Raw genomic sequence first — 47361 nt, 5'->3', positions numbered from 1 at the left:
AGGCGATATTTTCAGCATTAATGCTTGGATATTCACGGATCACGGTGTCTTCAATCCGTTGTAAATTCAGCGCACCCAGAATATTGAGACGGGTACGACTGCCGGTGGTTTCAACCCCTTTTACCTGATTTTTTCCTGCTTTCATCCAGCCATAACTGAGCTTTGTGGACTGTGAAGGATGCACCGCATCAATAAACAGGATCGGCTCATTCTGAGCCGCTCTGTCTTTCAGCACCTTGTAGTCATCAATAAATTGTTGCTGTTTATCCGCATCGAATTTATGAGGCACTCCCTTTGGCTTTTTGTAGCTGAAACCCTGGCGATGAAGCCATTTCGTCATGCCCCCTACACTGAAAAACACCTGCCAACGTGCCTGGACATAGGCCACAATTTGGGTCGTGGTATGCATCAAATTGGCGGTCAAATATTCAATCAGGTCAGCGGTTTGTTCGGCAGAAAGACGGCTTTCAGAGCCCCCATTTTCCGGCGTCAGCTTTTCCTGAGCGATGAAGTCTTTTAGGTGACGGCTGACCGTACTTTCATGAATACGCAAGGCCTGTGCAATCATCTGAGCAGTCCAGCCCTCTGATGCCAAAAGCACGGCCTTGATGCGATCACAGACTCGACTGTCACGAGTGGTATCATGCATCAATTCGAGTGCTCGTTTTTGTTCTGGTGTCAGATGAATTTTCATGGTTGCAAGCATGATCTGATTTGGATAAGAAATCAAGCATCTTCAATGGCGATTGGTATATCATTAATTCTATTTGTTTTTCGCCTCGTTGTTTCGGCTTTTCATTCTGATAGCCCGGCAGACAATCCGGTAATTTTGCCCACCAAGCTCTCTTATCTGATACCACTACTCCTATCGTATCCCTTATTACTATATGTGTGATGCTATCTTTTAGCAGCTTAACACCCTCTCTTCCTGATGCCGCGCGCGATAAATTTCACCTATCCGCGCGATAAATGAAGAGCTAATCGCGTTTCATCTATTGAAAATTTTTTACACAATCAGTGTAGCGTAGCAGCCAATTTAGCAATATATTCTGCATTCTTTTGTGTGGGGTTAATTCCTCCATAATGCACAGTGCAGAATAAAACGCCTAATTAAAATAGGTCATCATTATTGGCGGTTTTGCCACTAATTCTATCCTCAAAAATCGAGTTACAATTTGCGGCCATTAATGCATTTCGTTGCAGATCACTGTTTTGGTCTGTTGTTGATACACGGATATAGCCAATTTTCGCCATTATTAATACCTCATTTAGTCCATGAATTAATGAGCTTATCACCACTTTAAAAATGACGAATTGATATCCGTAAAACCTCGGTTTGGCGGATACGGTCTATCGAACCATCGGGAACGGGCGCAATCAGATCCCTGATATGTCGTTTTTTGAATCGCGGTTAACTGAGTCTGGTTATCAAAAATTGCCTAGCGGGGTGGTAATTCAATGGGGGCGGGCACATGGAACGACTCAGGTATCAGGAGCTGGTCTAGGTGGCTGGTATCAGACACAGACAATGTTCGAATTCCCTATTCCATTTCCCAATAAATGCGTTTCATTAACAAACTCTGTTTTAAACGGCGGTACGAGTGAACGGTGGATTGTAATTGCCAGCACAATAATAATTGACCGAAAACTGGCGGAGTTGTTAATTCAATCCCTATATAAACCCATCCATCCACCTGTCGTGACATATATCGCAATAGGATATTGATATGAAAAATTATTTATTTAGTCGCTCTACGCTCAGTTTTTACCCTGTCGCACTGTTAGCAGACTATCAGGCTGCCGGTACACTGCCCGATGATGTTATCCCTGTGGCAGATGAGGTATTTTCTGAATTTAGTCAATCCGTTGCGGGTAAACGAAAAGGCGTTGATAGCAACGGAATGCCGTGCTGGGTTAACATCCCTCCACCACCGCCTCCGACGCCAGCGGAATTGCAGCAGCAGGCGGAATACCAAAAACGGCAACTATTGAGCGCGGCAACCGAAAAAATTGATATCTGCCAGGACGCGGTTGATTTAGATATGGCGACCGACGCCGAAAAATCCGCATTAACCAACTGGCGCAAATACCGTGTCCTGCTCAATCGGGTGGATTGCGCTACCGCACCCGATATCGTATGGCCGGAACAGCCGGAATGAGTACAGGGGCACACAGCCCCTGATTGTTATTCTGGCGCTTTAGGCCAGTCAATGTTGGGTGCTGCCGAACAGTCTACACGGTTTAATAACACCATGTATTTTTTCCATTCGGTCAGTGCCGATTTCTCTGTGTCCGTTGCCATGTTGAGATCGACAGCATATTGGAGTGGAGTGATGGAATTTGTAGCCTGAGACATTAGATAGCGTTTTTGGGATTCTGCCTGTTGCTGTTCATGCTGGCGTTGTGCCTGATTATCTGTCACCCATCGTTTACCATTCCATTTGTCAAATGGTGTTGCAGGTGCCTCTGGTGTTGTTTTCGATGGATAATCACCGAGTGCTGTAATCACCTGTGCGGCACCTGTTTCAATACTGTAAACGGTTTTACCACGATGATCTGCGACGTATTCCCACGCGGACAAGTCCGACGTCCGGCAAATCGCATAACCCTGTTTGCGATCACCCGGTGCATCGATACACGAGTGGGCTGGGATGCCGACACCTACGGGTAAGAACTCCACGGATGCAGAACTATATTCCCGTGTTTCGCTATGATAGTTAAATACCGTGATATCACCGGCGACCGTAGCGTGTTGGTATTGGTCTAATTTTGCGCCAGCCATTATACAGCCCTCACAATGTAGTTAAATGCAATGTTACGTGGGCGAGTTTCATTACCCCCGTAATAATCCGTATAGATAGGAAGATCAAGCGCCGCTCCATTGGTGTCTGCACTAACAGGATACCTCCCACCTGTGCTATCGGGCCCCGTTGCCCCCCATGTTTGATTAAATGCGTGATCATGTCGCCCAACTGAGCCGCTTTGTAATGAAAGCAAAGCGCGGCCTGGGTCAATCTTACCGCTATCATCCCACCCTCGAATAAATTCCCCTCGCAAATCTGGTAATCTCAGCGAGGGGTATACACGCGCCAGCTCTGGATATTGTGCTGCGGTAAACGTAGCGCCGTTACATTTTATCCACCCAGCCGGAGGGGTTGCCAACGGCCACGGAATAGGGACACCAACCGGTAACGCCGAGCCTGCCGTTAAACCGAGGTTTTTCACAAACGCCGGTTTATCAAGAATATCCGCGCCGTTCTTGTTTTTCTCCAGACGAGTATTAGCATTATTATTTGCTGCATTTGCCAAAGATTGCACGAAGGCTGTCGTTGCAATCTGGGTGTTATTAGCATCCTGTGCCGGTGTTGGCGCCGTCGGTGTTCCTGTGAATACAGGGCTGGCTTTGGGTGCATATTGAGGATGTGGATCTTTAGCTTCGGTATGCTCCTTCAGCTCACTCTCGTTTTGTTCCAACTGCTGTTTTAGATAACTTGTACGACTAGCAAGTTGTTTAGCCTGCCGATTAGAAATGCCATCAGGACCACCTAATACGGGGTCTGAAGTTTCTATCTGATATACGCCGTCAGACCATTGTGGGGTTTCGGGTAAATTAGCCATTTAACTGCTCCCATGATTGTAACTGCCGTTATAGCTGACAGTGTTGTTGTAGCGAATTGATACTGACTGATATTCCAAACTGGCGAGATGGCAACGCGCAGGTGCAAAAGCCGCTAGCGTGGTGCGTAATAGTGAGGCCTGGTCATTGGTAATAGGTTGCTGAAGAATAACCCGATAAACTGCCCAGGACGTTGCATCACCATGCACATAATTACCGTTATGGCTGGCATGACCGTCATAGTTGATTTGTCCTGTGCCTTCAATTAAATCAACTTCACCAAATCCAAAACGGCGAATTACCTCCCTGATTGACCAGGGCGTGCCTTTATAGCGATGCAGCTCTATCGCTGATTTGATTAGTGTGCGCCGGGCATCTTCTGATTCGACAAGCTCCCAGCCATCACCTAATAATGAAAACTGGTCAGCGAGCCAGTACAATGCGCTGATATCGACAATATCAATGAGATAAACCATTAACCGGGTTAAATCGATATCATCAAAACGAGAAACGAGCTGTCCTAATGCACGCATGCTGATATCAGATTCAAGTGGCGGCGGTAAATGTAACTTAGCCATTAGCGACTCCCGTGATCAAAACGGAAATACCAGTACAGTTTGCCCATTCATTCTCATTTATGACCTGAAGTGCAGGTGATTCCAGCTCTACCTGATAGACACCGGAAATAGACAGTATTGAAATGATCTGGCTGGGGACGATATCTTTCCCAAGTGTTGTAGCTCGTTCCGCTACCCACGTTTGTATAGCCTGTTCTGCTGAGGACTGAATATCTAAGGCATTAACACCGACATACAAAGTCAATTTTGCCTTGATGGTGTAGTCGATTTGCACTGGCGATTTTGCGTGAACAGTGTCCGTCAATGGACGGACTTTCTCATCAGAGCAAAAACTTTTCACCAGCGTTAGAATGCTTTCATCTGGCAAGCCTGTCGCCAATAGTGGAAATAATTCAACTGTGCCCGGAACGGGGGACATAACCGCGACATCAACAATGTTGGGATGAGCACGCATGGCATGGAAACGATAGGCCTGACAACTGCCCGCATTAGTAAACGATTCGGGTGCCATCTTAATTCGTACACGCAGTCTGTCGTCACTTTCCTCAGCAGAACCACCGCTACTGGCTATTATGTTAGTTACTTGCAGATCAATATCATCGATCTCATCCAACAGAGTGCTAACCTGTGCAGGTTGCCAGCCATTACCCGATAATCCCGCATCCATACAGGTAGCGCTGACATTGACGAAACGCATGCCAGTTTTTAGAACAGCGTCTGTGTTAGTAGCAAAAATAATGCTATCTGATGCACTAACACGTGTTCCAACGGGAATAAGGACATCTCGTTCTAATACTTCATCAACACTAAATTGCAATGTGGTATGCGCAGGTTGGGCAGGTAGCCGATATACGCCAACCAATTCGCCTAAGTAGTCCAAAATGGGGGCACAAGCAAACTGAACCAAATTTTGTTTAGCCGCTTCCTGGACTCTCATCCGGATCAATGCCTCACGATAGGCAAACAAATTAATCAGCAGGCGTTCAGCCTGTGCTGGGTACAACGTTTTGCCGGCATCAGCCTCATACTGTGCGATCATCTCGGTTGTGATTTTCTCTGCATCGCGTTCGATAAAATTAGGTTCTGTCAGCGCCATAACAACTCCGTAGATTGTGTAATGCCATCCGCGGCAGCCCAATTCACACGCAGAGTTAAATGCTCTCCATCAATGGTGGGTTTTACCGATAGCAATTGACAGCGAGGTTCCCAACGCGAAATAGCATCGACAGATTCTCTGACAACGTGGGGAATTGCGCGGTCTATGGGATAATCAATATAGCGATGTAAGTTACTGCCAAATTCTGGTCGATGTAGGTCACTGCCACGTGGTGTACGCAGAATAATGAGAATGGCTTGAGCAATATCATCCAACCCACTGACTGTTTCGCCGGAGTGTTGGAGAGCAGGTTGCCAAAAAACAGAGTTTGAGTTTGTATTCATGGGGGCAGTATCGCCCCCAGCTGGAAGGTTTGATATTAAAGACGTTTAAAGAAGTTAATGAGAATGATGGTTCGAATTACCGCCTTCATCCATGATGCTGCCCGTTGCATGGATATTGCCGTTGACGCTGACGTTACCTTGAATATTTGCTGCAATACCATCACCACCAGAACCCGATAGCCCATTCTGGTAGGTTAACCGACCTTTTACTAACAAATTTCCGGTTAAAATTGTTTCCGGTGTATCAACAGTGACTTGTTGCGCCTGAATAACAACATTGGCACCTACAGTGATATTTATATATTGAATACCACCATTGATAGTCAGAGTGTGAGTAGTGCGATCATAATAAAAGGCTGCATTATCTGCATACGTCACACCACGGGTGTCTTTATTATTGGCAGGCGGTTTATCAACACTGGAATAAACTGCACCTAAAATAACGCCATCCTCACCATTGGCATCCAGTAGCACCTCAACTTGTTCTCCAATATCAGGCAACCAATAACCTTTGTTATTTTGGGTATTTCGCTGTAATACATTCAGCCAGTTAGTGCGCATATTATCGCATTCGGGCAATCGCACGCGGGCACGAACGGTGGCAGGATCTACAGCACTGATAGTACCAACTTGACGAGTTACACTGCTCATTTGGTTTTCTCCTTGATGACTGTTTCGGAAGAACCATCTGGTTTATAGACAACTAATTTCTGTGTTTTACTCTTCTTACCTTTCTTAGACTTGCCGGATGTAATGGGGCCACGAGCAATTTCAAGTTCAGTGACATATCCACTGCTGCGATCAAAGGAATGACGAGCTGAAGTAATTAACCATTGCCCAGATAGTTTGCCAAACCCAATCAATTCAATTTTATTTCCAGCCGTTAACTGGGGGCTTCCCATCAATGACAGCGAACCGTTTTGTTGGTATTCGTTATGAGAATCCAGTGCTGACTGTGCCTTAATTTCTGCACTATTTTTGTCTGTTGCTCGACTATTGACTTTTAAGGTATCTGCGCTGGTTTCTTTTCCACTATTATTTTTTCCTTTTGAATCGGCTTGATGACTTGTACTGGTCGTGCCGTCAGCTTCATAGACAATTAATTTTTTATCACCCGCCTTTTGGTGTTTCACCTTGGCTTTCTTATAAACCTTGTTAATCGTGTCCCGCAGTGAAAATTGGGCAACATCATGAGGGAATAGTTTCTTTATAGGCACCTGGCTGCGTAAGGTGGTTAAGTGGGAAAATATGAGTTGTTCACTGACAACCTTAACGGCATAACCGTACTCATTGGCCAGTCGCTTCAGGAAGGCTATATCAGTTTCCGAGTATTGTGTCACTCGGTCAATTTTGATGGTTTCAATACTGCCAACCAGCTTTAGTCGGTGTTTTTTGGCAATACGACTCGCGATGGCTGCCAGTGTCGTATTTTCAAATCCACGATTAGATTTGGTACGTAATGCCATATTAATCGATGTTGCAACACCCCTAATGGATACTGTCGAGGGCGGGCTACTGACTTCAATTTCATCAATAGAGAATGTACCACAATTAAGCAACTGTTCGCCAAGATAACCCAATCTCAACGTTAATGTATCACCTTTGCCCGGATACCACTTATCCAGCCAGCGACCATCGGTATCATCCAGCTCCACTTCAATTTCATCCGATTCACTTTTGATATTGTCGGTATAGCTGACACGCGTAACATACGGTGTGATGTCGTTAGTGATATCTTTTTGCAAATAACGTAACGTAAACGTCGGGCTTAAAACGTCAGAGACACCCGCCAGAGAGGGTGTTTGTCTGATATCAATTATCTCAGCCACGGTGGAGTATCCTCTGTAGTGACTACATTGTCAGCGTCAATAATGGGGATCAATACAACTACCCCCGAGGGCAATACGGGTGTAACGGCAATATGAGGGTTGGCAGCAACAATACGGGCATAACCCAGAGGATCACCGTAATAATAATGAGCCAATAAATCCCATCTATCACCAGCTTTTGTAATGTGCTCAAGAAACATCAAAGTACCCTCGTCGTAATTTGCGCAGCCATCTTACTGAGTGCAGGAGATATCGATGTGAATGTTGAACTAGCCGATTCAAGCTGCCCCGACACAGAATCCAATGCAGCCGCAATATTACGACTGTCTACACGGCTTAATGACGCTTGAGCGTTATTAATAAATGTTGCGGCCTGTCCTGTTGCTCTGGTCAATTGAATTGCCTCCGGCAGCGTGTCACCCAAGGCTTTAAACGCCGGATAACTTTTTCCTAATGGCCCAGCAATATTGTTCAATCCGGTAAAAAGACCGGGCACACGAGTCAATGCGACTGCCGGGTTACCTTTCATCTTCTGCGCAATACGTACGGTACTGATCGTTGTTTGCAATGCTGACTGCGCTTGTTTGGCATAATTCACGCCATCCCTGAGTTGTTTAGCCAGACCTGATGGCTTCGGTACTGCATTAGATAACGCCTTTGTATTCGGAACATGGGATTTAATAGCAGGTGGCTTCAACTGATTTTTAGGATCACCAACATATTCACGCAATGTCACGGAGGCATTCAGGGCAAATACATTGCCGACTGAGTCTGTTTGTTCACTGGTGGCTGTCACATCAGTAATGACAAACCAGCCACGATAATCGCCATTGCCAAATACCAACGCCAGCGCCTGATGTTTTCGCATCGCTGCGCGTAACCGATTTAATTCAACATCCGGCGTACAATAATGTTGATGAAAGACCAGGCTAAGTTGAATTTCATCCAGCTTCTCACCCACGAACTGCAAGCCAGGCTTACCGTGGATTCGGGCATGTTCAGCATAATCAACGCCAAACGTAACATCGAACCCATCCCAATACGTGATTAATTCAAATTCGATATCACCTAATACAGCAAACATTATTCATACCTCCGGCGTTCTCTCTGTATAACGATACGTTCCAGCATTTTTTCCAATTCGTGCAAGCTCATATTTAATGCCTGACTGATATCGGGTGTAGCCGCTTGTGGTTTATTGCCAATGTAAATTTGTGGAGAATAAGTGACAGACAATCCATTATTGCTGTTTCCCGCATTTTTATAGGCTGCCCGCCCAGTGGAATAACCTGACATCGTTTTGGTCACTGGAATTTGAGGAGCGTCAGGTGTCATTTCTTCAGCCAGACGCTGAGTGGCGCGAGCAGCCAGCGGACTTGTACGCTCAATACCCATCACCGCGCCTTGCACGATATTATCGCCAAAGCCCATAAATACCCGACTGGGAGATTGAATACCTAACGCTTCTTTAAACCAGCCAGAAATGTTGCCACCGAAGTTTTTAATAGTATCCTTGGCCGTGGTCAGCATATTAGAAATGCCATTCACCAATCCATTAACGATATTTTTACCAAAATCAGTAAAGTTATTGGGCATATCAATGCCAAACCATTTCATGACACCACTGAACGCCTTAGAGAACCATTTCAAGGGAGACCAGTTTGAAATTAACTTACCAACTTTAAGTATCCCACTATTAAAAACATTTGATATGTCATTCCAGCGGGTAGTAAACCAACCTTTAACATTAGACCAAATGTTTTTAATTCCCTGCCATCCCCCCTGAAAAGCAGATCTTACTCTACCCCAAAGCCCTTTAAAGAAATTGCTGATGGGTTTCCAATAGCGATAGATAAGATACGCAGCGACTGCAATACCGACGATGATTAATCCGATGGGATTCATTAGCAATGCACGACCAATCCACAAAAGAGCCCTGCCAGCCAGCATCAAACCCTTATAGAGAGCACCGCCAAGAACTTTACCTAACCCACGAGCCGCGCTAGCCATTTTACCTAAGAGATTGCCGACAAAAGCAAATCGCCCCCCCGTACCGATAGCGGCCCGAAGCAATAACCAACGGGTGCGCATTAACATGGCACCTTTCCAGATATCAATGATAGGAGAAAACAAAAGGTTTAGGCCTAATCTGACCCCCACTGAAGCCGCTTTAAATGCCAAAAACCCGCCGACCAGTGAGACAACATTACTGATAAGTTCAGGATGAGCTGCAAGCCATTTGCCAGTCTGATCAATTAATGGGATAAAAGTTTCGGCTAATTGCATCAGCGTCGGACGCAATGATTGACCAATATTAATAGATGATTCATTAAATCCAATCTGAGTACGCCGCCACCTTGCTTCCAGCGTGTCATTTTGCTTATCAAAATCTTTCGACAGTGTATTTTGTGCACCATCACTATTCATCTCCTTTTTACTGGATAAATACTTATCCCAGCCCTGACGCATAGATACCAGATGGTTCACTGTCTGAATATCAGTAAAAATTTCAGCCAGACCAAATGATTCCATTAATTTTTGTTGGCTGTCTTGATCACCTTTAGCTCCAGCTTCCTGCCATTGCTGTAAAAATGCTTTTCCTTTTCCATCAATAAAACGATTGGCGATCATTAAGGAGGCTTCATATTGCGAGAATCCTTGTGCAACATAACGCTGCATTGACCCTTGATAGTCAATACCAGCATCCGCATATTTATGGATAGTGTCACGTCTCCCCATTGCGGCCAGCCAGTTTGTCATATTGGTAACAGCCGCCTCCGCTGAACCACTTCCTTTACCAACCTCCAAACTGGCTACAATCTGTGTGATAGCTTCTTTGCCTGTGATTCCACGTGCAGCAAATGCTTTGGACAGCCCAGGTAATGCTTTCGCCATATCCTTTAATTCAAATGAACCAAGTTTTGCTCCCGTTGCTGCAATACCGAAAGCTTGCTCTAGATCTTTGGTATTAGTAATTTTAAGAGCATCACTGAAAGCAAACGTCATTTTGGCCAGATCAGTCATATCCGCTTTGGTGGCGGTAGCCGCTTTTCCCAATAATTCAGCAAACTGTGATGCTTTTTCAGGAGCCATGCCATCAGCAACCAACTGACCAACTCCACCCAAAAGTTCTTCCTGAAGCTGATTAACTTTGAGTGATGTTTGTCGAATAGACACACCAATGGCTTGTTCTTGTTTTGCATCCAGATCACCCGTAACAGCAATGTCTCTTAACCCTGATTCAAATGAGGCGTATTTTGTTACTGATTGCATAACGGGAGAGGATATTGTTCGCGCTAATGCGTAAGTTTCGGCACCTTTTCCATAGAGAGCCATACGGTTTGCTCTGGCGGCATCACTCATACTGGCAGTAGACTCTAAACGTTTTTGCTGACGGTTTAATTGTTCCAGTGTTCGGCCAACACGTTGTAAATCTGTATTCAAACGTTGTGCACTGCGGGAACCCAACTGACCATAACGTTCAATAGCACGGTTCAATGCCTGTTGCCGATTTTCCAGCCGACGAGTGGTTTCTCCTAGGGCGCCCAGTGTACGGCGAGTTCCCGATATAGCAGAGCTAAATGCACCGCTAATGGCTCCGCTTATGATGACACCGATGGAAAATTCTGCAGACACGGGTTAAGCTCTCTTTAAGTGAAATTTTTTAAACAGGAAATGCAATGGGAAAATCACTGGTGGTATTTCAAACATTCTTAGTGGCCGTATTTGCCAGTATCTATATCTATTTGATGGCTGAACTGACGGTCTATACGGTAAGTACCAGTGACAGTGGATTGGTCTGGGTGATAATGATTGGTGGCGGCGCAGTGCTATTGTCGATAGCCATGGCGCTGATGGCGGCAATATTGCAACCGGCTATTTATCTGCTGGCTGCAATCGCTGTAGGTATCGGCGCGTTAGTTAATCGTCTTTATTCTCGCGTTTGATTTGGGTGTTAGCCTCATCCAACCAACATTCAAATTCATCCAGAGCCAGATTATCAATTTCACTCGGCTGAAACCGAAACCACCGTGCCAGTATTGCCGCGGCTTCCCACAGCATCTTTATTTCCTTGATCCACCCCGACGATTTTCTGAAATCGTTGCTGCAATGCCAGATAGTCTGCGGCATCCATCTGTTCGATATCTTCCGGTAACAACCCGGTGGAACGTGACAATAAAATATCATCCCAATCGGCAGGGTTTTCGCTGATTCGACGAGCGGCCTTGATATCTTTCACTTTCAAACGTGATAGCTGGATTTCTTCAATATTAACGCCAGCAGCCGTGGTATAGGGAAATTGAAGGCGGTAATTCGTTGACATGATGATACTCCTCTGTAAGTTTCATTCAGTATCATTCATAGGAGGAAGTGGCGATATTAAAGAAGATTAAAGAAGAAAGGGGCGAGTGCCCCCATTATTACCCACTAAGTCTACAGACCAGACATTGCGACTAGCCTCCAATATTAACGCGATAATCGGTCAGCTGATCAATACCACCTACACGGAAGATATTGGCTAAATAATCCAGTTCCAGTAGCTCTTCCCCATCCAATACCTGCTTAATATAGGTACACGTAAAACTACTGGAGAAATCAGCGTTTTCATGTTGCTTAAATGTCCCCAGTGGATTCTTCTTAAATAAAATGGTCAGATACGTTACCAATGGCACTTCATCAATACGTCCCTGTGAACTGAATTTCTGGACACTGGAACGGCACTGTAATGCCAGCGATTTATAAGGATTCGCCGCGGATAACATAGCGTCACGGTAGAAACTGTTCCACTTGATCTCACCCTCCAGTTTATCAAAACCCGCGGGAAGTTCGACTTTACCCACCATTCCCAATGCCTTATGTTCCTGCATAGTCATGGATACGTCCGGCAGCTTGACTTCTTCCGCTCGTCCCAGCAGGTTATTGCCATCAATATAAATGTTGGCATTAGTAATACGGTTAATTTCAATTTTTCCAGCCATTAACTATTCCCCTTTAGATTCAGCAAATACTCAGAGGTGATCTCAGTCTCAAATGTGAGTCGTTCCAGTGGTGGCGGTGGTGTATATTTATAGCTAAGCAACAAATGACCTGCTGCCAGTGATGTTTCTTCGTTGCGTGTAGAGTCAAACCAACACTTAAATCCCAACAAAGCACCATCAGCAATCAACTTACGCCCGTAGGCATTAACGGATTCTGTCAGGGCATCAATTAGCGCGGGGGTGATCGGCATATCAATATATTGCTGGCTGAAGTAACGCAAGGACTCATTAATCACGTCACCGGTTCTGCGCACGTTCTCGAAGTTACGCATGTGTGTCACTGTTGGCCATGCGGCAGTACGATTACCCCATAAGCGTAAACCTGAACCATAACTGTTGAATATTGTTGTAATACCTTGCTCATTGAGCAGGTTGACTTCACTTTGTGGATCATCAATCATGGCAGATAACTGACGTTCAATCCCTGTGATCCCCATGATTTCCTGATTGGAGGATGACCACCAAAAGCCCTTGTCTGCATCAACCTTAGCACGCAATCCCGCAGCACGGGATGACAGTGGTTCCAAGCGCTCGCTATTAGTCTCAGCATCGTAGACTTTGACGTGTGGGTAACACAGCCGAACACGATCAGAACTGGTATTAAAATTGATTGTGCCAGACGGGCCACGACCGTTGATAGCTTGTGCGAAGGTTGTTCCTATCGGCGCATCAATATAAGCCATTGCACCCAATTTGGTCGCCAGCGCAATCAGTTCGGTTGTAATACTTAACTGGGTACAATAGACAGGCGCCAGCAAGATCTTGGCAAAAAATCCATACAGATTATACGTATCATTCAGCAAATTCATTCCTGTACGGTTGCCCGCTGCACTGATGCTGCCAATAATGTCAGCAGGAGTGACCAACGTAGGATCGGCAAAGTCATAACTGGCAACCACAATCGTGCCTGCTGCGATATTCTTACCGATGTTCTTGAGCCTGCCCGTCTGGGCATCCAGCGTGTAATCTTGTCCTTCTATATAAGGTACACTATCCGCAGAGGCTTTCAGTACAACATGACTGACCACAGGATTAGCCAGTTTCGCAGTACTTGTTGTTTTATCAAAAACAACACCTTCATTAGCAACATGGTTCTTATGTATTTCAGGATCAAGCACATTAATAACCAGTACTGTTCCCGCACCGTGGTCATAAATTGCATCCAGTGCCTGGGGGATAGTAAACCCATTTATTTGGGTGCCAAACTGGGCCGCATCTTTTTCTGACAAACAGAGCGTCACTGCATTAACGGGCCCCAGTGGTGCAGTACCAATCAGGCCGATCACGGCCGATTTCACCGTTTTGACCGGACGTGGGCCTTTTTCGATTTCGATAGTTTCAACACCATGCAAATAGTTAGCGGCCATCAGTGACCTCCTCGGATTTCTCTTTTTTCTTCAGGCTATTTTTTTGTTGCTCTGGTAAAGGATGAAGATATTGCAACGCGATCAATGTTTGTACATAGTCATGCTGCTCAGGCAAATCAACAGTTTCTTTGCCTGGCCAAAGCAAGACTTCAGTGCCATCCGCCAACGTGACGCCACTTGCCGGACCTGTGTAAAGGTATCTCATTGTTCAATTTCCTCGTAATTGACTTGGGTTAGCAGTGGCCCATCCTCTGACTCACTGTCTTCGATAAATACACATTCAGTCGCAAAATCCAGTATGTACTGCCACAATCCTGCTATTTCACCAAGAAAAGTATCCCTAACCATCCAGCATTTACGTTGGCAGTTCGGTGGTTGAAATCCGCCCAGAATCCGGCGCACGTGATCCAGTGTGACCACAGCACCTTCACGTCCATTAAGCTGACGAAAAACAATGGTGGCATTAAGCATCACGATTTGTGTCTGCAAGAGTACGCCGACATCCTCTGGGTTATTAAAGCGAGAACCTGCATAGCTGATTAAGATAGCGCCCACGGGATGGTTTAGCCTGAATTCATCTGGGTTTTCAGGAAAATACTCGACCTGTAAGCCAGGCAGCCTTTCCTGTAATCTGACAACAACAGCATCAATAATGGGTGAAACGTCCATCAATATTTCTCCAACATCCCATGATTGCCCCCGAAGATGGGACGACGCGCCCTGACTCGAAACTCTCCGGGTTCAGGCGCATCTTTTCCTGTAGCCAGTATCCCGAGTGTTAGTTTTGCATCACGTATATCAGCCAGTTGGCGTAGAACGATTTTGTAATCGTCTATCACCGCTTCAGGGATTTTTCCTTCAGGACGGCGAGCATACAGCCGATAGCGCGTTAACGTCACCGCAGCATCACGTAATACGGTGGGCACCTCTGCCAACGGCAAGATATAACGCCCACGTAAATGGGCGTCGATGAGTTCACCTGCGTAGCGAATAGCACTGTTAATCACAGGCTCATTCATTGTCTGGGCAGTCCGTTCGTCGTTAGACAGCCATATCAATGATTGCGTGGGTATCTGCTCTTGCAGATCAGCCAATGAACAATACATGTCATACACCACGTAAGATACGAATGACATTACCCGCCGCGGTGGCTTCATCCAGCGCTAATCCGACAGAAACCACAGTGGCATTCTCTGCCGCTCTTGGCACTGCACAGGCGTTCTTATCCGACTGTACGACTTGCCCCCGTGCTATAGGTGCTCCGGCTTCAACCGCGATAATGCCCAACACATTTACCGGAACGGCATCACCTGTTTTCGCATCGACTTCGGCAACACCCAGTGCAGCGGCACCAGCCTGACAAGGTGCATTATCAGCACCGACCAAACGATGCTGGATGATGCTTGCGGTGGCGACAACTGTCGTTGTTAATACAGGTTGTTGTGTTACAGCCATGACCGTCCTCCTTACTCCACAATGTTAGTAATCAGGTAGCCAGCATCACCACCCACCACCGCCACTTTATAAATATCGGTATAACGGCAGTAATTGACCTTACCGCCCACACCTTCATATTTATCCGCGACAGGCATCCCTTTGCGCCGGAAGGTATAACCAAATGATGGCTCATACTCATCGGCACTTTCTACCCCCGTTTGCGGAGGTGAAACATAATGCAGCATTAAGTTGTCACCCCAGACATCAACAGGTTCTTTTTTAAGGTTTGGCGTAGAAACAGGCTCACCCACGATAACATTTGGGATTTGGAAAAGATCTTTCAGGATTTCTGTTGTGATACGCTTACGTTCATTAGCGCCAATTGCCGCCTGAATTTCAGGGTGGAACTTCAACAGTGACATAACGCTGGCTCCCATCGTCATAAGATTGGGACGGACACCGATAGCGGTTCGTACCCTCTCTATCCCAGCCTCAATGACCTGGATTGGGCTGCCTGTGCCACCCACCCAACGCTCATTATCCGCGAGCCTCTTTACTGAGTCTTTGAGATAAACTTTAGGATCTTGCGCCAATCGGGCTGCATACAATTCACGCTTGAGGTTCACACCATTGGTGGAGCGACGAATTGCCTTAGCCTCTTCATTAAATAAAGATTCGGCTTTTTCGCGATAATCAACAGCAGCCGCCAAATCATGTTCATTAAGTACAATATCCAACGAACTGCCTTTCTCACGAACTAATACATTACTGTTAGCACCCACCGCACGTTCAGTGTCATATTCAACAAAGGCACTTTTACCAAATGTAGGGACTGTAGCGCCTTCTTTTTCCATTTCAACAACAGGAAAAATATGTTCGCCAATGAACGCCGCATTTTTATAGCCCCGAGCCACACTGGTCAGCACGGGATCAACAATGCGTTTACCTTTCAAATAATCAGACATTTATCTCTCCTCAATAGTTACGGCAGCAGTGTTACAGACAGCGGGCAACGGCTGCGTCGTAACTGATACCTTCTTTCTTTGCTAACGCGAGCGCTTTTTGGTGCAATGCCAGACGTTCAGGATCTGCATCAGCAAATTCTGTCGTGTCTGTGGATTCGTGTTGGTCAACACGGTCTTTTGTCGCTCGTTCGCCAAAATCGATAACAGGCTGGGCAGAACTCAATAAATCTTTAAACGCGGTAACCAGCGGTTTCTTCACATCACCTTCAGCAAATTCAACGGGAGATTCCCCTTGAGTAACCGTGTCCAGTAATGCCACCACAACAGATTGAGCAACAGGTGCTAACTTGCCGTCTGCGACCAGTTTTTCAGCAAAGGCCACATTTCCGGCATGTTGTTCAACTTGCTTACGCTGGGCATCGGCGGCATCACGGGCAGCAAGCTGTTCTTTCAGACGGGTGTTTTCATCTTCCAGTGCTTTTTTTTCTTCATTTGTCACGGTGTCTTCCTCACGTTGATGTGTGTTATTGGGTTCATGAAAAGCAGGGGCAGGTTGAGTCGTGCTATAAGCCTCTTCACGTAATGAATCTACCTGCCAGGAAGGAAGCGCTTTATCCGCTTCATCCATACCAAATTTACTGATCAAAAATTCTCGTAGACGCCCCCAAAGTGAAGCGTTAGTGATTTCACTCCAGTCAGAGAACTCTACGATCCCCTGTTCTTGCTCACTGAATTCAACCTGTTTCAACCCCTTAATGGCGGGTGGTTGTGCACCCAAAAAACCAACATGACGTAAATAGAGCACACCAGGCTTAGGGTTGTTTGGGGAATCAGGTAAATAGAAAGAGGCGGAAATTTTTTTATAGCGACCTGTATCAATCAGTTCGGCAAACTGGGCATCAATCTGCTGAGGCTCTGCAATCAAATCATCACCGGAAGCGGTGAGTGATTTAACCCAACCATAGGCAGGTAGATTATCTTTGGGATGTCCGATCACAATCGGTGCTTCATGCAATGATGGATCATAGGCCTTCGCACAAGCTTGCAAATCTGCTGGGCTGAATGGCAGTTGTTTGCCATTCATATCGGTATGCGTACCGGATTTGAAAATGTGAAGTAACTTCATTTCACTGCCTCTATGATGTTGATAGAGACAGTTTCACCCTAATCAGAAAAAATGACTTTTAATCTGCTTTAGAAAAAACGAGAGAAAAAAATAAGAAAGTGGAGAACTGGAGGCCATTAGATACCGAAAATTTGAGCCTGTAAACGCTTTATAAACTTTTTTGCGGATGACAATGATAAATCACCCGCATAAAGACACAACGTTTAACGGCGAGCCGCTGCTTCAAGATGTCTCTGGATGGCACTCAAAACCGATCTTGTCGCTTCCGGTGATAGTTCATCTTCTGCTGTAACAGGTAAATAAGGTCTGGCAGGCAAGGATATCGATTTATTGCGGCCAGTTTCTCCACCCATTTGATGGATACGGGCATAGATAATGTTTGTACCAATAACCGCCGAACTGGAATCATAACGGGTATTGATTGAATTCATCAAACGCCCCGTTTTTTGTAATGTCTGGCCACTTCGATCTTGTGCTGCAACTGAGGGTATCCAGGCAGGACGACCGTCAGCTTCGAAATTGAATGAAGTTTCTGCCGATAGTGTTGCAGCAATCTTACGCATGGCTGGTGTCAGATCTTCTGCAGAAGATGCTAGCGCATGCAAGCCACACATCAAATCGTTATCATTAATTGTAATAGTGATATTACTCATTCTGTCCTCTTAATTCACGGCGAGCCAGCCCGAATAACGATCCCTGATAACGTGCTAAATCGGGGCGGTATGCTGCACCGGGTGAGTATGACCAACCTACATCGGTGGCAACTTTGGTTTTTCCTGTTTGAGTCGTACCCGTAATAAATGTTGCAACAGGCTGCATTTCTCCGGTTTTCTGGGAAATTAACTTCAGTTCACTGCCCATCGCTTTGCCAGAATTCGCAATTTTTAATCCTCTGGCTTTAACATCATCATAGCTGAGTGCAATCACACTGCAACGACAACGCCAGCCATTAGGCGGATAAAATGCCTGCCAAAATGGATCATCGTAACGAAATACCTGTCCATGTAAGGCAAGATGGCTTTTGCGGGTGTGGCTGTCATTGATCCCCGTATACATCCAGTACGGTCGGTCATCAATATTTTCCATCTGTTCTGCCCAACGCCCCGCACTGTAGAGTACAGACATATTGGTACGAAAAATGGTATCAAGCCGCCATGGGCTTCCTTGTTGAACGGTAACTCGTTCTCCTGTAACTGGATCGTCTGCTTCAGTTGTTCCCCACCATCCTTTGCGTTTGAGAACTGTCTCCAATTCCTTACGAAACCAGCGGTCAGTTTTGCCCTCGTCTAAGGCTTGCTGTAGTACCTGACGAATATCTTCCAGAATATCCAAACGCGTTACTTTAGCGACAGTAAATGATCTGGCGTGTGCATCCTGCCAGAGATCTTCCCAGTCCCAGCTTATCTGATAACCTTTAGATTTCAGGTAACCAATAGCGCGTTTGGGGGGTAAGGTCATGCAATATGCCAATTCAGCCGTTGTCATGCTCATGCAAACGCCCCCAAATGTTAGTCACAAACAATACCCGCGCCAGCCGTTCCTGCAAATCACCCGCATTCATATGAGGATAAAGTTCGGCTAACTCTCCCAACAGTTCACTGGGATTAGCGCCGTTCTGAACTCGGTCGAACAAGGGGGCCAGAATCGGTTCCAGTGTCTTGTCTAAATTCTCTCCATTTATCAAAATATCCAGCGCCTCATCCAGCTTATTTTGTGCTTCCAGTTCGGCATTCATTGCTTCTGAAAATGCTAAGGGCAATGGAGGAACGGCGGGCATAGGGAGTGGCATTTCATCAATATCCCCATCCTGCAATTGGTATTCACGTTTCCAGTATTGCGGTGTAAACCTGACACCTGACTGGCTCAATTTAACATCACGGTTAGCCTGCGTTTCATCAACGGATTGTTGTTCCCACAGACGATAGACCGGACATTCAACGTTACCAAAGTTCAGTTCTACCACCCAACGTATGATCTGATTGATGGCGCTGGCGATAATGTCAGCATCGGCATCACGAATATCATCGGTCACTTCCAGCCCAGCTTGTGCAGAAGCTTTATTGCTGTTTGCTTCTGTTGTTTGGTTCTGTCCCAGTAAGGCAATAGCAATTTCGCTGCGGGCAACGGTAATCAGATTTTGATAGATATCACTGCTGTCTGATTTCCCTGCTGCTTCCTTAATTTCAACGGAGGAATCGTCGGGAATAGCGGCAACGGCATCATCTACCATCGCTTCCATTGAATCCAACAACAGATCTATTTCACTTTGTGGTGTACCTCGTGGATGCTTTCCGATGACCCACGGCGAACCATACTTCTCGGCGAATCTGACCCAGAACTTCATACCGCCTTTCTTAAAGGTGACAGGCCAGAAGCACATAGATAAGTCGGGGAATCCATAGGGATTGTCATAAGTTGCGTCCTGACGTGGCGTCACAAACTTATAAAGCGGGACTAATTCCCCCTCAACACCGGCATCACGGGCACGAAAACGGAGCTGGTTGTCACGATCATAGTGGAACCAGTCAGGGGGCTTACTGACGATATCACTCACTGACCATGATGGACTCCGACTCCACATTAATTCACAGGGCTGGTAACCGTAGAGAACGGAGTCGTGCATTTCGCCAATGATACGTGACACATCCAAATCAGCGAGCATGTCACGGATAAAGTTGAAGACTCGCACTGGGGCGTTGCTACGTTCTACACCACGCTCTAGTGATTTCACGCCCGCTTTACGACGGCGAATACATCCCCCAACTAACGGGTCGGTGCGCAGTTCACGATAGATACGGATATCACGCCCTTGTGCTTTAAGAATAGGGTCAGGGTTAGGTAAATAGGTGCCCAGACCGTAAAAATCAATGGAACGGTTTCGTGAGGCAATTTGCTCTGTGAGTGACTGCGTTGATTCGGAAAAGTGAATAAATTCAGTGGGTGAAACCCAGATACCTCGTGCCATTAGTATCCTCCCAGCAATTGAGCACTCAGACGTTGACGGCGGGATGTAATCGTGACTGGGCCTGATGGGCCATCAGACGCATTCACCGCCAAAAAACATGACCATGCGCGGTCTGCGTGGCCTGTTGCATCACTATCAGCAACAAAACGGGGGGTGCCCGTTGGCCCAGAAATCTTCTGTAACTTATGGAGATCTGTCCGTAAAAGCTGATCACCGCGAGGAATACGGATCTGTTTATCTTCAAATACCTCTTTACCTCTGGTGGCTAGCGTCAGTTTATTGTTGCTGGTAAAAATAACGCCTTCTACACGGCTACTGCCATGCCGACGTTTAGCATCTTCAACAGGTTTTTCACCCATTCCGGTCTGATCCATGCAGCAACGTAAAACGCGATAACGGAAGAAAACATCATCCAGCAAGGCATCCTGTTCAGCAAATGTGGCGCGCTTACGTGCAATAATCTCACGCGTCCAATAAACATCACCCACTTGCTCTAATACCCAAATAACAAAGAGGTCATTACGGATACCAATATCCACGCCAACAAAGCAAGGCCCCCCCTGATAATGTTCTGGCAGCCCAGCTAAATCATGCTCGACACCATCAATCAACTCATAAGAAAGCCATGCACTGGCTTCGTCCAGCCATTTCAATTCAAATTCTTGTTCCCACGCATCTTCGTCATTAAGGGCTTTCCGCATTTCCTCTATATTTCGTGGTAAGCCATCTTTGACGGCTTGATAAATATCGACAATGTGCCGTGACCATACTTGATCCAGTGACTTATCCGTCATTAACTCATAGAACTTGTTTCCTTTGCCGTTCGGTGTAGATGTCACCCGTAATTTGTAACCATTGGAAATAACCGGAAACAGTGCTGTCCAAATCTTACGACTGTCAGGATGAAATGCGAATTCATCCAAAAATACATTGGATGCAAAACCACGAGCGGTGTCGGGATTAGCAGGTAAGGCGGTAATTCTAGAGCCACCGGGTAACTCCGCTTCCAGCATGGTATAACGCTCACCGGATGCACCTTTAAAATATCCCTCAATCTCACGGGCGACCATGTTGTAGGCCTGGCAGTGTTTTTTTACCCCTTCCTCCATCGCTTCTTTAGCCTGGCGCTCGCCACGGGAAAGAATGACCCAACGAGTACGTCCCCCTGTCGCTTCAATTTCGAAGCAATCATCAGTCAGCTCCAGTGTTGTGGTGAACGTTTTTCCTGTCTGACGGGCAAATTTACCTATCTTGAAACGGGAACGGTCTAGAAACCATGTGCGTTGGTAAGCATAAAGTTGAATGGCGGCGCTCATTTGACGATCCCATAAATTTCTTCTCGGACACGACGCAAGGTTTCAATACTCATGCGTCCACCATTATGGGTACTGGCTTCCTTCTCCAGTGCTTCCATTTTGTCAGCAATTTTCTGGCGTAGATCAGATTGATATTTCTTTAGATTGATACTGGCTCGGCTCAGAGTAGCGACATTTTTTGCTACCTTAGATAGTAAGGTGACGCGTTCTGCGGGGTTAATTTCTTCTTCATCTGCCTCCTGCAACTTAACAATGTTTTCGAAGATTTCAGTTTGAATCAGTGCGATCACTGCTTCAGAACGGGCATCCTGATCATCAGAAGCCCCTTCAGTCAGCAGTCGAGCAGCTTCAGTCGCGGCACGAATGGCTGCGAATCGACGCTCAATTTTCTGTCCATAGCGATGAATGGCAGATTTACTGATGGTATAACCTTTCTCTTTCAACAGATCTTCCAGTTCCTGATAACCGCTGAATCCTGATTCAGTCAACGCGCGTTCCAACCAACGCCGGACGTCTTCAGGGAGTTTATCGATTGTGCTTCGACGCGCCATTATTCACTCCAGTATTTTTCAGGACGAGCAATACCAGGACCGCATTCAACCGTATATTCAACGATATCAACACCAATACGGGTTAAATCCGCAAACCAACTGCCCGATGGCTGTTTATTCAGGTCAATCAACTGACGGTCTGCCAGATAATCTAACTCCTTGCGTAACTCCAGTGCAGTCACATCAGGGTAAATCGCGCGAGATATATCCAATAACAATGTCTCACTGGCGGTATATGGGCGCGTTTTATTCAACGCGACCAATAAACTCCAGCGCAATGACTCACGACGAACACGGGCTATATCAATCATTTTTACCTCCGGCAATTCGGTGCTGCTGCACCACCTCTAATTTGCTATAAAGTGCATCCAGTTTGGCTTCAATGACTGTTTGACCACGAATGTAATCTTCACGTCGCACGTAATTCAGTGGTAAGTCAGCCTTAAACTGCATAAACTCACGTTCGAGCTGAGACCAGTTATCTACGGAATTTTTAAGCGCCTGCCCTAACGAAGCGTGCCGTTCCTCCTGTCGTTCTTCCGCTTTGGAAAATAACCACTTTGCGATGCCAAAAACGAAACCAAGGAAAGAGAACAGAAAACCCACAGCAGCCCAAAACTCAATCTGTAATGTCATTGTTGTAATCCTTCGATGTAATCCAGCAGGCCATTGACCTGCGCTTTCAATGCAAGACATTGCTCCCCGTTATCGATGACATTGGCGAGGATGTCTCTTTGCGTAATACCGGATGACCGTAGTTGGGCGTCAGCGGTTTCATTTTCACGGGGCGTTTCATCAGCGCCGGAGGTAACGGAGGCAGAGCGCATTTGTTCACCGGACAGGCCGAAGGCGGCGTTGTATTGCTGCACGAAGCCACGAGTAAACACGCAATTAACGGGATGAAATTGTTGTTTTTCATCCATCCAACGCTGAGTAACATGATCAATTTTCCTCTTCAGTTGTTGATTCTGAGTACGGAGTTTTTCGATACCATTGAGATAATTGGCTTCCGCCTGATGCGCTAAGTTGACCTGCATTTGATAACGTTGCCGCAAGGCATTCAGTGTTGCCAGTTCCCGCTCTGTCCGTTGTTTTTCCAGCAGAAGAAAATCCGCTTTCTGTTGTGCCAATGCGGTATTTCCAGTCTCCTTTGCTTTCTGAAAGCCCGTGACATGGCCTCGCCAATAAGCCAAAGCAAACAGGCTTACTAGCGCCAAAATCAATACAACAGGCTTAGCCCATAATTTAATTGGCACAGCGGGCACCTCCCCAAACCAAATAACGCGGTGCAAGTTCCAGTAAGATACGTCGGGGATAATGACGATTTTCTCTCCAGGCAACGGCACTGCGACCCGCGTTTTGAAATTCAACGTGACCGAACCAGACCCACGGATTGAGACCCACTGCCGTGGTTTTCTTCTTATCCCGTAATAACCAGCCCAAGCCACCGTTATAGGAAGACAGCACCATCGCCATTCTTTGGCACTCATCAGCAGCTTTAATGCGTTGCCATAGCCAGTAGTCATAGTGAACCATTGCTCGTATAGACCAGGCAGGATTGAAAGGATCTTTATTGGATAATTCAGGAATGCGTTGACTGATCCAATCCGCAGTTGCAGGCATAAACTGAGCCATTCCCTGAGCACCAACAGGTGAAACCGCGTGTGATTTCCAGACACTCTCCTGGTGTAACTGAGCGGCAAAATCAGCCACAGGGGCATTCAATCCCCAGATCACACGAGAAGCACGTATCAAATCATTGCGGTATTGCAGCGAACGGTGTGGTGGTTCATCAGCCAGTACAGGGCTGATCAGGCCTCCACACCACAGCAGTACTATTCCGATCATCTGCCGCCAATTCATGATTATAGCCCTGTTGCTACGCTGAGACAGACAGCGGCAACAATGAGTGCACGACGTATCAGAACAGCCGCAAATGCCATATGGTAACCCGTCTGGATGGGGTATTTTCCCGCTTTCATGAGTTCTTCATCATGTTTCAGATACTGACCAGGTCTGGCTTTGGGAAATAAACTACGATCTAGCCAGTATCCCAGGACAGCAGCCAGTGCAATCAGCGACAACTTATAGATCACAACAGGGACTTGTTGAGGAGAAACCAAGCCAATAGTGACCAGCAAAAGTACCGCTGTTAACAGCCAGCCGCCGAGGCGTAATTTTTTGATAAGTGAAATAAGTGAGTTGAAGGTTTTCATTGAACTGTTTCCATTGTCGTTGATGGAAACAGTTTTGCCAATTTAGCGGGAAAAGAATTTTAAAGGGCGTTAAGAGCGCATCGGGAAAGTAAAAGACAGGATAAGAGCGACCCACTCAGTGTGCTCAACACTGGGCAGGTCATCAACCCACAGGTATGCACTGTGAATCAACCCAGGCTCTTTTCGTCATCGATGACCGAAGAAGCCTAACTCATTTTTAGCTAATGGAAAAGGCTTACAAATAATGAAAGAACAATCTTTACCCATCGTTCCCTGGATTGGTGGTAAACGCCGATTAGCAAAACATATTTTACCCTTGTTTCCTGAACATACCTGTTATGTGGAACCATTCTGCGGTGCAGCTGCTCTGTATTTCCTGAAAATACCCAGCAAGTGTGAGGTCATTAATGATATCAATGGCGAACTGGTGAATCTTTATCGTGTGATAAAACATCACTTGGAAGAATTTGTCCGGCAATTTAAGTGGGCATTGGTCAGCCGCCAGATTTATAAATGGTTGCAGATCACGCCGGAAGAAACACTAACCGATATTCAGCGGGCAGCGCGGTTTTACTACCTCCAAAAGCAAGCCTTTGGAGGCAAGGTTGCTGAGCATACTTTCGGTACTTCTACCACCAGTCCACCACGCTTCAATTTGCTTAGAATAGAAGAAGAGTTATCAATGGCTCACTTACGACTGGCAAGAACGATCATTGAAAATATGGACTGGGCACAGTGTATTCAGCGTTATGATAGACCACATACCTTGTTTTACTGTGATCCACCATATTGGGGGACTGAGGGATATGGCATTGAGTTCGGGCTAGAGAACTACGATCTGTTGGCAGAACTTGCACATACTGTCCACGGAAAAATGATAATTTCAGTGAACGATATTCCAGAAATGCGTAAGGCGTTTAAGGGATTGACATTGCAGGTGGTTAATATTGGTTACAACCTGAAAGCCAAAGGAAAAGCGAAACAGAGTAAGGAACTGATTATTTGTAACTTTTAGCTTAAAAAGGGGGAAACATCCCCCTTTTAATATTCCATTACATTGGGCAACTCCATTCAGTCGTATCATCAGGTTTAAATACCATCAAGCACCCCGCTCGTGGGGGTTTATTATCTGGTGTGGGTGGTAATATTTCTCTCGATTCTGGTTTTGCTGGGGCAGACTGAATTTCTTTCAAACATTCAGTTGCACTTTTTTGGTATTCACTATAGGCACCTTCAATTTTTCTCAATGCAAAGTTGGTTTTCTGAGGATCATTTGAAGAGAGAACTTTAACTAAATTGATTTTTTCAACCCACCAGTTCTGCGCATTAAACCCAGACATTTGGCAAGCACTATAAGGTTGTATTACATCTTGAGATAAAAATCTTTTTCCTTCATGTTCTATTTGCCTAAATTGTCGACCGTAATTAAGAAAGTCATAAACTACCCAATTATTTTTCTGCTGAAAACTGTCTATGGTTTTAGTTATTTTATCCAGATAGTTTTTTGCGGTATCAATGCGTTCTGCATCAGGCATGATCGAGAAATCATATGGTTTGTATGTCAGATCGTCTGGATAAAAATATACCCAATAATCACTATCGGGCAGGACATTTTGTTGATCAAATAGTAACGCTTGACAAGCACTTTTAGGAATTTTAATTCCTGTCTGGTCATCATTAATTTCAATAAAACAGTTATGACCAGAAGCCATATACTCAATAGGTATTTGGGCATTATCAGGAATACGAAATTTAATTGTTAGAAAGCGATTCAGCTCAATCGCTTTATCCTGAAATTGTTCTGAGTATTTATCAAGGCCGGGAAGCAAATGGCTGATAGCTGGTAGTAGTTGATTGATAGTGGCGTTATCTGTTGTTATCGAGAACGCGGGACTGGGAGATTTTTCAGGCTCAATTTGAGCGCTATTTTCAGCCACATCACCACATCCTGCCAAAAGAAATATTGTGGGAATTAATAAATTGCGCATAGCTCATACCTTGTATGAAATTGAAAATAATTATCTCATTAAGAATTTCTGCGTCGTAAAATGACATTGATGGTATCAATAATGTTCTTATTTTCATCTATTATGATGTTTTCTATTTTTCTATGCTTATCCATTTTTTTTCCACAAATATAAATTAGTACACTCCAAGAAACAAAAATTACCAAAGTTTTCTCATTGAATAGCAATAAACCACTAGACCCTCCACCCCAAAGCACCATATAAGCATTCCATAGGGCAAACCCAAATGCCATAAGTACAAGACTAAAGAACAGTAGGCAAGGTGTATTAAAATAACAACGCCATTTAGCATCTTTATTTTTCGTCAGCAATTGTTGTTTCATTGCAAGTAACTCTTGACCATCCCTTTCATGAAGCTCACGTGGTCGCGGTGGTGTAGGAGGATTAATATTGACAACTGAACCCACGTGAATAGAACCATGACTATTACCACCAACACTGATAGTTACTTGTCGTTCTTGCCCATCTTGGGGAAGTAGTTTAAGACTATCAACAACCTGTTCTGCAATTGTTCTAAGTTTTTCTTCTCTGTTGTCCATATAAATCCTTCATTCTTTAATGATTAATAACCAATTTCAATACCCTATCAATTCTAGCGTCATCTACAGCAGACTCTTTAATCAAAAAGTTATATATTTTTGATGATTGTAGGACAAGTTCATCTGCTGTCCAACGGCGGTTAGATTGCCTTGCGATAGAATCTAGTTGACGAACAATTTTTCCTAGTAATTCTTCATCTATCTCATTGTTTTTTTGAGCGGTAAAAATTGATTGCTGAGCTTGCCCTGTGATCAGATACATTACATCTAGACCTGCTTTTGCCCAGAGGCTAATAGCGTCAGCCCCTGGTGCAGATTCATTTTTTTCCCATCTTATTTGTGATTTTCTTGATGCGCCAACCATCTCTGCGAAGTCAGATTGACTAAATCCCAATCGTTCGCGCTCTTTTTTCAATCTTTCACCAAGGGACATTTTTGTCACCAAAACCCTTTACAAGTCCCAAAATTGAGACAATAATGTATCACATATCCTACAAACATCATTGCATCACCGGAGGCTATAGCATGACACCTGAACAAATTAAAAACCGTTTCCAACAACACGGCATTACTGTTACTCAATGGGCACAAGAAAACGGTTATTCCCGTGAAGCTGTGTACCGTGTTCTAAATGGACAATCCAAAGCTAACTACGGAAAGGCCCATGAAATAGCTGTGAAGCTCGGTCTAAAAACACCATCTTTGAGTATTTAGTATAAGCAATTTATCACTTTTTGTAACAAATTATCACATATTGAAAAAGGAGATTGTGACATGCGCAAAATTAACGTTTCCAGTTCTGGAACGCGCATATTACGAGTCATGAAAGCTTTACGTGGTCATTCACTATCTGGGCTGAGTAATGGGGAATTAGCAGAATTATTGGGGGAATCTCCGGCAAATATTAATCGTGCACTAAATACATTAATAGAAGAAGGATTGGCACAAAAATTAGATAGCGGTAGATATGCCCCGGGCATGCAATTACTACAAATAGCACAATCATTCTCAAATGAAATGTCTAATACACAAGCCAGAATCACTGAAATGAATCAGCGTGTTTTAGCTGGTAGCAGAAATTAATTAATAAGGAATTCCTATAATGGCACGTACAAAAAATACAACATCAGTAGAACTGGCCGAAGAGGTTCAACTTGCCGACGATCTGCAAGTCAATCTTAATGCCATGACAACCCATCGTTTGCAAATCATGGAACAGTTTGGAGATGGACTGCCTTATGAACGTACCCGTATTGTTCATGAAGCCAAGTTTTATATGGCTCAGAGTGCCGAAGCTATGTTGGAAGCAGGTAAAAGACTCACAATCTTGAAGGAATGTGAACCTCATGGTGAGTTCGAATCCATTGTTAGAGAAGAACTGGGAATTCCTGAACGTACAGCTCAAAGGCTAATGCAAGCATCTATTAAATTTATGTCGCCCCAATTACAGCCAAAAGCGCCAACGTTGGCGCTTTTAGGAAAATCCAAGTTATTTGAATTGATGACAGAAGATGATGACGAATTATCAGAATTAGCCGAAGGTGGCACTGTTGCTGGCCTGACACTGGATGATATTGATCGCATGTCTGTCCGCGAACTACGCAAGGCGTTACGCGATACACGTAACGATCTCGAAATATCACGTCAAACAGTACAAGAAAAGAAAGAACTGGTCAGCAATTTGATCGAAGAAAAGTCTGAAATCCAGCACAAACTCCAGCGCCGAATTCATCATGAAAAACCCGAAGAAGAAAGCGAAGCACTAACTCTGGAAGTTAATTCATTGGCATTTGCTGTTGATGCCGCAATTATCAATCTTTTCAATGGGTTCACTGAATTAAATAGTCATACGATGCGTACTGACATTAGCCATATTGGGTTTATGACGGGATTACTGGATGACATTGAAATCAAATTCCGTGATCTGCGTAACCAATTTAATTTACCTGAATACAGGGAACACGACGTGATTCCTGATTGGGCTAAAGAAGGTGCAGAGGAGCAAGAAAAAGAATTCAAACGCCCTGACTGGATGGAAAAGGACGAGGCACATGACTAGATCCAAATTGAATTATGCGGTCAGCCGACATCTGAATGATATGAGCCAAGGGTTTTCAATTCTGACAAATTACGGTGAATTACAGATACAAGGTAATGATGCTGCACCTTTTGTCCGTGAATTGAAGAAAATGCTGGAAAAGAAACTGAAAAAACAAGGGCAATAATATGAACGCCACAATGACCGAACGATTAGTTGCTATTGCACAAGCAGCACATAAAGCCGGACATGGCGGCAAAGAGGCGGTATATCGTGCGGCTTGTGAGGAGTTGTGTATGTCACGTTCGACACTGATAAAAAAATTGGGTGAAGTTTCTGGTAGAAAACCCCGCAAGAAACGTTCTGATGCAGGTAATAGCGCACTAACGCGTGAAGAAGCCATCCTCATTTCAGGGGTATTAATGGAAGCCACACGTAACACAGGCAAGCGCCTATATAGCCTTGAACAAGCAGTTAACGATCTGCGTTCAAATGGCCTGATTAGCGCGGGTCATATTGATACTGAAACGGGCGAATTTATCTCATTATCTGTTGATGCCATCAGCCGCGCATTACGACAATACAAGCTACACCCTGAACAATTGAAAGTACCTGCACCCAGTCTGCAATTAGCCAGCTTACATCCTAATCATGTCTGGGAGTTAGACGCCTCAATTTGTGTACTGTATTACCTGAAAAATCCTGACAAAAATAAGGGTGGTGATAACGGGCTGCGTATGATGCCTGTCGCTGAGTTTAACAAAAATAAACCGAAAAATCTGGCACGTATTGTTAATGATCGCGTCTGGTCGTTTGAACTGACAGATCATACTAGTGGCTGGATATATGTCGAATATTTGTTTGGCGGTGAAACCAGCCAGAATTTTACTTCGGTATTGATCAACGCTATGCAAGATCGCGGTGACGCAGATGTGTTACATGGCGTGCCCCAGATTTTATTTACTGACCCTGGCTCAGCTTTAACCGCACCTACATTACGTAATTTGTGTAAGGCGCTGGGTATTCAGATGATACAACACAAGGCTCGTAATGCCCGAGCTACAGGCTCGGTTGAAAAAGCACGTGACATTATTGAACGCAATTTCGAGTCTGGCTTACGTTTTCGTCAAGTTGATGATATTGACGAACTCAACCGTCTAGCACGGCTATGGCGAATGAAATTTAACCGTACTGCAATACATAGCCGATATGGACAAACCCGTACTGATTGCTGGTTGAGAATTACGGCTGAACAGCTAGTCAAGGCACCTGCTATCGAAGTTTGCCGTGAATTGGCTGTTGCCGCACCAGAAAGCCGTAAGGTTCAGGCAACCCTGCGTGTCTCTTTTAGGGGACGTGAGTATGATGTGAGTACAGTTCCTCATGTCGGTGTTGGTGATTCCATTATGATCACCCGTAATCCGTGGCGTGATGAAGTCGCCCAGGTTGTCATTACGGGTGAAGATGGCTTTGATGCTTTCCATCTGGTTAATGAAGTCGTTAAAGATGAACACGGTTTTGCCCTCGGTGCCCCTGTGATTGGCCGTGAGTTCCATGCTATTTCCCACACAATTGCACAACGTAATTTGGCTGAAGTTGAACAAAAAGTGATGGGAACAAATAATGCCACTGAAACTGAGGGCGCCCGTAAATTAAAAACGTTACCTCTCAATGGTCGGTTTGATCCCTATCTGGATATTGAACGTAACGATGCACCGACGTATATGCCTAAACGTGGGCAATCTTCAACAGTATACAGCCCGCGTATTGAACAGCTCCTAAACCCCGTTGATGTTGTCAAAACACTACGCGAAAGGTTCCAGTCACAGGGAAAAACATGGTGTGGTGAATTTTACCAATTAATAGTTGAACGCTTTCCCAACGGTGTTCCTGCAGATCAAATTGATGTGTTGTCTGATGAGTTCATGGAGCAATCAACCCATGTTGTACGCCACATTATCAACGGTAATTAATTTTGTATGACATAGATAAGGTAAAGAAAGAATGGCAATTAAAGTTCATGATCCTTATAGCCGCTTAACGGGGGATTAATATGCTGGTGTTTAAACAACAGTTACAAGCACATCAGTTAACACAAAGTGCGGCTGCAAATGCAGCAGGAATTTCGGCAGCCGCATTAGCCCAAATTGTTAATCATAATATCTGGCCACGGCAGAATGCGGAGGTAATAAAGCAACGTATTACTGATTTTTTGACGAGTAAAGGGATTGACACAGTAAAAAGTTTTGAGGTGGTGCAGACAACCAACCCATTAGATGTCTGCACCGATAACAAAGAGACAACCCTCATTTCTGAGGAGGAAAACATGTTACTAAAGAAACAAGTACTATTTCCAGCAACAAAGAAACATTTTAGTTTGTTTCGTGATCCATTCGAAGATAGTGCCATTCAAAGCGCTGAAGATGTTTTCATGACGCCAGATAGTCGTTATGTACGGGAAGCTATGTATCAAACCGCACGTTATGGTGGTTTTCTGGCAATATCAGGGGAATCAGGCTCAGGTAAAACAACACTGCGTCGTGACCTCATTGACCGTATTAACCGGGAAAATACCCCCATTATTGTTATTGAGCCGTATGTATTGGCAATGGAAGACAATGATGTCAAAGGTAAAACCCTTAAGGCATCCAGTATTGCTGAAGCCATTGTAAATACGTTGGCACCGTTGGAAAACTTAAAACGATCACCTGAAGCACGTTTCCGTCAGTTGCACAGGATATTGAAAGACAGTTCTCGTGCAGGTTATCAACATGTTCTGATAATAGAAGAAGCACACTCATTACCTTTACCGACCTTGAAGCACCTCAAACGATTCTTTGAATTGGAAGATGGTTTTAAGAAACTGCTATCTATCATTTTAGTTGGACAGCCTGAGCTTGAATTGAAACTGTCAGAACGAAATCAAGAAGTTCGCGAAGTGGTACAACGTTGCGAAGTCGTTAACTTGCGTCCGCTTAATGATTATTTGGAATCTTTTCTGGACTTTAAATTTGGTCGGGTGGGCATGGAAACGAACAAAATTCTGGATAATAGCGCGATTGCCGCTATTCGAGATCGCTTGTGTCTTAGTCGTCACGGCGGTAGAGAAACAGTGAGTTTGTTATATCCATTAGCGATAGGTAACCTGGTGACTGCGGCAATGAATATGGCTGCTATTAATGAGATACCTACGGTTGATGCCAATATTATTCGCAGTGTTAACTGAGGATGTCACGATGAAAAAAAGTCCTGCCTTAACCATTAATGTTGACAATATGCATATTCAAACTGCCTTATCACGCGTTGGACATGCCATTAATAAATTATCAACGCAAGGATTTACAGTCAGCCGAATTGATATCGACCAGCAAAGCCGCCCAACCATCGTTGTACAAAATGATGTTCATTGCCGCCGATATCAAGAAAGTAGACGGGCTGTCAGGTATGGATTTGGTCATGATGAACATGGAGCGTATGAAAAATATCAATTCCAACTATATCAATGCCGTATTGCATGGGAGGTTCGTTAGATTATGGCCGTAAAAATTGAAGCACATATACAAATAATTGCTGGAAGAACAGTTTTTTTCTATTACAGAAGTTTTTAAAGATAGCATCAGTAAAAAACTAATACATTAATTAACGGATAAATAAATATGACAAAGAGAAAAATGCGGCTTAAAGCTGCTGCGGCTTCCTATACCCCGCAATCCCGTGAGCAGGTCAGCGCGGATATTAAAAAAATTGGTGACATACAACGTGAATTGACCCGAATTGAAACCAAAATTAATGACGAAATTGCTGTCATTGCTAATAGAAACACGCCCACAATTGAAGCGCTAAAGGCAGAGCTTAACATATTGCAGAAAGGCGTTCAGATATGGTGTGAAGCTAATCGTAATGAAATTACAAATAGCCATAAAACTAAGACGGCAAACTTGATAACAGGGGAAGTATCCTGGCGGACGAGGCCAGAGTCAGTTTCCATTAAAGGCGTGGATGTGGTTATTAAGGCATTAAAGATTCTCAAATTAGACAGGTTTATTAGAACAAAAGAAGAAATTAATAAGGAGGCTATTTTAGCTGATAAAAATGCAGTTAAAGAAATAAAAGGAATATCGATTATTTCAGGTAAAGAAGATTTTTCAATTATCCCATTCGAACAGGAAATTAAGTAAGGAATATATTGATGAAAATAACATGTAATAACTGCAAAAAACCTGTTGAACAAATGAATTTGAAACAAGCCAATATTATTCAGTCTCCTGAATTTGGTGAGTGGGTTGTAGATCTAATCTTGGTTTGCCCACATTGTAGTCAACAATATGGTGTTTCTGTCGCTGCATGGGATTTACAGCCGCTGGAGACAGTGAATGGATAAAACAACCTTATACCAAAAAGCCATGCAGGTATGGGGTTATGACAAACAGTTATGCAAGCTGGCCGAGGAGGCCAGCGAGCTGTCTGCCGAAGCCTGTCGGGTTCTGAATTTTCATGGCTTTGAAAATGGTCTGGCTGAAAAGATCGCGGATGTAGAAATTATGATTGAACAGCTTCGCCAGAATGGACTGGGTAAAGCTATCGAATATCACAAAACTCAAAAGTTACATCGTATTGCAGAATTATTGGGAGAAACATATGAACCACAATAATGAAAGAATCATAAGTAAACTCAAAAAACTCTACGCCTTGTCAAAATCATCTAACCCACATGAAGCCGCAGTTGCACTAAGACGCGCACAGAAATTAATGCAGGCCTATAGCATCAGCGAAGACGAAATTGCATTAAGTGATATTGACGAAAGTATCAGTGATTATTGGCCTGTTGGTCAACGTCGTCCTCCTGTTTATATGTTAGGCCTGATTGCAATTATTAGGGATGCATTTGGGGTGTGTTCACTGCTGTTAAATAGAGTAGATACCCAGGTTAGTTTTTATGGCCCCAAAGAACGTACAGCGTTAGCTGCCTATACCTATGAAGTATTGGGGCGTCAGTTAATGAAAGCCAGAAAGGAATACATCAATAATCAAAATAAGTGCCTGAAAAAAACCACCAAAACCAGCAGAGGAGATAAGTTCGCGGAAGGTTGGGTACTTGCTGTTCTTAATGAGATTGTAAGGTTATCAATGAGCCAAGAAGAAGAGGAATTAGTTTATCAATGGCTCAAAGAAAAGTATGCCAACACCACGGAAGTTAGTGGGCGGGAAGCCAAAAAAGCAAGGGGCAGTATGGATGCCATGAATGCAGGCTATCGCAAAGGTGAATTGGTCAGATTACATCAACCCGTCAGTGGGCAGGAACAAATGAAAATTGGGAGTACAGTATGATATTTAATTTCATCTTTTTGTTCTGCTATATCGGATGGGCTACAGCTGAATTGCACCGCACTCTTGGGTATCTGGACAGATACCGTGGTATCAAATTAATACTGGTATGGTCTTTCATTTTCTTTACTTGGCCAGCGACTTTGGCAATGTTGGTTTACTCAATTCGAGAGTGCATGGCAGAGGACGAGTAAGATGACAAGACAAAAACTTATTCAGCTTATCCATATTGCACGTAGTAACTTAAAACTGGACGAAGACACCTATCGCCAGATGCTTCTTTCAGAAACCAAGAAAACCTCTACGCGGGACATGGATATCCCGCAGTTAACCCGCGTTCTGGAAACCATGAAAAAACGGGGATTTAAGATTAAGCCAGCAAAGAAATCCGAAACATCGCGTCGATTAGATAGCCATCCTCAATCAAAAAAGATACGCGCTTTATGGTTAGAAATGGCTTCTATGGGGATTGTCCGCGACAGTTCGGAACAGGCATTGGCTCAATGGGTTAAACGTGAAACAGGTATCGACAGCTTACAATGGCTGAATTCAGCCCAAGCCAGTCGTGTTATTGAAAAGTTGAAGAAGTGGCAACATCGCGTTACGAGGAAAAAAGCATGAATGATGTGAATAATTTTCGTAGCAAAGGCCCTGAATTATTGATCGAGTTAGCACAACATACAGCCAGTACAGTCAGTGAGATTATCAATGTTGACCCTGTACTAGCTGAACAAATTGGGGAGGCTGTCGCGAACCGTATGATGCAGGTTTGGGGCGGTCAGAATGTCTATTTCCCTATGGGGATGGTTTGGAAAGTCAGCCTGCGCGATCGGGAAATCTTCAATAAATTTAACGGTAAGAATCACCACGAACTGGCACGTAAATTTGGTGTTTCTGTTCAATGGATTTACAGCGTAGTAAAACGTGTTCGAAAGGAGGAAGTGGATCGCCTGCAAGGTAAATTATTCAATGACGAGTCTGAGTAAGCGGGTTAAACTGATTGAACCTGACAACGTCAGAGGGCAGACCAAGCTCAATTCCGTTTGGTCTGCCTTTCACATACTGAAAAGGAATTACAATTGACTCTCCATAACTTCCCACTTAGTCCAAGTTCTTCCCATAATTATCTTTCGGTTCCTTTTCAAATATCTTACTTCTGATCATCTTCCGGCATTTTTCATAAACTGCTGGCATTCAAATAGGAAGTTAACTCTATTTTTTCCATCTTCACTTTCAAATGTCGCTGTCTGATAAGAAAAGGGTTTACCTAAGCTATTTTTCTTTTGGACATTAGTGAGTTTTCTTCCGGTATAATCCATTCTGAAATTAACATAATCTCTTATGTATCTTACAAATAAATAAGTATCCGTGCTTGAGTGAGGAAATTTTATTGATGCAAATTTATTCAATTTTGGGATAAACCAGTAATAACATGGTTTCCCCCAAATGTATTTCTTTCCATTCCTCCTCTCAGAAGAGAGCATAATTATATTATCAGCGGATTCTGTAACACTAGCATCAGACTCTACTCCTTGTATATTTCCATTGCCATCTTCTTCTGATTTCCAGAGCACAAAGAAATAATCTCCTGTCTGGGGGCATTTATAAACACTACGACAGTATACCTTCTTGCGTAAACGGTTATCATCGGTTACTGGAAGAGTATTCTCAAAAATATTACTATTTACCCATGTAACTAAATTATTAAGTATATCCTCAGCAGAAGGACCTTGAAGCTCTTCTAAGTTATTGCATGGATAAAAGCCTAACTTTTTCACCTCAAAAAATGTTACATGACCTGTTTCTTCTGACATTTAGAATTAACTCCATCGGTAAATTATGGAGCTTCATTCTATACAATGCCTTTTAGGTTTCTAAGTGTTCTTTTATACAGTCATATTTCGATAGAAAATAACTTCAATCAAATATTGAAATTTAAATAATTTATTATGTAATCAAAAAAGATAATCAACAAAAAAAGCCACGCCATGCGCAGCCTTGGATAATGAGCCGTTCGGAATTCCTAACTATTTGAATTTGTTCCGATGCCGGAATTCCGATATCGGGATTTTGAACTACTGCATATTTTGCAGGAGTTGAATAAAGCCATCGAATTCATCCTTCATGGGGTGTTCTCTAATCCTGATCAATACGTTGATCGAAACATATCAAATCACACCTAATATATTGATTTAACTACGATATAGGCGTTAATCGCCCCCATTCGAGTCGTCAACGCTAAGTTGACTACGGGTAGATAGCAAAAAACCCCGCGAGTGCGAGGCTTGGATTCAGGGTGTGAATTTGGGGATCATTTCCAGTTGAAGCAAAAATGAAGCGTATTACCTACGTTTTGTTTCAGTAGGTCGCCTAGTTGTTTTGCTCCATCTGAATAATAGCCCAATGAATCTGAACCATCTATAACAACGTCACTAGGGGTAGAACCAAGATTATAAGTTGAACCATCCACTGTTACTTCAAAATCCTTTTTTCTCAGGTCTGGTTGGATTTTGGTGTCAGATGTCAATGGCATGAAAGTAAAATGACCAATGGGGGACTCTACGAGACAGAACTCTAAAATGTTTCCAAATCCTATAGTGCTTTGGAAATTAGTCAAAATGCCGTAAGGAGGGCTATCATTTTCTGGGGATACAGTCGAATATCCCCAATTTTGAGACTGTAGTTCCCTATAAGGAAATTTAACTTTGCTAGTCCCTACCTGAAGATCAAAAGACAGCATACATTCAACTGGCTTTGGTTTTATTTCCGGCTTTACTAATTCCCAATCACAAGCCATCAAATCTTCCTGTGTCGGTTGCCAAGATGTCATTTCGCCATGCTTATCGCGTTTTTTAATTTCTGGCTCATCATTACCACTACCAGGAACAAGGTGTATGTATTCATCAGGCACATCCCAGTCTTTACGGTGCACCTTATTTCCTAAATACACTTGAATCAGTGCCCATGGGGAAGTGCCAACTGGCGCAGCTAGAGTATCAATTTTGTATTGGTCAGGATCAAACGGGCATTGTTTATCATCCAGCTTATTAACATCAGACATCATTTCCTCACTTATTTATCGTTAAAGGTCATTTCATCCTACTGCTAAACCGCCGGTTGATATTACTTAAGGCAAATTTTTATCTCAATGGGATACAACCACACAACAGCTAATACGCATGAATATGTGGTGATGCATTATAAAATCTGTCTATTCATCAAGAGAGTAATCCGCTGGAGTGTAAATTTGAAATTTGCTGCTGATTCTGGATACTTTTATTGAATAAAGGGCAGCAAAAAACCCCGCCGAAGCGAGGTCTGGAAATTCTGGAAAGCCATCTAAGAAACACTTACGGCAACCTTATCAGAAGGTATTGCTCATTTGCTCATTGATGTCAACACGTTTTATGCAATCTTTTTAATTTTCTCTACACGTTTACGTGAATTAAACGCATTTTGTAGAGGTTGATACAAAAGATAGATGCTCGCATTTAAAATCTCATCAACTTCACGACGACATGTACCGCGAGACGGTTTTTTAAATCGACCTCCAGAACGGGTCATCATTTTGCGTGGATTTGCAACTCGGTAATAGTAAGATGCAATCGCCAGTTTCGAGGCACCGTGGGAGTAGTAACTCAGTAAAATACCGTAGGCTTTTTGGTCAATGCACATGACGGAATCGACGACCTGAGAAATCAACATTCCATCATCATCATTGCATATTGGCCTGTCTTGTCCCTTACGGGGTTCTAACCGCCAGCAACGGGTTAAGAACGCAATTCTATTCCCCTGGGGGATTCGGGCAAATCTGGAATTTCCTAATCAAAAGGTCAGGCGTCAGACACAGAAAATCCTACCAAACACGACATACATACGCCTGCTGGATGCTTTCCGCTGGCGCCAACCCTTCATTTATCGCAACTCAAATGGGACATGTTTCGTCACAAATGGTTCATAGTGTTTACGGTGCGTGGATGAGTGAAAATAGCGATGACCAAATTAAATTATTAAATGAAAGACTCGCAGTTGCCCCATATGTGCCCCAAGTAATTAATGGGAAATAAATATTTATTTAAAATCAATTAGATAAATATCTAAACCTGCATATTCATAATTTCACTATAGGCGCTAACCAGTTTATTCCTTACTTGAATCCCCATTTGCAGAGAAATACTCGATTTTTGCATATTTACCATGACATCATTTAACTCCACACCTGGGGCCCCCAGAGTGAAATCTTGTGCCTGCTTTGTCGCTTTCAAGCGGGTTTGGTTTATTTTTTCTACCGCCGCAGTCAGTTGACTGGCAAAACTACCCTGTACTGGGATGGGCTTGGCAACATTTGCTGCTTGTAATGCCTGAGCCTGTATCTGTTGCAATACACCCTCAATTGCCGGAATTGACATAAAAACCTCGCGTTAAATCACCCTATTGATTATGTGGTGCCACCGTAACATAGCCTTCCTAAACTAAAGCGGGTAATTGAAGTAAAAATTCGAAGCTTATTGTGCCATTAAAAGAGGTGTGAACAGCGAATAATGATGGAATTAATAATAGGAAGAATCTTTTCGCTTGCGTATGGGGAGTCTGTTTTGTTACGCCACGCTTTTAGTATTCATATTGACCAGCAAGGCAAGGATCGTCTATGAGTGCAGCAACAACCGACGTTGAAAACCAAAATAAAGGATTCAACGCTATCATCAGCAGGATAAAAGCTGATCCAAAAGTTCCGTTATTAGTTGCTGGCTCCGCTGCCATTGCTATCGTCATCGCCCTATTTCTCTGGTTGCGCAGCCCCGACTACCGGGTGCTTTACAGCAATTTGAGCGATAAGGATGGTGGCGAGATCGTTACGCAATTAACCCAAATGAATATCCCTTACCGTTTTGCCGAAAATGGCGCAGCACTCATGATCCCTGCCGATAAAGTACATGAGATTCGCCTGAAACTGGCACAGCAAGGGTTGCCCAAAGGGGGAGCTGCGGGTTTCGAACTATTGGATAAAGAAAAATTCGGTATCAGCCAGTTCAGTGAACAGGTAAATTATCAGCGCGCTCTGGAAGGTGAATTGGCACGCACCGTGGAATCACTGGGCCCAGTCCAAAGTGCCCGTGTCCACTTGGCTCTGCCTAAACCTTCTCTGTTCGTTCGTGAACAAAAATCACCATCAGCCTCAGTAACAGTAGGATTACTGCAAGGCCGAGTGCTGGATGAAGGACAAATCAATGCTATTGTGCATATGATTTCAAGCAGTGTTGCCGGCTTGCCCGCCAGCAATGTCACGATTGTTGATCAATCTGGACGCCTGTTAACACAAAGCGATGCCACTGGCCGTGATTTAAATACCACTCAGTTGAAATATACACAGGAAGTAGAAAATCGTTTCCAACATCGGATTGAAACCATCCTGGCGCCTGTAGTTGGCCGTGGTAACGTGCATGCACAGGTAACCGCACAAATTGATTTCTCCCGTCGCGAAGAAACAGCAGAAGAATATAAACCTAACCAACCCCCGAACCAGGCTGCTGTCCGTTCCAAACAGAACAGTACCAGCGAACAAAGTGGTGGACCATTGGTAGGTGGAGTGCCAGGTGCATTATCAAATCAACCAAGTGCCGCGCCAAGTGCACCAATTGAAAAGCCAAACAAAAATACCAAAGACAACGGTGACGAAAAAGGTAATGAAAAATCTGCTCAACAGCGCAATAACGCTAACAGAAACAATAGCTACGAGCGCATATTAAGTGACAACCACAATAACCGTTATGACGAAACCATTAACTATGAAGTGGATCGCACTATTCGTCATACACAATTGCAGGCTGGTATGGTGGAACGTCTTTCAGTTGCTGTTGTGGTCAATTATACCACCGCTCAGGGAAAAAATGGCCCTGAAACACAAGCCCTGACACCAGAACAGCTATCACAAATCGAAGCATTAACCCGTGAAGCAATGGGTTTCTCTACTGAGCGTGGTGATAGCCTAAATGTGGTTAACACACCATTCAATGATATAGCCGAAGTGATAGAACCTTTGCCAGTCTGGCAGAATCCTGTCTTATTAGAGAAATTGTTGGAAGCAAGCCGTTGGTTGTTGTTGGTACTGGTTGTGTGGTTACTGTGGCGTAAGATGATCGTGCCACAAATCGCCAAAAAACGTGCGGCAGAAAAAGTTGCCCTGGAAGCACAAAAGAACCAACTGAAACAGAAAAAAATAGAAACCAATACTGAATTAGACGAAAAAATGCGTCGTAACCTAGCTCGCCAACGTGTCAATGTTGAGCTCCAAAGCCAGCGTCTCCGTGAACTTGCAGAAAAAGATCCTCGCGTCGTCGCGCTGGTGATCCGTCAATGGATGAGTAACGAACAATGAGCCTGACCGGAACAGAAAGAAGTGCCGTCATGTTAATGAGCCTGGGAGAAGATCAGGCGGCCGAGGTGTTTAAACACCTGAATTCCCGAGAAGTACAACAACTGAGTATTGCGATGGCAGGGATGAAACAAGTCTCCAATCAACAACTAGTTGAAGTACTGGCAGAGTTTGAAGAAGATGCGGAGCAATATGCTGCCCTCAGCATCAACGCTAACGACTATCTGCGCAATGTACTGATCAAAGCATTAGGTGAAGAACGGGCTTCTAGCCTGCTTGAGGATATTTTTGAGTCCCGTGATACCACGACGGGCATTGAAACCCTCAACTTTATGGAGCCACAAATGGCAGCTGATATGATCCGTGGTGAACATCCGCAGATCATTGCCACCATTTTGGTTCACCTGAACCGTGGTCAGGCTGCCGATATTCTTGCCTTGTTTGATGATCGCCTGCGTAACGATGTCATGCTGCGTATAGCCACCTTTGGTGGTGTACAACCATCCGCATTGGCAGAATTAACAGAAGTACTGAATAACTTGCTGGATGGTCAGAACCTGAAGCGCAGCAAGATGGGGGGTATTCGTACTGCGGCAGAAATCATCAATTTGATGAAAAGTCAGCAAGAAGAAGGTGTCATTGAAGCAGTTCGTTCCTACGATAACGAACTGGCGCAGAAAATCATTGATGAAATGTTCCTGTTCGAAAATCTTATCAACGTGGACGATCGCAGTATCCAGCGTTTGTTGCAGGAGATTTCCACCGACTCCTTGCTTGTGGCATTGAAAGGTTGCGATCAGGCATTGCGCGACCACTTCCTCAACAATATGTCGCAGCGTGCTGCTGAAATCATGCGCGATGATTTGGCAAACCGAGGCCCTGTACGGATGTCTCAAGTGGAAGCCGAACAGAAAACCATTCTGCTTGTTGTTCGTCGTCTGGCAGAAAGTGGCGAAATGATCCTAAATGGTGGTGACGATACCTATGTCTGATAAGTCGAATAATGGAAACTGGCGGCCGTGGCAGCCAGGCGAACTGACTCAGTGGGAAACTTTGCAGGCAAAACTGGAACCAATAGACGAGGAGCAGGCGCCAAGCGAACAGGATCGGCTACTGGAACAAGCAAGAATACTGGACGAGCTAAAAGAGCAGGCTCGTCAATCTGGTCATGTTCAGGGCTTTGCAGAAGGCCAGATTCAAGGCTATGAACAAGGGGTTCAGGAAGGCCGACAAGCAGGGCTGGAACAAGGTTTGCAAGAAACTACACAACAGCAGCAAATTATTATTGATCAGTGGAAAGCCTTGCTAACGGATTTTAGCCATTCATTGGATGGATTGGATACCGTTATTGCTTCCCGCCTGATGCAACTTGCATTAACTGCTACCCATCATATTTTGGGGCAGCCTGTAGTTTGTGATGGTACTGCCCTGCTGAATCAAATCCGCGAATTTATCCAGCAAGAACCTATGTTCAGCGGCAAACCCCAATTGCGTGTCCATCCACAGAATATTCCTCAGATTGAGCAACAACTGGGAGAAGTTTTAGCGCTGCACGGCTGGCGCCTGGTTGCAGATAACAAACTGCATCCAGGTGGCTGTAAAATCAGCACCGATGAAGGAGATATGGATGCCAGTTTAGCAACCCGCTGGCATGAAATGTGCCGTCTGGCAGCACCGGGGGAACTGTGATGACGGCAAGACTTGGCCGCTGGCTGACAACTTTGGATTCATTAGAAAAGCGCCTGGAAAAAACACCAAAAGTACGTCGCTATGGACGTTTGACCCGCGCCACAGGCCTGATACTGGAAGCCACTGGCTTACATATGCCTCTCGGTGCTACCTGCCTGATAGAACGCCAGAATGGCAACACGGTTGAAGAAGTTGAAAGTGAAGTCGTCGGTTTCAATGGCGAAAAACTGTTGCTGATGCCACTAGAAGAATTGGAAGGTATTGTGCCAGGCGCCCGGGTCTATGCCCGTTCTTATGGTGAAGATACAGGAGCCGGACGCCGCTTGCCTCTGGGACCCGAATTACTTGGTAGAGTTCTGGATGGTGCAGGTCGCCCTCTTGATGGTTTACCTGCCCCTGATACAAGCTATCGTGCCCCTTTGACAACAACACCATTTAACCCCCTGCAAAGAACGCCCATCAGCCATGTATTGGACGTTGGTGTTCGTGCCATCAATGCCCTGCTGACAGTGGGACGTGGGCAACGTATGGGTTTATTTGCCGGCTCCGGTGTCGGAAAAAGTGTGCTGCTTGGCATGATGGCTCGTTATACCCAAGCGGATGTGATCGTTGTGGGATTGATTGGTGAACGTGGTCGTGAAGTCAAGGACTTTATCGAAAACATTTTGGGTACGGAGGGATTATCACGCTCTGTCGTCGTTGCCGCTCCCGCCGACGTTTCACCTTTGCTGAGAATGCAAGGCGCCTCTTATGCAACGCGCATTGCCGAAGATTTTCGAGACAGAGGTAAGCATGTCTTGTTAATCATGGATTCTCTGACCCGTTATAGCATGGCGCAGCGCGAAATTGCACTGGCTATCGGTGAACCGCCAGCAACCAAAGGTTACCCTCCTTCTGTATTTGCTAAATTACCAGCATTGGTGGAAAGAGCCGGTAATGGTGTCAGTGATGGTGGTTCCATTACTGCATTTTACACCGTGCTGACAGAGGGTGATGACCAGCAAGATCCGATTGCCGATGCTGCGCGAGCCATTCTGGATGGTCATATCGTGCTATCACGTTCGCTTGCAGAATCTGGTCATTATCCGGCTATTGATATCGAGGCTTCTATCAGTCGTGCTATGACTGCGTTGATCGATAATACCCATTATCGGCGAGTGCAACATTTCAAACAGTTGCTTTCCAGTTACCAACGCAACCGAGATTTGATCAACGTTGGTGCATATGCAGCAGGCAGTGATCCCCTACTTGACAGGGCGATTGAGCTTTATCCTCATATGGCTCAATTCCTGCAACAAGGTATTGACCAGTGTAGCGAATACGATGCGGCCTGCATTCAACTTCAACAATTATTACCAACATAATATTTTGCCTATAGGAACTTAGCCGAAAAATCCCTTACCAAAAAATACTTTTATTAAGGGATATAACATTTATCAATACGGTGCCGATATAACTTTACTATTGATGTCATTAGTAACGCTGATGTCTGTTTGGTGATTAATTCGAGGAAATGCATGCAACAACACTCCCCTCTCATGACCCTGCGTGAACTTGCCCGGGATGCGGCAGAAAAAGCAGCATCCCAACTTGCACAGATTCGACAAAGTCACCAACAAATGGAGCAACAACTCACGGCATTAATGAATTATCAGGATGAATATCGCACCCGTCTGAATGACACGCTCAGCAGTGGTATGTCCTGCTCGACTTGGCAAAATTACCAGCAGTTTATGAAAACGCTAGAAATGGCAATAGAACAGCACAGAGCACAGCTCAACCAATGGAAAAAACGTCTTGAGCAAGCCATGTCCCAATGGCAAGAAAAACAGCAACGCCTGAACGCCTTTGACACACTGCACCAACGGGCAGAGCATAATTTGAAGTTACACCAAAATCGCGTGGAGCAAAAACAAATGGACGAGTACGCACAGCGCGGTGCACAACGGAGAATGAAACAATGAGTCTCACTCTTTTGCCTACTGATTTAAAATTCACAGACAAAGGTACAGATAAAAGTCAACCGACTTTGAATAAGGCTAGAATCGGTAACCATTCTTCTCAATTTGGGCAACTCCTCGACGCAGAAACAGTCTCTATGCGGAAGCACACTATTCAGGCAGATAAAAATAGCCTGAAAGAGGAAAAATCCACTTCTGATGAAACAGCAGAAAGCGGTTGGTCGCAGTTGGCAATAATGTCAGATAACAATGTGGTCAAGAATGTGGTCAAGAATGAACCACAGATAGCAACAACCCCGCAAGAAAACAGTATTGAATTTGCTGTATTGAACAATGAGGATCTCTTACCAAATAAAGTATTAAGTGCAGAGATACCGATCCAGCAAGTTGGATTACTTAATCCTCATACAAATTCCGCTGTTCTGCCTGAAAACTCGCCTGAGTTGATAGATAATACATCGTCAAAAAATGCATTACTGCAAAATTCATCACCAAAATTTGCTGTATTGAACAATGAAGATCTCTTATCTGTCGAAGCATTAAGTGCAGCAATGCCAATCCAGCTTGCTGGGCTGCTTACCCCCCATATAAATTCCGCTGTTCTTCCTGAAAATTCACCTGAGTTGATGAAAAATTCATCGTTAGAAAATCTATTGTTGAAAAATGAATGGCTGGATAGCGAAAACAGCACTGCTATCACCCTATTGGATAACAGTGCCAAGAATAACAAATTAACTGACATCAATCTTACTGAACAATCTCCTAAAGTGGGTGAGCAAGATAAAAACATTCAACTTTCTGCTAAACAGGAAATCCCTCTGAACAATAAGGCTGAAGGTTTCTCCAGTCTTCAATCTGAATTAACGCCGCTTGCCGGACAACTTAAATTAGCTACCAATAACCCTGCCACCAATAATAAAACTGAGTCTGGCAATACTCTTCCCATAGAGACAGTTTCAGGCAATAGTAAAGATCCAAATCTGCCCCAGATGGCAATACAAGCAGCTCCTGCATTGACATCCTCGGCAGTAGAAACAGCTTCTATCGACTCACCGACGGTATTAGCACCCCCTCCTCTGCTTTCAGCCGGACAACACACAACGGGACAATTTCAGCTTAACAGTACCACTACACCTTTCACTACACCTTTCACTACACCTTTATTGAATGCTCATCTTGGCAGCGAAGAGTGGCAGCAACAGCTCAATCAACATGTTCTGTTCTTTAACCGTAATGGTCTGCAACAGGCAGAGCTTCGCTTACATCCTCAAGAACTGGGAGCTCTACACATCCGCATGAGCGTTGAAGACAATCAGGCACAATTGCATTTTGTTTCCGCCCATCAAAATGTTCGTGCGGCTCTGGAAGCTGCATTGCCAGGATTACGCCACGCGCTGGCTGAAAATGGCATTCAATTAGCGCAAAGCAGCGTCAACAGTGATACCCAAGGTAATGGACAACACGCGTATTTTGCTGATAACCATGCCAATAACTCGAATAGTAATGCTAATTCCCATGCAGAAACTCAAGAGCCTGATTTAGCGGCTGCAACAGGGATCACGCCTGCTCATGCATCAGCCATTAGGGTAACACCTCAACAAATTACCCCTATCCGAGGAGGTATTGATACTTTTGCCTAATTATCCACCTAAACATGAGCCTAATTTCGTGAAGCATTGGAATAAAACGAAAACGGTCGATAACAAACGTATGAGTTAATAGTTTTTTCCCCGTTTGTTCCAGCCATTGCTGGAACAAAGACGCGGGATAATTGATTTCGATTTTGATGGATAAGGGCTTCGCCACGGAATGCGCGGAGATTATTCGCAATAGAAAACAGGAATTTGTCTGTCCATGTCTGATTATAGCCACGAGAATAAACGCACAAATCCAATTTGGATGATACTGTTAGTACTGATTGCTGTCCTTGGTGTTGCCTTCGGTGGGTATAGCTGGTGGGTAATGAGCCAGCCAGCTAATAACAGTAGCAAAAAAACCAAAGTTATTGATGCCCCCGTATTTATGACTCTGGAGCCTTTTACTGTCAATTTGATCGACAACGAAGATCATTTCGATCGTGTCTTGCACGTTGGCATCACATTGCGTCTGGCTGACGAGAAAATCCGTCAGCGCTTCCATGAATATCTGCCAGAAGTTCGTAGCCGCATGTTATTGTTATTATCTCGTCAGGAAGCTACCGATCTGGCAAAAGATGATGGCAAGAAGCATTTGGTGACAGATATCAAACAGATACTACACCCGACACTAATACCCGGTGAACCCGATCAAGAAGTCACCGATGTATTATTCACCACGTTTATTCTGCGATAATCACAATGAGTGACAATATTCTTTCACAAGCAGAGATCGACGCTCTGCTCAATGGTGACAGTGCCTCTGTTGATGACGTAGAACAAACTGCGTCCCGAGAAAATGAGGTTCGTCCTTACGATCCCAACACTCAACGCCGTGTTGTACGCGAACGTTTGCAGTCACTGGAAATCATCAACGAACGTTTTGCCCGCCAATTCAGGATGGGGCTATTTAACATGCTACGCCGTAGCCCGGATATTACGGTCGGCGCTATCAAGGTTCAGCCTTACCACGAATTTGCCCGCAATCTGGCCGTACCAACCAACCTCAATCTGGTTCACTTGAAACCATTGAGGGGAACTGCACTATTCGCTTTCGAACCTAGCTTAGTTTATATCGCCGTTGATAACTTGTTTGGGGGGGATGGCCGTTTTCCAACCAAAGTGGAAGGCCGTGAATTTACCTATACCGAACAACGGATTATCAATCGGATGCTGAAATTGGCACTGGATGCCTATCGTGACGCATGGGATTCCATCTTTAAACTTGAAGTGGAATACGTGCGTTCCGAAACGCAGGTGAAATTCACCAATATCACAACTTCACCGAATGACATCGTGGTGACTACACCGTTCCAGGTAGAAATCGGTG

At 44.5% G+C, this 47361-nt stretch carries 62 protein-coding genes and 2 pseudogenes (1 of these 64 cut by a window edge); 26 read left to right on the top strand and 38 right to left on the bottom strand.

Translation table 11 applies throughout. From position 1 onward, the window contains the following. Both Xentx_RS07970 and Xentx_RS07965 read right to left on the bottom strand, forming a co-directional pair. On the bottom strand, window positions 1–694 hold a 694-nt coding region (locus tag Xentx_RS07970), incomplete at its 3' end, for an IS630 family transposase (protein ID WP_083600912.1). Between the two features lie 422 nt (window positions 695–1116). Beyond that, window positions 1117–1254 (bottom strand): annotated as a pseudogene (locus Xentx_RS07965) (recombinase family protein); the annotation flags it as partial. Window positions 1255–1390: 136 nt separating this feature from the next. Between Xentx_RS07965 and Xentx_RS07960 the strand changes: the two are divergent. Both Xentx_RS07960 and Xentx_RS07955 read left to right on the top strand, forming a co-directional pair. Then, the gene (locus tag Xentx_RS07960; RefSeq protein ID WP_074019713.1) at window positions 1391–1726 is read left to right on the top strand and encodes a gp53-like domain-containing protein; all 336 of its coding nucleotides are present in this window, start codon (window positions 1391–1393) and stop codon (window positions 1724–1726) included. A 1-nt stretch (window position 1727) separates the two neighbouring features. Then, window positions 1728–2159, top strand: coding sequence for a tail fiber assembly protein (locus Xentx_RS07955; protein ID WP_074019712.1), 432 nt, complete (start codon window positions 1728–1730; stop codon window positions 2157–2159). A 26-nt stretch (window positions 2160–2185) separates the two neighbouring features. Here Xentx_RS07955 and Xentx_RS07950 read toward each other — a convergent pair whose 3' ends face one another. Genes Xentx_RS07950 through Xentx_RS07905 form a run of 10 tightly spaced genes read right to left on the bottom strand, consistent with a single transcriptional unit; the run spans window position 2186 to window position 11099 of the window. Continuing rightward, the gene (locus Xentx_RS07950) at window positions 2186–2782 is read right to left on the bottom strand and encodes a tail fiber assembly protein (protein WP_074019711.1); all 597 of its coding nucleotides are present in this window, start codon (window positions 2780–2782) and stop codon (window positions 2186–2188) included. Continuing rightward, entirely contained in the window at window positions 2782–3618 is an 837-nt protein-coding gene (locus Xentx_RS07945) for a tail fiber protein (RefSeq protein WP_074019710.1), read from the bottom strand. The genes Xentx_RS07950 and Xentx_RS07945 overlap by 1 nt, the downstream gene beginning before the upstream one ends. Further along, complete coding sequence (locus Xentx_RS07940; protein WP_074019709.1) at window positions 3619–4194, bottom strand: phage tail protein I; 576 nt, start codon at window positions 4192–4194, stop codon at window positions 3619–3621. Beyond that, complete coding sequence (locus tag Xentx_RS07935; RefSeq protein WP_074019708.1) at window positions 4187–5290, bottom strand: baseplate assembly protein; 1104 nt, start codon at window positions 5288–5290, stop codon at window positions 4187–4189. The genes Xentx_RS07940 and Xentx_RS07935 overlap by 8 nt, the downstream gene beginning before the upstream one ends. Then, window positions 5281–5634 carry a GPW/gp25 family protein gene (locus Xentx_RS07930; protein WP_074019707.1) on the bottom strand — a complete coding sequence of 118 codons (354 nt, stop codon included), beginning with the start codon at window positions 5632–5634 and terminating at the stop codon, window positions 5281–5283. The genes Xentx_RS07935 and Xentx_RS07930 overlap by 10 nt, the downstream gene beginning before the upstream one ends. A gap of 54 nt (window positions 5635–5688) precedes the next feature. Further along, entirely contained in the window at window positions 5689–6285 is a 597-nt protein-coding gene (locus tag Xentx_RS07925) for a phage baseplate assembly protein V (RefSeq protein WP_074019706.1), read from the bottom strand. After that, complete coding sequence (locus Xentx_RS07920) at window positions 6282–7463, bottom strand: phage late control D family protein (protein ID WP_074019705.1); 1182 nt, start codon at window positions 7461–7463, stop codon at window positions 6282–6284. The genes Xentx_RS07925 and Xentx_RS07920 overlap by 4 nt, the downstream gene beginning before the upstream one ends. Beyond that, window positions 7451–7663 carry a tail protein X gene (locus Xentx_RS07915; protein ID WP_083600909.1) on the bottom strand — a complete coding sequence of 71 codons (213 nt, stop codon included), beginning with the start codon at window positions 7661–7663 and terminating at the stop codon, window positions 7451–7453. The genes Xentx_RS07920 and Xentx_RS07915 overlap by 13 nt, the downstream gene beginning before the upstream one ends. Further along, entirely contained in the window at window positions 7663–8547 is an 885-nt protein-coding gene (locus Xentx_RS07910; protein ID WP_074019703.1) for a phage tail protein, read from the bottom strand. Before Xentx_RS07910 ends, Xentx_RS07915 begins: the two co-directional genes overlap by 1 nt. Continuing rightward, a complete protein-coding gene (locus Xentx_RS07905) occupies window positions 8547–11099 on the bottom strand; it encodes a phage tail tape measure protein (RefSeq protein WP_074019702.1) in 2553 nt (850 codons plus the stop codon). The genes Xentx_RS07910 and Xentx_RS07905 overlap by 1 nt, the downstream gene beginning before the upstream one ends. Window positions 11100–11143: 44 nt before the next feature. Between Xentx_RS07905 and Xentx_RS07900 the strand changes: the two genes are divergently transcribed. Beyond that, complete coding sequence (locus tag Xentx_RS07900; RefSeq protein ID WP_074019701.1) at window positions 11144–11410, top strand: hypothetical protein; 267 nt, start codon at window positions 11144–11146, stop codon at window positions 11408–11410. 59 nt (window positions 11411–11469) lie between these two features. Here the strand turns inward: Xentx_RS07900 and Xentx_RS07895 are convergent, their stop codons facing one another. From Xentx_RS07895 to Xentx_RS07805, 19 genes are all read right to left on the bottom strand, one after another. Further along, on the bottom strand, window positions 11470–11787 hold the full coding sequence (locus Xentx_RS07895) for a phage tail assembly protein (RefSeq protein ID WP_074019700.1): 318 nt from the start codon (window positions 11785–11787) through the stop codon (window positions 11470–11472). Between the two features lie 130 nt (window positions 11788–11917). After that, a complete protein-coding gene (locus tag Xentx_RS07890; protein ID WP_074019699.1) occupies window positions 11918–12442 on the bottom strand; it encodes a phage major tail tube protein in 525 nt (174 codons plus the stop codon). Then, a complete protein-coding gene (locus tag Xentx_RS07885; protein WP_074019698.1) occupies window positions 12442–13869 on the bottom strand; it encodes a phage tail sheath subtilisin-like domain-containing protein in 1428 nt (475 codons plus the stop codon). The genes Xentx_RS07890 and Xentx_RS07885 overlap by 1 nt, the downstream gene beginning before the upstream one ends. Continuing rightward, window positions 13859–14074 carry a hypothetical protein gene (locus tag Xentx_RS07880; RefSeq protein ID WP_074019697.1) on the bottom strand — a complete coding sequence of 72 codons (216 nt, stop codon included), beginning with the start codon at window positions 14072–14074 and terminating at the stop codon, window positions 13859–13861. Before Xentx_RS07880 ends, Xentx_RS07885 begins: the two co-directional genes overlap by 11 nt. After that, the gene (locus Xentx_RS07875; protein WP_074019696.1) at window positions 14071–14538 is read right to left on the bottom strand and encodes a Gp37 family protein; all 468 of its coding nucleotides are present in this window, start codon (window positions 14536–14538) and stop codon (window positions 14071–14073) included. Before Xentx_RS07875 ends, Xentx_RS07880 begins: the two co-directional genes overlap by 4 nt. Further along, a complete protein-coding gene (locus Xentx_RS07870; protein WP_074019695.1) occupies window positions 14538–14975 on the bottom strand; it encodes a gp436 family protein in 438 nt (145 codons plus the stop codon). Before Xentx_RS07870 ends, Xentx_RS07875 begins: the two co-directional genes overlap by 1 nt. Window position 14976: 1 nt before the next feature. Continuing rightward, complete coding sequence (locus Xentx_RS07865; protein ID WP_074019694.1) at window positions 14977–15324, bottom strand: DUF2190 family protein; 348 nt, start codon at window positions 15322–15324, stop codon at window positions 14977–14979. Between the two features lie 11 nt (window positions 15325–15335). Then, window positions 15336–16271, bottom strand: a complete 936-nt coding sequence (locus Xentx_RS07860; RefSeq protein ID WP_074019693.1) for a hypothetical protein — start codon at window positions 16269–16271, stop codon at window positions 15336–15338. 31 nt (window positions 16272–16302) lie between these two features. Continuing rightward, window positions 16303–17397, bottom strand: a complete 1095-nt coding sequence (locus tag Xentx_RS07855; RefSeq protein WP_074019692.1) for a peptidase — start codon at window positions 17395–17397, stop codon at window positions 16303–16305. A 203-nt stretch (window positions 17398–17600) separates the two neighbouring features. Then, complete coding sequence (locus Xentx_RS07850) at window positions 17601–18050, bottom strand: phage virion morphogenesis protein (protein ID WP_074019691.1); 450 nt, start codon at window positions 18048–18050, stop codon at window positions 17601–17603. Beyond that, on the bottom strand, window positions 18043–18888 hold the full coding sequence (locus tag Xentx_RS07845) for a phage head morphogenesis protein (RefSeq protein ID WP_074019690.1): 846 nt from the start codon (window positions 18886–18888) through the stop codon (window positions 18043–18045). The genes Xentx_RS07850 and Xentx_RS07845 overlap by 8 nt, the downstream gene beginning before the upstream one ends. After that, window positions 18869–20362: a DUF935 domain-containing protein gene (locus tag Xentx_RS07840; protein ID WP_074019689.1), complete on the bottom strand. Its 1494-nt coding sequence runs from the start codon at window positions 20360–20362 to the stop codon at window positions 18869–18871. The genes Xentx_RS07845 and Xentx_RS07840 overlap by 20 nt, the downstream gene beginning before the upstream one ends. Further along, the gene (locus Xentx_RS07835) at window positions 20362–21678 is read right to left on the bottom strand and encodes a phage terminase large subunit family protein (RefSeq protein ID WP_074019688.1); all 1317 of its coding nucleotides are present in this window, start codon (window positions 21676–21678) and stop codon (window positions 20362–20364) included. The genes Xentx_RS07840 and Xentx_RS07835 overlap by 1 nt, the downstream gene beginning before the upstream one ends. After that, window positions 21675–22229, bottom strand: coding sequence for a DUF3486 family protein (locus Xentx_RS07830; protein WP_074019687.1), 555 nt, complete (start codon window positions 22227–22229; stop codon window positions 21675–21677). The genes Xentx_RS07835 and Xentx_RS07830 overlap by 4 nt, the downstream gene beginning before the upstream one ends. After that, complete coding sequence (locus tag Xentx_RS07825) at window positions 22229–22540, bottom strand: hypothetical protein (RefSeq protein ID WP_074019686.1); 312 nt, start codon at window positions 22538–22540, stop codon at window positions 22229–22231. The genes Xentx_RS07830 and Xentx_RS07825 overlap by 1 nt, the downstream gene beginning before the upstream one ends. Continuing rightward, the gene (locus Xentx_RS07820; protein WP_074019685.1) at window positions 22533–22865 is read right to left on the bottom strand and encodes a hypothetical protein; all 333 of its coding nucleotides are present in this window, start codon (window positions 22863–22865) and stop codon (window positions 22533–22535) included. The genes Xentx_RS07825 and Xentx_RS07820 overlap by 8 nt, the downstream gene beginning before the upstream one ends. Continuing rightward, the gene (locus tag Xentx_RS07815) at window positions 22862–23485 is read right to left on the bottom strand and encodes a hypothetical protein (protein WP_139292449.1); all 624 of its coding nucleotides are present in this window, start codon (window positions 23483–23485) and stop codon (window positions 22862–22864) included. Before Xentx_RS07815 ends, Xentx_RS07820 begins: the two co-directional genes overlap by 4 nt. Beyond that, entirely contained in the window at window positions 23475–24092 is a 618-nt protein-coding gene (locus tag Xentx_RS07810; protein ID WP_074019684.1) for a transglycosylase SLT domain-containing protein, read from the bottom strand. Before Xentx_RS07810 ends, Xentx_RS07815 begins: the two co-directional genes overlap by 11 nt. 2 nt (window positions 24093–24094) lie before the next feature. Then, window positions 24095–24445: a putative holin gene (locus Xentx_RS07805; protein ID WP_074019683.1), complete on the bottom strand. Its 351-nt coding sequence runs from the start codon at window positions 24443–24445 to the stop codon at window positions 24095–24097. A gap of 244 nt (window positions 24446–24689) precedes the next feature. Here Xentx_RS07805 and Xentx_RS07800 point away from each other — a divergent pair, with 244 nt between their 5' ends. Further along, a complete protein-coding gene (locus tag Xentx_RS07800) occupies window positions 24690–25460 on the top strand; it encodes a DNA adenine methylase (RefSeq protein WP_074019682.1) in 771 nt (256 codons plus the stop codon). A 37-nt stretch (window positions 25461–25497) separates the two neighbouring features. Here Xentx_RS07800 and Xentx_RS07795 read toward each other — a convergent pair whose 3' ends face one another. The 3 genes from Xentx_RS07795 to Xentx_RS18485 are packed head-to-tail and all read right to left on the bottom strand — an operon-like array spanning window position 25498 to window position 27444. Then, window positions 25498–26433 carry a hypothetical protein gene (locus Xentx_RS07795; protein ID WP_074019681.1) on the bottom strand — a complete coding sequence of 312 codons (936 nt, stop codon included), beginning with the start codon at window positions 26431–26433 and terminating at the stop codon, window positions 25498–25500. A gap of 38 nt (window positions 26434–26471) precedes the next feature. Beyond that, window positions 26472–27011 carry a hypothetical protein gene (locus tag Xentx_RS07790; RefSeq protein ID WP_074019680.1) on the bottom strand — a complete coding sequence of 180 codons (540 nt, stop codon included), beginning with the start codon at window positions 27009–27011 and terminating at the stop codon, window positions 26472–26474. Window positions 27012–27027: 16 nt separating this feature from the next. Next, window positions 27028–27444, bottom strand: a complete 417-nt coding sequence (locus Xentx_RS18485; RefSeq protein WP_083600906.1) for a helix-turn-helix domain-containing protein — start codon at window positions 27442–27444, stop codon at window positions 27028–27030. 92 nt (window positions 27445–27536) lie between these two features. Here Xentx_RS18485 and Xentx_RS07780 point away from each other — a divergent pair, with 92 nt between their 5' ends. From Xentx_RS07780 to Xentx_RS07720, 13 genes are all read left to right on the top strand, one after another. Further along, the gene (locus Xentx_RS07780; RefSeq protein ID WP_074019679.1) at window positions 27537–27725 is read left to right on the top strand and encodes a DNA-binding protein; all 189 of its coding nucleotides are present in this window, start codon (window positions 27537–27539) and stop codon (window positions 27723–27725) included. Window positions 27726–27785: 60 nt separating this feature from the next. Continuing rightward, a complete protein-coding gene (locus tag Xentx_RS07775) occupies window positions 27786–28094 on the top strand; it encodes a helix-turn-helix domain-containing protein (RefSeq protein ID WP_074019678.1) in 309 nt (102 codons plus the stop codon). Window positions 28095–28113: 19 nt separating this feature from the next. After that, on the top strand, window positions 28114–29070 hold the full coding sequence (locus Xentx_RS07770) for a DUF3102 domain-containing protein (RefSeq protein ID WP_074019677.1): 957 nt from the start codon (window positions 28114–28116) through the stop codon (window positions 29068–29070). Further along, window positions 29063–29236 (top strand): hypothetical protein, encoded by a 174-nt coding sequence (locus Xentx_RS19115; protein ID WP_099132181.1) that lies wholly within the window; start codon window positions 29063–29065, stop codon window positions 29234–29236. Before Xentx_RS07770 ends, Xentx_RS19115 begins: the two co-directional genes overlap by 8 nt. A gap of 1 nt (window position 29237) precedes the next feature. Beyond that, window positions 29238–31022 carry a DDE-type integrase/transposase/recombinase gene (locus Xentx_RS07765; protein ID WP_074019676.1) on the top strand — a complete coding sequence of 595 codons (1785 nt, stop codon included), beginning with the start codon at window positions 29238–29240 and terminating at the stop codon, window positions 31020–31022. Window positions 31023–31102: 80 nt separating this feature from the next. Continuing rightward, complete coding sequence (locus Xentx_RS07760; protein ID WP_074019675.1) at window positions 31103–32275, top strand: ExeA family protein; 1173 nt, start codon at window positions 31103–31105, stop codon at window positions 32273–32275. Window positions 32276–32285: 10 nt separating this feature from the next. Further along, window positions 32286–32579 carry a hypothetical protein gene (locus tag Xentx_RS07755; RefSeq protein WP_083600905.1) on the top strand — a complete coding sequence of 98 codons (294 nt, stop codon included), beginning with the start codon at window positions 32286–32288 and terminating at the stop codon, window positions 32577–32579. A gap of 126 nt (window positions 32580–32705) precedes the next feature. Then, complete coding sequence (locus tag Xentx_RS07750) at window positions 32706–33227, top strand: host-nuclease inhibitor Gam family protein (RefSeq protein WP_074019674.1); 522 nt, start codon at window positions 32706–32708, stop codon at window positions 33225–33227. A gap of 11 nt (window positions 33228–33238) precedes the next feature. After that, complete coding sequence (locus Xentx_RS07745) at window positions 33239–33430, top strand: hypothetical protein (RefSeq protein WP_074019673.1); 192 nt, start codon at window positions 33239–33241, stop codon at window positions 33428–33430. After that, the gene (locus Xentx_RS07740; protein ID WP_074019672.1) at window positions 33423–33701 is read left to right on the top strand and encodes a nucleoside triphosphate pyrophosphohydrolase family protein; all 279 of its coding nucleotides are present in this window, start codon (window positions 33423–33425) and stop codon (window positions 33699–33701) included. Before Xentx_RS07745 ends, Xentx_RS07740 begins: the two co-directional genes overlap by 8 nt. Then, complete coding sequence (locus Xentx_RS07735) at window positions 33688–34377, top strand: DUF2786 domain-containing protein (protein WP_074019671.1); 690 nt, start codon at window positions 33688–33690, stop codon at window positions 34375–34377. Before Xentx_RS07740 ends, Xentx_RS07735 begins: the two co-directional genes overlap by 14 nt. 192 nt (window positions 34378–34569) lie before the next feature. Next, the gene (locus Xentx_RS07725) at window positions 34570–34995 is read left to right on the top strand and encodes a gp16 family protein (protein ID WP_074019669.1); all 426 of its coding nucleotides are present in this window, start codon (window positions 34570–34572) and stop codon (window positions 34993–34995) included. Next, entirely contained in the window at window positions 34992–35360 is a 369-nt protein-coding gene (locus Xentx_RS07720) for a Mor transcription activator family protein (protein ID WP_074019668.1), read from the top strand. The genes Xentx_RS07725 and Xentx_RS07720 overlap by 4 nt, the downstream gene beginning before the upstream one ends. A gap of 174 nt (window positions 35361–35534) precedes the next feature. On the opposite strand, the gene Xentx_RS07715 is transcribed toward Xentx_RS07720, so the two are convergent. The 3 genes and pseudogenes from Xentx_RS07715 to Xentx_RS07705 form a co-directional block, all read right to left on the bottom strand. Then, a complete protein-coding gene (locus tag Xentx_RS07715; RefSeq protein WP_074019667.1) occupies window positions 35535–36188 on the bottom strand; it encodes a hypothetical protein in 654 nt (217 codons plus the stop codon). Between the two features lie 497 nt (window positions 36189–36685). Continuing rightward, window positions 36686–37435 (bottom strand): DUF2829 domain-containing protein, encoded by a 750-nt coding sequence (locus Xentx_RS07710; RefSeq protein WP_074019666.1) that lies wholly within the window; start codon window positions 37433–37435, stop codon window positions 36686–36688. 344 nt (window positions 37436–37779) lie between these two features. Continuing rightward, window positions 37780–38106 (bottom strand): annotated as a pseudogene (locus tag Xentx_RS07705) (antiterminator Q family protein); the annotation flags it as partial. On the opposite strand from Xentx_RS07705, the gene Xentx_RS07700 reads away from it, so the two are divergent. Then, window positions 38100–38441, top strand: coding sequence for a tyrosine-type recombinase/integrase (locus Xentx_RS07700; RefSeq protein WP_415843323.1), 342 nt, complete (start codon window positions 38100–38102; stop codon window positions 38439–38441). The pseudogene Xentx_RS07705 and the gene Xentx_RS07700 overlap by 7 nt on opposite strands. Window positions 38442–38471: 30 nt before the next feature. Here Xentx_RS07700 and fliE read toward each other — a convergent pair whose 3' ends face one another. Continuing rightward, window positions 38472–38783, bottom strand: a complete 312-nt coding sequence (gene fliE / locus Xentx_RS07695; protein WP_074019664.1) for a flagellar hook-basal body complex protein FliE — start codon at window positions 38781–38783, stop codon at window positions 38472–38474. 239 nt (window positions 38784–39022) lie between these two features. Between fliE and fliF the strand changes: the two genes are divergently transcribed. The 8 genes from fliF to fliM form a co-directional block, all read left to right on the top strand. Next, on the top strand, window positions 39023–40750 hold the full coding sequence (gene fliF / locus Xentx_RS07690) for a flagellar basal-body MS-ring/collar protein FliF (RefSeq protein ID WP_074019663.1): 1728 nt from the start codon (window positions 39023–39025) through the stop codon (window positions 40748–40750). Next, the gene (gene fliG / locus Xentx_RS07685; protein ID WP_074019662.1) at window positions 40747–41739 is read left to right on the top strand and encodes a flagellar motor switch protein FliG; all 993 of its coding nucleotides are present in this window, start codon (window positions 40747–40749) and stop codon (window positions 41737–41739) included. Before fliF ends, fliG begins: the two co-directional genes overlap by 4 nt. After that, the gene (fliH, locus tag Xentx_RS07680) at window positions 41732–42436 is read left to right on the top strand and encodes a flagellar assembly protein FliH (RefSeq protein ID WP_074019661.1); all 705 of its coding nucleotides are present in this window, start codon (window positions 41732–41734) and stop codon (window positions 42434–42436) included. Before fliG ends, fliH begins: the two co-directional genes overlap by 8 nt. Beyond that, entirely contained in the window at window positions 42436–43800 is a 1365-nt protein-coding gene (fliI, locus tag Xentx_RS07675) for a flagellar protein export ATPase FliI (RefSeq protein ID WP_074019660.1), read from the top strand. The genes fliH and fliI overlap by 1 nt, the downstream gene beginning before the upstream one ends. A 153-nt stretch (window positions 43801–43953) precedes the next feature. Continuing rightward, the gene (gene fliJ / locus Xentx_RS07670; RefSeq protein WP_074019659.1) at window positions 43954–44400 is read left to right on the top strand and encodes a flagellar export protein FliJ; all 447 of its coding nucleotides are present in this window, start codon (window positions 43954–43956) and stop codon (window positions 44398–44400) included. Then, a complete protein-coding gene (locus Xentx_RS07665) occupies window positions 44397–46037 on the top strand; it encodes a flagellar hook-length control protein FliK (protein WP_074019658.1) in 1641 nt (546 codons plus the stop codon). The genes fliJ and Xentx_RS07665 overlap by 4 nt, the downstream gene beginning before the upstream one ends. Before the next feature lie 214 nt (window positions 46038–46251). Next, on the top strand, window positions 46252–46728 hold the full coding sequence (gene fliL / locus Xentx_RS07660; RefSeq protein ID WP_074019657.1) for a flagellar basal body-associated protein FliL: 477 nt from the start codon (window positions 46252–46254) through the stop codon (window positions 46726–46728). 5 nt (window positions 46729–46733) lie between these two features. Continuing rightward, window positions 46734–47361: the 5' portion of a flagellar motor switch protein FliM gene (gene fliM / locus Xentx_RS07655; protein ID WP_074019656.1), read on the top strand. 380 nt of this gene lie beyond the right edge of the window; only the first 628 of its 1008 coding nucleotides appear in the window; the start codon lies at window positions 46734–46736; its stop codon lies off the right edge, out of view.

This window comes from Xenorhabdus thuongxuanensis (assembly GCF_001908095.1).
GTDB classification, from domain to species: Bacteria; Pseudomonadota; Gammaproteobacteria; order Enterobacterales; family Enterobacteriaceae; genus Xenorhabdus; species Xenorhabdus thuongxuanensis.
This window is presented reverse-complemented; position numbering and strand designations above follow the sequence as displayed.

Coding starts and splice junctions, on each gene's coding strand:
- Xentx_RS07960 (WP_074019713.1), top strand. CDS start 1,391: ATGTCGTTTTTTGAATCGCGGTTAACTGAGTCTGGTTATCAAAAATTG.
- Xentx_RS07955 (WP_074019712.1), top strand. CDS start 1,728: ATGAAAAATTATTTATTTAGTCGCTCTACGCTCAGTTTTTACCCTGTC.
- Xentx_RS07950 (WP_074019711.1), bottom strand. CDS start 2,782: ATGGCTGGCGCAAAATTAGACCAATACCAACACGCTACGGTCGCCGGT.
- Xentx_RS07945 (WP_074019710.1), bottom strand. CDS start 3,618: ATGGCTAATTTACCCGAAACCCCACAATGGTCTGACGGCGTATATCAG.
- Xentx_RS07940 (WP_074019709.1), bottom strand. CDS start 4,194: ATGGCTAAGTTACATTTACCGCCGCCACTTGAATCTGATATCAGCATG.
- Xentx_RS07935 (WP_074019708.1), bottom strand. CDS start 5,290: ATGGCGCTGACAGAACCTAATTTTATCGAACGCGATGCAGAGAAAATC.
- Xentx_RS07930 (WP_074019707.1), bottom strand. CDS start 5,634: ATGAATACAAACTCAAACTCTGTTTTTTGGCAACCTGCTCTCCAACAC.
- Xentx_RS07925 (WP_074019706.1), bottom strand. CDS start 6,285: ATGAGCAGTGTAACTCGTCAAGTTGGTACTATCAGTGCTGTAGATCCT.
- Xentx_RS07915 (WP_083600909.1), bottom strand. CDS start 7,663: ATGTTTCTTGAGCACATTACAAAAGCTGGTGATAGATGGGATTTATTG.
- Xentx_RS07910 (WP_074019703.1), bottom strand. CDS start 8,547: ATGTTTGCTGTATTAGGTGATATCGAATTTGAATTAATCACGTATTGG.
- Xentx_RS07900 (WP_074019701.1), top strand. CDS start 11,144: ATGGGAAAATCACTGGTGGTATTTCAAACATTCTTAGTGGCCGTATTT.
- Xentx_RS07895 (WP_074019700.1), bottom strand. CDS start 11,787: ATGTCAACGAATTACCGCCTTCAATTTCCCTATACCACGGCTGCTGGC.
- Xentx_RS07890 (WP_074019699.1), bottom strand. CDS start 12,442: ATGGCTGGAAAAATTGAAATTAACCGTATTACTAATGCCAACATTTAT.
- Xentx_RS07885 (WP_074019698.1), bottom strand. CDS start 13,869: ATGGCCGCTAACTATTTGCATGGTGTTGAAACTATCGAAATCGAAAAA.
- Xentx_RS07880 (WP_074019697.1), bottom strand. CDS start 14,074: ATGAGATACCTTTACACAGGTCCGGCAAGTGGCGTCACGTTGGCGGAT.
- Xentx_RS07875 (WP_074019696.1), bottom strand. CDS start 14,538: ATGGACGTTTCACCCATTATTGATGCTGTTGTTGTCAGATTACAGGAA.
- Xentx_RS07870 (WP_074019695.1), bottom strand. CDS start 14,975: ATGTATTGTTCATTGGCTGATCTGCAAGAGCAGATACCCACGCAATCA.
- Xentx_RS07865 (WP_074019694.1), bottom strand. CDS start 15,324: ATGGCTGTAACACAACAACCTGTATTAACAACGACAGTTGTCGCCACC.
- Xentx_RS07860 (WP_074019693.1), bottom strand. CDS start 16,271: ATGTCTGATTATTTGAAAGGTAAACGCATTGTTGATCCCGTGCTGACC.
- Xentx_RS07855 (WP_074019692.1), bottom strand. CDS start 17,397: ATGAAGTTACTTCACATTTTCAAATCCGGTACGCATACCGATATGAAT.
- Xentx_RS07850 (WP_074019691.1), bottom strand. CDS start 18,050: ATGAGTAATATCACTATTACAATTAATGATAACGATTTGATGTGTGGC.
- Xentx_RS07845 (WP_074019690.1), bottom strand. CDS start 18,888: ATGAGCATGACAACGGCTGAATTGGCATATTGCATGACCTTACCCCCC.
- Xentx_RS07840 (WP_074019689.1), bottom strand. CDS start 20,362: ATGGCACGAGGTATCTGGGTTTCACCCACTGAATTTATTCACTTTTCC.
- Xentx_RS07835 (WP_074019688.1), bottom strand. CDS start 21,678: ATGAGCGCCGCCATTCAACTTTATGCTTACCAACGCACATGGTTTCTA.
- Xentx_RS07830 (WP_074019687.1), bottom strand. CDS start 22,229: ATGGCGCGTCGAAGCACAATCGATAAACTCCCTGAAGACGTCCGGCGT.
- Xentx_RS07825 (WP_074019686.1), bottom strand. CDS start 22,540: ATGATTGATATAGCCCGTGTTCGTCGTGAGTCATTGCGCTGGAGTTTA.
- Xentx_RS07820 (WP_074019685.1), bottom strand. CDS start 22,865: ATGACATTACAGATTGAGTTTTGGGCTGCTGTGGGTTTTCTGTTCTCT.
- Xentx_RS07810 (WP_074019684.1), bottom strand. CDS start 24,092: ATGAATTGGCGGCAGATGATCGGAATAGTACTGCTGTGGTGTGGAGGC.
- Xentx_RS07805 (WP_074019683.1), bottom strand. CDS start 24,445: ATGAAAACCTTCAACTCACTTATTTCACTTATCAAAAAATTACGCCTC.
- Xentx_RS07800 (WP_074019682.1), top strand. CDS start 24,690: ATGAAAGAACAATCTTTACCCATCGTTCCCTGGATTGGTGGTAAACGC.
- Xentx_RS07795 (WP_074019681.1), bottom strand. CDS start 26,433: ATGCGCAATTTATTAATTCCCACAATATTTCTTTTGGCAGGATGTGGT.
- Xentx_RS07790 (WP_074019680.1), bottom strand. CDS start 27,011: ATGGACAACAGAGAAGAAAAACTTAGAACAATTGCAGAACAGGTTGTT.
- Xentx_RS18485 (WP_083600906.1), bottom strand. CDS start 27,444: ATGTCCCTTGGTGAAAGATTGAAAAAAGAGCGCGAACGATTGGGATTT.
- Xentx_RS07780 (WP_074019679.1), top strand. CDS start 27,537: ATGACACCTGAACAAATTAAAAACCGTTTCCAACAACACGGCATTACT.
- Xentx_RS07775 (WP_074019678.1), top strand. CDS start 27,786: ATGCGCAAAATTAACGTTTCCAGTTCTGGAACGCGCATATTACGAGTC.
- Xentx_RS07770 (WP_074019677.1), top strand. CDS start 28,114: ATGGCACGTACAAAAAATACAACATCAGTAGAACTGGCCGAAGAGGTT.
- Xentx_RS19115 (WP_099132181.1), top strand. CDS start 29,063: ATGACTAGATCCAAATTGAATTATGCGGTCAGCCGACATCTGAATGAT.
- Xentx_RS07765 (WP_074019676.1), top strand. CDS start 29,238: ATGAACGCCACAATGACCGAACGATTAGTTGCTATTGCACAAGCAGCA.
- Xentx_RS07760 (WP_074019675.1), top strand. CDS start 31,103: ATGCTGGTGTTTAAACAACAGTTACAAGCACATCAGTTAACACAAAGT.
- Xentx_RS07755 (WP_083600905.1), top strand. CDS start 32,286: ATGAAAAAAAGTCCTGCCTTAACCATTAATGTTGACAATATGCATATT.
- Xentx_RS07750 (WP_074019674.1), top strand. CDS start 32,706: ATGACAAAGAGAAAAATGCGGCTTAAAGCTGCTGCGGCTTCCTATACC.
- Xentx_RS07745 (WP_074019673.1), top strand. CDS start 33,239: ATGAAAATAACATGTAATAACTGCAAAAAACCTGTTGAACAAATGAAT.
- Xentx_RS07740 (WP_074019672.1), top strand. CDS start 33,423: ATGGATAAAACAACCTTATACCAAAAAGCCATGCAGGTATGGGGTTAT.
- Xentx_RS07735 (WP_074019671.1), top strand. CDS start 33,688: ATGAACCACAATAATGAAAGAATCATAAGTAAACTCAAAAAACTCTAC.
- Xentx_RS07725 (WP_074019669.1), top strand. CDS start 34,570: ATGACAAGACAAAAACTTATTCAGCTTATCCATATTGCACGTAGTAAC.
- Xentx_RS07720 (WP_074019668.1), top strand. CDS start 34,992: ATGAATGATGTGAATAATTTTCGTAGCAAAGGCCCTGAATTATTGATC.
- Xentx_RS07715 (WP_074019667.1), bottom strand. CDS start 36,188: ATGTCAGAAGAAACAGGTCATGTAACATTTTTTGAGGTGAAAAAGTTA.
- Xentx_RS07710 (WP_074019666.1), bottom strand. CDS start 37,435: ATGTCTGATGTTAATAAGCTGGATGATAAACAATGCCCGTTTGATCCT.
- fliE (WP_074019664.1), bottom strand. CDS start 38,783: ATGTCAATTCCGGCAATTGAGGGTGTATTGCAACAGATACAGGCTCAG.
- fliF (WP_074019663.1), top strand. CDS start 39,023: ATGAGTGCAGCAACAACCGACGTTGAAAACCAAAATAAAGGATTCAAC.
- fliG (WP_074019662.1), top strand. CDS start 40,747: ATGAGCCTGACCGGAACAGAAAGAAGTGCCGTCATGTTAATGAGCCTG.
- fliH (WP_074019661.1), top strand. CDS start 41,732: ATGTCTGATAAGTCGAATAATGGAAACTGGCGGCCGTGGCAGCCAGGC.
- fliI (WP_074019660.1), top strand. CDS start 42,436: ATGACGGCAAGACTTGGCCGCTGGCTGACAACTTTGGATTCATTAGAA.
- fliJ (WP_074019659.1), top strand. CDS start 43,954: ATGCAACAACACTCCCCTCTCATGACCCTGCGTGAACTTGCCCGGGAT.
- Xentx_RS07665 (WP_074019658.1), top strand. CDS start 44,397: ATGAGTCTCACTCTTTTGCCTACTGATTTAAAATTCACAGACAAAGGT.
- fliL (WP_074019657.1), top strand. CDS start 46,252: ATGTCTGATTATAGCCACGAGAATAAACGCACAAATCCAATTTGGATG.